The 48,383-nt window shown below is 45.4% G+C and carries 47 protein-coding genes; 15 read left to right on the top strand and 32 right to left on the bottom strand.

Translation table 11 applies throughout. From position 1 onward, the window contains the following. Positions 1 to 65 precede the first annotated feature (65 nt). Complete coding sequence (locus ACN0RF_RS12915) at positions 66 to 1,472, top strand: YfjI family protein (RefSeq protein WP_417439337.1); 1,407 nt, start codon at positions 66 to 68, stop codon at positions 1,470 to 1,472. Between the two features lie 506 nt (positions 1,473 to 1,978). Then, a complete protein-coding gene (locus tag ACN0RF_RS12910; RefSeq protein WP_322407123.1) occupies positions 1,979 to 2,650 on the top strand; it encodes a YagK/YfjJ domain-containing protein in 672 nt (223 codons plus the stop codon). A gap of 88 nt (positions 2,651 to 2,738) precedes the next feature. Here the strand turns inward: ACN0RF_RS12910 and radC are convergent, their stop codons facing one another. After that, positions 2,739 to 3,212: a RadC family protein gene (gene radC, locus ACN0RF_RS12905; RefSeq protein ID WP_126784204.1), complete on the bottom strand. Its 474-nt coding sequence runs from the start codon at positions 3,210 to 3,212 to the stop codon at positions 2,739 to 2,741. Between the two features lie 130 nt (positions 3,213 to 3,342). On the opposite strand from radC, the gene ACN0RF_RS12900 reads away from it, so the two are divergent. Beyond that, positions 3,343 to 3,549: an AlpA family transcriptional regulator gene (locus ACN0RF_RS12900; RefSeq protein ID WP_417439336.1), complete on the top strand. Its 207-nt coding sequence runs from the start codon at positions 3,343 to 3,345 to the stop codon at positions 3,547 to 3,549. A 79-nt stretch (positions 3,550 to 3,628) separates the two neighbouring features. Here the strand turns inward: ACN0RF_RS12900 and ACN0RF_RS12895 are convergent, their stop codons facing one another. The 7 genes from ACN0RF_RS12895 to ACN0RF_RS12865 form a co-directional block, all read right to left on the bottom strand. Then, positions 3,629 to 4,735 (bottom strand): PIN-like domain-containing protein, encoded by a 1,107-nt coding sequence (locus tag ACN0RF_RS12895; RefSeq protein ID WP_417439335.1) that lies wholly within the window; start codon positions 4,733 to 4,735, stop codon positions 3,629 to 3,631. A 65-nt stretch (positions 4,736 to 4,800) separates the two neighbouring features. Continuing rightward, positions 4,801 to 6,042: a DUF4041 domain-containing protein gene (locus ACN0RF_RS12890; protein WP_417439334.1), complete on the bottom strand. Its 1,242-nt coding sequence runs from the start codon at positions 6,040 to 6,042 to the stop codon at positions 4,801 to 4,803. Continuing rightward, positions 6,042 to 7,382 carry a DUF4041 domain-containing protein gene (locus tag ACN0RF_RS12885; protein WP_417439333.1) on the bottom strand — a complete coding sequence of 447 codons (1,341 nt, stop codon included), beginning with the start codon at positions 7,380 to 7,382 and terminating at the stop codon, positions 6,042 to 6,044. Before ACN0RF_RS12885 ends, ACN0RF_RS12890 begins: the two co-directional genes overlap by 1 nt. 140 nt (positions 7,383 to 7,522) lie before the next feature. Continuing rightward, complete coding sequence (locus ACN0RF_RS12880) at positions 7,523 to 7,864, bottom strand: LytR/AlgR family response regulator transcription factor (RefSeq protein ID WP_417439332.1); 342 nt, start codon at positions 7,862 to 7,864, stop codon at positions 7,523 to 7,525. 2 nt (positions 7,865 to 7,866) lie between these two features. After that, on the bottom strand, positions 7,867 to 8,244 hold the full coding sequence (locus tag ACN0RF_RS12875) for a hypothetical protein (protein WP_110014383.1): 378 nt from the start codon (positions 8,242 to 8,244) through the stop codon (positions 7,867 to 7,869). A 122-nt stretch (positions 8,245 to 8,366) separates the two neighbouring features. Further along, positions 8,367 to 8,927, bottom strand: coding sequence for a tyrosine-type recombinase/integrase (locus ACN0RF_RS12870; RefSeq protein ID WP_110014384.1), 561 nt, complete (start codon positions 8,925 to 8,927; stop codon positions 8,367 to 8,369). A 262-nt stretch (positions 8,928 to 9,189) separates the two neighbouring features. Beyond that, on the bottom strand, positions 9,190 to 9,375 hold the full coding sequence (locus ACN0RF_RS12865) for a hypothetical protein (protein ID WP_034733748.1): 186 nt from the start codon (positions 9,373 to 9,375) through the stop codon (positions 9,190 to 9,192). A gap of 211 nt (positions 9,376 to 9,586) precedes the next feature. Between ACN0RF_RS12865 and ACN0RF_RS12860 the strand changes: the two genes are divergently transcribed. Genes ACN0RF_RS12860 through ACN0RF_RS12840 form a run of 5 tightly spaced genes read left to right on the top strand, consistent with a single transcriptional unit; the run spans position 9,587 to position 16,480 of the window. Then, positions 9,587 to 10,837 (top strand): TolC family protein, encoded by a 1,251-nt coding sequence (locus tag ACN0RF_RS12860; RefSeq protein ID WP_417439331.1) that lies wholly within the window; start codon positions 9,587 to 9,589, stop codon positions 10,835 to 10,837. A 3-nt stretch (positions 10,838 to 10,840) separates the two neighbouring features. Further along, positions 10,841 to 11,986, top strand: a complete 1,146-nt coding sequence (locus tag ACN0RF_RS12855; protein WP_417439330.1) for an efflux RND transporter periplasmic adaptor subunit — start codon at positions 10,841 to 10,843, stop codon at positions 11,984 to 11,986. Between the two features lie 11 nt (positions 11,987 to 11,997). Then, positions 11,998 to 15,195, top strand: a complete 3,198-nt coding sequence (locus ACN0RF_RS12850) for an efflux RND transporter permease subunit (RefSeq protein ID WP_417439329.1) — start codon at positions 11,998 to 12,000, stop codon at positions 15,193 to 15,195. A gap of 59 nt (positions 15,196 to 15,254) precedes the next feature. Next, positions 15,255 to 16,142 carry a cation diffusion facilitator family transporter gene (locus ACN0RF_RS12845; protein ID WP_417439328.1) on the top strand — a complete coding sequence of 296 codons (888 nt, stop codon included), beginning with the start codon at positions 15,255 to 15,257 and terminating at the stop codon, positions 16,140 to 16,142. Positions 16,143 to 16,144: 2 nt separating this feature from the next. Further along, a complete protein-coding gene (locus tag ACN0RF_RS12840; protein WP_006956209.1) occupies positions 16,145 to 16,480 on the top strand; it encodes a YnfA family protein in 336 nt (111 codons plus the stop codon). Positions 16,481 to 16,528: 48 nt separating this feature from the next. On the opposite strand, the gene merR is transcribed toward ACN0RF_RS12840, so the two are convergent. Beyond that, positions 16,529 to 16,972: an Hg(II)-responsive transcriptional regulator gene (gene merR / locus ACN0RF_RS12835; RefSeq protein WP_006956210.1), complete on the bottom strand. Its 444-nt coding sequence runs from the start codon at positions 16,970 to 16,972 to the stop codon at positions 16,529 to 16,531. A gap of 74 nt (positions 16,973 to 17,046) precedes the next feature. Between merR and merT the strand changes: the two genes are divergently transcribed. From merT to merA, 3 genes are read left to right on the top strand one after another with little or no spacing between them, the layout of a single operon-like run. Continuing rightward, positions 17,047 to 17,397 carry a mercuric ion transporter MerT gene (merT, locus tag ACN0RF_RS12830; RefSeq protein WP_105307079.1) on the top strand — a complete coding sequence of 117 codons (351 nt, stop codon included), beginning with the start codon at positions 17,047 to 17,049 and terminating at the stop codon, positions 17,395 to 17,397. Between the two features lie 13 nt (positions 17,398 to 17,410). Beyond that, positions 17,411 to 17,710, top strand: a complete 300-nt coding sequence (gene merP / locus ACN0RF_RS12825) for a mercury resistance system periplasmic binding protein MerP (protein WP_114981132.1) — start codon at positions 17,411 to 17,413, stop codon at positions 17,708 to 17,710. A 55-nt stretch (positions 17,711 to 17,765) separates the two neighbouring features. Further along, positions 17,766 to 19,169 carry a mercury(II) reductase gene (merA, locus tag ACN0RF_RS12820; RefSeq protein ID WP_011234883.1) on the top strand — a complete coding sequence of 468 codons (1,404 nt, stop codon included), beginning with the start codon at positions 17,766 to 17,768 and terminating at the stop codon, positions 19,167 to 19,169. A gap of 481 nt (positions 19,170 to 19,650) precedes the next feature. On the opposite strand, the gene ACN0RF_RS12815 is transcribed toward merA, so the two are convergent. From ACN0RF_RS12815 to ACN0RF_RS12795, 5 genes are read right to left on the bottom strand one after another with little or no spacing between them, the layout of a single operon-like run. Next, on the bottom strand, positions 19,651 to 21,060 hold the full coding sequence (locus tag ACN0RF_RS12815) for an ATP-binding protein (protein ID WP_417439327.1): 1,410 nt from the start codon (positions 21,058 to 21,060) through the stop codon (positions 19,651 to 19,653). After that, the gene (locus tag ACN0RF_RS12810; RefSeq protein WP_417439326.1) at positions 21,057 to 21,722 is read right to left on the bottom strand and encodes a response regulator; all 666 of its coding nucleotides are present in this window, start codon (positions 21,720 to 21,722) and stop codon (positions 21,057 to 21,059) included. Before ACN0RF_RS12810 ends, ACN0RF_RS12815 begins: the two co-directional genes overlap by 4 nt. Beyond that, positions 21,723 to 23,285 carry a phosphoethanolamine transferase gene (locus ACN0RF_RS12805; protein ID WP_417439325.1) on the bottom strand — a complete coding sequence of 521 codons (1,563 nt, stop codon included), beginning with the start codon at positions 23,283 to 23,285 and terminating at the stop codon, positions 21,723 to 21,725. Further along, positions 23,266 to 23,961, bottom strand: a complete 696-nt coding sequence (locus ACN0RF_RS12800; RefSeq protein ID WP_417439324.1) for a phosphatase PAP2 family protein — start codon at positions 23,959 to 23,961, stop codon at positions 23,266 to 23,268. The genes ACN0RF_RS12805 and ACN0RF_RS12800 overlap by 20 nt, the downstream gene beginning before the upstream one ends. Then, entirely contained in the window at positions 23,949 to 24,311 is a 363-nt protein-coding gene (locus ACN0RF_RS12795; RefSeq protein ID WP_417439323.1) for a diacylglycerol kinase, read from the bottom strand. Before ACN0RF_RS12795 ends, ACN0RF_RS12800 begins: the two co-directional genes overlap by 13 nt. 115 nt (positions 24,312 to 24,426) lie before the next feature. On the opposite strand from ACN0RF_RS12795, the gene ACN0RF_RS12790 reads away from it, so the two are divergent. Together ACN0RF_RS12790 and ACN0RF_RS12785 are read left to right on the top strand one after the other, a co-directional pair. Continuing rightward, complete coding sequence (locus ACN0RF_RS12790) at positions 24,427 to 26,400, top strand: LTA synthase family protein (RefSeq protein WP_417439322.1); 1,974 nt, start codon at positions 24,427 to 24,429, stop codon at positions 26,398 to 26,400. Between the two features lie 15 nt (positions 26,401 to 26,415). Beyond that, the gene (locus ACN0RF_RS12785) at positions 26,416 to 26,712 is read left to right on the top strand and encodes a type II toxin-antitoxin system RelE/ParE family toxin (RefSeq protein WP_286822842.1); all 297 of its coding nucleotides are present in this window, start codon (positions 26,416 to 26,418) and stop codon (positions 26,710 to 26,712) included. A gap of 113 nt (positions 26,713 to 26,825) precedes the next feature. On the opposite strand, the gene ACN0RF_RS12780 is transcribed toward ACN0RF_RS12785, so the two are convergent. From ACN0RF_RS12780 to ACN0RF_RS12740, 9 genes are all read right to left on the bottom strand, one after another. Beyond that, the gene (locus ACN0RF_RS12780) at positions 26,826 to 27,251 is read right to left on the bottom strand and encodes a Tn3 family transposase (RefSeq protein ID WP_417439321.1); all 426 of its coding nucleotides are present in this window, start codon (positions 27,249 to 27,251) and stop codon (positions 26,826 to 26,828) included. 209 nt (positions 27,252 to 27,460) lie between these two features. Then, positions 27,461 to 27,799, bottom strand: coding sequence for a P-II family nitrogen regulator (locus ACN0RF_RS12775; protein ID WP_006956222.1), 339 nt, complete (start codon positions 27,797 to 27,799; stop codon positions 27,461 to 27,463). A 96-nt stretch (positions 27,800 to 27,895) separates the two neighbouring features. Further along, entirely contained in the window at positions 27,896 to 28,264 is a 369-nt protein-coding gene (locus ACN0RF_RS12770) for a hypothetical protein (protein ID WP_417439320.1), read from the bottom strand. A gap of 99 nt (positions 28,265 to 28,363) precedes the next feature. Continuing rightward, positions 28,364 to 31,489, bottom strand: coding sequence for an efflux RND transporter permease subunit (locus tag ACN0RF_RS12765; protein ID WP_417439319.1), 3,126 nt, complete (start codon positions 31,487 to 31,489; stop codon positions 28,364 to 28,366). Further along, positions 31,482 to 33,008: an efflux RND transporter periplasmic adaptor subunit gene (locus tag ACN0RF_RS12760; RefSeq protein ID WP_053954059.1), complete on the bottom strand. Its 1,527-nt coding sequence runs from the start codon at positions 33,006 to 33,008 to the stop codon at positions 31,482 to 31,484. Before ACN0RF_RS12760 ends, ACN0RF_RS12765 begins: the two co-directional genes overlap by 8 nt. A 1-nt stretch (position 33,009) precedes the next feature. Then, positions 33,010 to 34,299 carry a TolC family protein gene (locus tag ACN0RF_RS12755; RefSeq protein WP_417439318.1) on the bottom strand — a complete coding sequence of 430 codons (1,290 nt, stop codon included), beginning with the start codon at positions 34,297 to 34,299 and terminating at the stop codon, positions 33,010 to 33,012. 659 nt (positions 34,300 to 34,958) lie between these two features. Further along, positions 34,959 to 36,605, bottom strand: a complete 1,647-nt coding sequence (locus ACN0RF_RS12750; RefSeq protein ID WP_110013665.1) for a 2Fe-2S iron-sulfur cluster-binding protein — start codon at positions 36,603 to 36,605, stop codon at positions 34,959 to 34,961. After that, positions 36,602 to 37,333: a PepSY domain-containing protein gene (locus ACN0RF_RS12745; protein ID WP_317498268.1), complete on the bottom strand. Its 732-nt coding sequence runs from the start codon at positions 37,331 to 37,333 to the stop codon at positions 36,602 to 36,604. Before ACN0RF_RS12745 ends, ACN0RF_RS12750 begins: the two co-directional genes overlap by 4 nt. Positions 37,334 to 37,402: 69 nt before the next feature. Then, positions 37,403 to 40,108 carry a TonB-dependent receptor gene (locus tag ACN0RF_RS12740; protein ID WP_417439317.1) on the bottom strand — a complete coding sequence of 902 codons (2,706 nt, stop codon included), beginning with the start codon at positions 40,106 to 40,108 and terminating at the stop codon, positions 37,403 to 37,405. A gap of 388 nt (positions 40,109 to 40,496) precedes the next feature. Here ACN0RF_RS12740 and ACN0RF_RS12735 point away from each other — a divergent pair, with 388 nt between their 5' ends. Then, complete coding sequence (locus ACN0RF_RS12735) at positions 40,497 to 41,243, top strand: MauE/DoxX family redox-associated membrane protein (RefSeq protein ID WP_126785264.1); 747 nt, start codon at positions 40,497 to 40,499, stop codon at positions 41,241 to 41,243. 26 nt (positions 41,244 to 41,269) lie between these two features. On the opposite strand, the gene ACN0RF_RS12730 is transcribed toward ACN0RF_RS12735, so the two are convergent. From ACN0RF_RS12730 to ACN0RF_RS12690, 9 genes are all read right to left on the bottom strand, one after another. Next, a complete protein-coding gene (locus ACN0RF_RS12730) occupies positions 41,270 to 42,580 on the bottom strand; it encodes an APC family permease (protein ID WP_092841993.1) in 1,311 nt (436 codons plus the stop codon). Between the two features lie 21 nt (positions 42,581 to 42,601). Then, entirely contained in the window at positions 42,602 to 43,036 is a 435-nt protein-coding gene (locus ACN0RF_RS12725; RefSeq protein WP_053954065.1) for a YybH family protein, read from the bottom strand. 17 nt (positions 43,037 to 43,053) lie between these two features. Then, a complete protein-coding gene (locus tag ACN0RF_RS12720; protein ID WP_234972503.1) occupies positions 43,054 to 43,902 on the bottom strand; it encodes a copper resistance D family protein in 849 nt (282 codons plus the stop codon). After that, positions 43,899 to 44,249 (bottom strand): copper resistance CopC family protein, encoded by a 351-nt coding sequence (locus tag ACN0RF_RS12715; RefSeq protein WP_011234483.1) that lies wholly within the window; start codon positions 44,247 to 44,249, stop codon positions 43,899 to 43,901. The genes ACN0RF_RS12720 and ACN0RF_RS12715 overlap by 4 nt, the downstream gene beginning before the upstream one ends. Before the next feature lie 26 nt (positions 44,250 to 44,275). Beyond that, positions 44,276 to 45,019, bottom strand: coding sequence for a copper resistance protein B (locus ACN0RF_RS12710; RefSeq protein WP_053954067.1), 744 nt, complete (start codon positions 45,017 to 45,019; stop codon positions 44,276 to 44,278). An 11-nt stretch (positions 45,020 to 45,030) separates the two neighbouring features. Continuing rightward, complete coding sequence (locus tag ACN0RF_RS12705; RefSeq protein WP_417439316.1) at positions 45,031 to 46,794, bottom strand: copper resistance system multicopper oxidase; 1,764 nt, start codon at positions 46,792 to 46,794, stop codon at positions 45,031 to 45,033. Then, positions 46,784 to 47,002, bottom strand: a complete 219-nt coding sequence (tatA, locus tag ACN0RF_RS12700; RefSeq protein ID WP_011234486.1) for a twin-arginine translocase TatA/TatE family subunit — start codon at positions 47,000 to 47,002, stop codon at positions 46,784 to 46,786. Before tatA ends, ACN0RF_RS12705 begins: the two co-directional genes overlap by 11 nt. Positions 47,003 to 47,004: 2 nt before the next feature. Continuing rightward, positions 47,005 to 47,496: a DUF411 domain-containing protein gene (locus ACN0RF_RS12695; RefSeq protein ID WP_006956253.1), complete on the bottom strand. Its 492-nt coding sequence runs from the start codon at positions 47,494 to 47,496 to the stop codon at positions 47,005 to 47,007. A gap of 66 nt (positions 47,497 to 47,562) precedes the next feature. Beyond that, a complete protein-coding gene (locus ACN0RF_RS12690) occupies positions 47,563 to 47,907 on the bottom strand; it encodes a hypothetical protein (RefSeq protein ID WP_053954071.1) in 345 nt (114 codons plus the stop codon). 75 nt (positions 47,908 to 47,982) lie between these two features. Between ACN0RF_RS12690 and ACN0RF_RS12685 the strand changes: the two genes are divergently transcribed. Continuing rightward, positions 47,983 to 48,183, top strand: coding sequence for a hypothetical protein (locus tag ACN0RF_RS12685; protein ID WP_006956255.1), 201 nt, complete (start codon positions 47,983 to 47,985; stop codon positions 48,181 to 48,183). Positions 48,184 to 48,383 lie beyond the last annotated feature (200 nt).

The raw sequence follows: 48,383 nt of genomic DNA, 5'->3' as shown, positions 1-48,383 counted from the left end.
GGCTTGAGTCCGAATCAGGCAGAGCAAAAATACTGGATTAACTATAAACCGGTGGCTAGTTTTTCTTGACCACTACACTGACCTCTACTGTACAAGCTCCAAGCGAGCTAATTTTACAGGCGGTATTAGGCGCTATTTCCACAGCAGCACAAGGGCAGATTGATGTTGAGAGAATATATGGAGGCTCAGGACCAACGTCGCTATTTTTATGCGTCATCGCGGAATCTGGAGAGAGAAAAACAGGTGTAGCGACTAAAGTGTTCAAACCCATTATTGACTTTGAAAGACAAGAGGCAAAGAAATACGCAGAAAAGCAGGAAGTTTATGAACTTGAACTAGAGATTTTTAATGACAAAAAGAAGCTGATAAAGAAAAAACTTAGTCAGGCTATGAAGACAGGCAAAAAGGAGGCAATAGGAAGCGCAGAAGCAGAGCTCTTGGCTTTACAACGTAAAAAGCCTAAAGAACCAATCAAATCACAGTTTATTTTCGAAGACGGTACGCCAGAATCAGTTCAGTCTGACATGAGTAAAGGCAATGGTAACGCTGCGATGGTCTCTAACGAAGGAGGTACAGTCTTTGGCGGCCCGATAGCCAGAGATCTCGCTTTTTTAAACAGCCAATGGTCAGGAGAGTCGTTTACTGTTAACCGTAAAACATCGGAAAGCTTTATTCTCGACAATACGAGACTGACACTCTCCATTTTAATTCAGCCAAGCGCGATTGAGACGTTTCTTCACAAGAAGGGAGTCGAAGCAGTAGGCATTGGATTCTTGGGGCGATTCCTTTTTTGCAACCCACTAACGACTCAAGGAACGCGATTTTTAGACCAGTCTAGGTTCGAATCAAAAGAAGGTTACGAACGTTACGTTGAGAGAATGGAGAAAATACTGGCTGAGAATGTCACGACGAACCAAACTCGGCATGTTATCGAGTTTTCTGACGAAGCAAAAGCCTATGCTCATGACCTTTACAACGAAATTGAGCTTGGCTTGCAAGTCAACGGACGTTTCCAATACGCAAAAGATCACGGTAACAAGCTGTTTGAGAACATCGGCCGCATTGCCGCATTATTATCCTATTTTGAACATGGGAAAGACGAAAAAATAAGCTTAGGGATTCTCCAAGATGCCGAAAGGATTGCGTTTCACTTTTCCGACACTTACCTAAGGTGTTTCCAGACTTATCCTAATTATTTGAAAGATGCGTTTGCTCTCCAAGAGTACTGCCAAACCAAGCGGGAAAATGGCGAGCGCTATATAGCCAAAAGCTTAGTGCGACGCAGCGGCCCAAGTCGTCTGAGAAACCAATCAGCGCTATCCCAAGCTTTGGATATCCTTCAATCATGGAATGAGGTAATGGTATACAAATTTCCGACTACGGGTTTGGTGTATATTGACTTATATCCTGCAATGGCCCATCAACCACATATGTGGGAGCTATTTTGCCATAATTTTAAGCGTTCAAAGTAGGCAGTAAGGACTAAATACCAAACTTTTGCCAGGCAGAAGAGTTTAAGGAGGTGAGCTAAATAGCAACATAAAATAGACCAATTTTCAGCGCTGAACCACTTAAAAAACCGATATTTCTGATACGGATATCAGAAGTATCAGGATTTTCGACCATTTCGATTTGAAATCGGCTCGATAACGGCACTCGCTACGAGGAATTGATCAGCCTCGTAGCATTGCTCAACCGACAATTTTTTTGCCAATCAAATGCTAACTTCCGAACAACGAGAGTTAGTCAAAATCGTCGAGAAGGCTGTCACTTAAGATCCAAAAGTGCAGCGAATGCCGACAGGTGTTTTCTCGGTAATAGTAATACTTATAACTAACACTGTTTACATCATTCATTGGTACGTCTAGTAACCAATGCTTAGCCAGTGATAGGTAAGCCCCAAGCTTACCGTCTGACTCATGGTTAAAGATTACAGGATCAGATCAGTTATGAGTATTCAATGATCATGGAGCTAATTATGAATTTGCCAACACGTAATCCAATGAATCACAACCAAACACTCTACTACGACAGTTCGTACAGAGGCCTGCCTCTCTGGCCTCAGCATGTGCCTTATATTCAGGAGCCCTTAGATGGTCTGCATGACACAATGACAAGAGCGCTTGATGAACATCCACGTACGCTAGCTGTTCGCTTTGATTTGAAAGTGCCTGTAGCCGGTATTCCTTTACACCTTGAACCGCCAATGGAGCATTTCATCAGAGCTGTGAACCGGAAAGTTAAGGCGAAATATGACAGAGAAAGGTTACTTAAAGGCTCTGCGCATCATTGCACTGTCCGATATGCCCGTAAAGCTGAGCAAAACATACAATCACCATACGAGCATTACCATGTTGTTCTTTTCGTCAACAACGATGTCTTCAGGCAGGTAGGCAACTTGGGACCTGGTGATAACTCAGAGCTGGGGAAAATCATTAGAGATGCCTGGTATAGCACGGGAGGCGTTAACGCTGGCCCTACTGAGTATTTAATTCATGGGTCAACGCCGTCATACCGTCGCTTAAAAGGCCCGTTTAATTCATTCAGTCAGGAAACTCGAGAGGCTTTTAGGCATTACAGCTACTTATGCAAGGAGAGTACAACGCTTTATCAACGTGGACGCCCTGCGTTCACCACTAGCCGCAAATAGGACAAAAAATAAAGCGCCAGCATAAAGCACCAAGCAACGTAGCAGAGGCCCAGGGATAACCTCTGCTACGTACCTAGCGACAGTACAACTACAACAATCCCCTTTCAGCAAACGAAACCGTGTCTTGGCCTACTACGATGTGGTCAAGCACGGGGACGTCTATGTGATTGAGCGCGTCCTTGATACGCGTGGTCACACGCTTGTCAGCTTCCGATGGCTCAGTCACACCCGATGGATGGTTGTGCGCCAGAATGACAGCAGCAGCGTTTTGCTGAAGCACTTCCTTCATCACCTCTCGGGGATACACCGGGGCAGCGTTGATAGTCCCAAAGAACAACTCCTTGTACTCAATCAGTCGATGCTGTGAATCCATCAGTAAGATGGCGAACACTTCACGCTTTTGATGCGCCAGCTTGTACCTCAGGAAGTCTTTTGCAGCAGACGGGCTTGTAAAGCCCTCCCCCTTCAAAAACTTCGTCTCCAGTATCTCAGACGCTTTATTCAGCACATCAACCTCAGTCATCGGTCCATTCGTTACATACTCAGCGTTTTGCTCGTGCATTTTGTGTCTCCATGTTTTCGATTCTTGAATGCACGTGCGTGATATAGGCCTGAAATTCGGTAGGTTCTCTATTCGCCTTAATTCATCTCAATTCTTACTAATGCTATGACACAAAAAGAAGGAGAAGCACATGAGGTTTCTAAGGTTAACCGAGGTTCAAGAGCGCGTCGGGCTGGGGCGCACCTCAATTTACAAAATGGTAGGGGAAGGAAAATTCCCCAAGCCTGTTCATATACTGGGTAGGAACGTCGCGTGGGTAGACTCAGAAGTTGATGAGTGGATGATGGACCGTATAGATGAAAAGCGCGGCTTGTCAGTTCCTAACATTAGATATTAATCTAAAATCAAATAGTGACTATAGAGAAACACGGGCAGAGCCACCTTCCGAGTAACTAACATATAAGCCTTTGAATACGCTACTTCTGACTAGTTGACTCCGGACTTTCCGGGAGCTCTTTTAATAGCTTTGTAGCTTTACCATGACTTCTCTCAATGAAGCCGTGTGACTCAAGGCGACCGAGTTGCTCTCGAATGGCTGATCTTGAGTGGCTCGTTTTAGATGATAAATTTCGTTCGGAGGGAATGTCAGCACCAACGACTAAGTCTAAGCTGCTTAAGTAGTCAATCAAATCAGACAAAGCTTGATATTTCTCGAGCGCAGAAGTGATATCTGTGTCCATATGAGCTTGACGAATTTCCTCGATAGTATCGGGATTTATAGTGCTACCTAATATCTTATTAGCCTCTTCTACAAAAGTATGAGCTCGATACATCAAAAGCTTCTGGTCCGTATCATCTTTAAACTCTTTAATTAGTTCCGGTCTAGGGCTAATGGTTAAACCATTCTCAATAGTCCACCAGTCTTCCTTATTATCGTCGGTAACAAATACAACGTCTGTTTTAGAGTCCTTTGCCAGTTTCAGAGTTTGAAACCACACTATTAAGTCACCAAATTTTCGCGGTCGATCTTTTTGGCTGTCTTTATATCCAGGAGGTGTTTTTTGTTCGTACCTTAGGTCTCCGAGTTCGAAAATAGCTTCCAATTCGTCGTCAGTGTATGGTAGTCCAACTTTACCTTCAAATAGGGCAGCCAGGGCATCTTTGATAGGGTCATTTTTCATACGAGACGTATGAATTCCCTTACTAGCTTCAAGCTCATTCTTGATTCTTTTGAAAAGTGCCTTGAGGTCATTTGATGTAGACTCACTTACAAAAGGGTGCTGCTTATTGTTGTCGAATGCCGATTCAAGCTTTCCCATTTCCTTGACTGTATTATCATACGAAGAAGCTTGGGACTTAATCTCTGTCAAACGACTCTGCAAATATTCATTGACCGCATGGTGAGGTACCCAGACTCTGTCACTTATCTGATGAAGAATCTTGAGAAAATCTTCACGAGTGGTATCAGAATAACGATACAGATTTAAAAATATATTCGCATCGAACACAAAAGTGCCTTTTTCCCAAATCTCTTCCTTTGTCACTTTACTTTCGTCAAAGTAACCCGGAAACAAATTTTTCATGCTCTCACTCATCTTGTAGCCTCGATACTGTTCGTTTTAGTCACACACAATCAATTGAACTGCTTCTAAGCAATCTCTACCGAAACTGTCTCAATATCGTGGCTCTGAATCTGTTTTAACGCGTCATCAGCATCGATATAGAAGAATTCTTTACGTTTATTGATGAGATTCACCCGTTTATCGTCAAACACCTTATGAACATCAGACTCAAGTTTTGGCGCATCCTCACAGTAGAAAAAGCCATGCACATCGAAAGTGTCCGGTACTGATGCATCACCCAATTCGCGGACTCGCTCATTCGGGTCGGCACGGCGGGTCATTCCGACCTTCACAACCCCCTCCCCGAATGAATTAACGTTCGATATAACATAAACAAAACCAGCTCTGGTCTGCTGCGCCATCGACACGGCTCTTTGCTCGCGACTTTTAAGCTCCTCAAGCTCTTTCTGATGCATTTCAAGCTCCTGCCGTTGTGCCTCCGTCATACCGTCTAACTTAGCCAACTCTTTTTCGACAAGCTTTTCCATGCGCTCTCTGTCTTTTTTGGCCTTCTCAGCTGCCGCCTTTATCTTTTGCTCTTCTCGCTCAGCTTCACGCTCTAAACGGCGTTCTTCGCGCTCTTCTTCCTTCTTCAATGCCTTCAGCTCGGATATTTCGAAACTCAAATTGAGCTCTTTAAGACGAAGCTCTAGATATTCTTTATCTATGAATGTCTTAACCAATTGCCCACGGTCATTAATCTCTTTGAACGCTCGTCTCACTCGTTCATTCAGCCGTCCGATATTATTCCAATTAGCCAACGCAATGGCTGATTTCACCTCATTATCAAAACACCTTAGCCGCAGCCGTATCTCACGATTAAAAAGCGTCTTAACACCGGCCTTGCGACCATTTATGGTTATGTTATCCCCCATGTAACAAACACACGCGCGTTTGGCTTTCACCATCGCTTTTATCGAGTCTTTCACACTTGATAGCTGGCTCTGTAAGTCGTCAATATCGTCCGTGCTATGCGTTACTTGCATTAGCGAGTCGTCAACCGTACCTGCGCCAATGTCATATTGCGCTATTACCCGGCGGTTCGACTCTAATGCTTGCTTTCGACGGGCATACTGTGTTTGTAAATCTCGGTATTCCTGCTCAACTTCATCAAGCTCAGCCTGACCTTTATCAACCTCAGAAAAGACCGCAGACAGCCGCTCATAATCTTCCGCGATCGATGCCGCCCGACGATGAGCTTTAATCGCAAAGTAGGAGCTTAAACCAAAGGCCAGTATGGTTATCCCCAAAATAATTAGCCCTGTCATTATATTGCCTCCGGTAAAGCTGAGTCTTCACGTTCTTTACGTGCACGCTTAGCCTGCTTCATAGCGTTTCGCATCAACTCCGACTCATGGTATTCCTTAGCCTCCGCTGTCAGGTACCAGTCCGTATCAATTCCTTTTTCCTCTATGGCTGATCGAACCTCTTCCGGTGACACCCGGAAAAACTCTTTACGGAAATTCTCCGTGTTTACCCGTCGATCATTAAAGACATCATGTAATGTCTTTTCTAATGCTGGAGCATCTTCAACAAAAGCCAGCGCATGGACGTCAAATCGGAACGGCACTGATGCATCTCCAAGCTCTCTCACCCTATCCATTGGCTCTAAACGTCGGGTCATACCAATCTTAACCACACCTTCACCAAAGCTACCTTCATTTGATATGACATAGATATAACCGGCTCGCGTGATCTGTGCTTGTGACATCGCTCTAGTCTGTTTTTCTTCTAGCCGCGCTTTCTCCGCCTTGATATCTTCAATCATCCGCTCTAATCGTGCCCGCTCAGCGCCAGCCAACTGCTCTGCCTTTTTTTGCGCTTTAAGCAACTCACTATCCCGTGATGCAATCTCTTCTGACAACTCCTCTGAATCATCCCCCGAACTTTGCTGAGAGCGTAATAACTCTCTCTGCCGCTTACGCTCCTGCTTCAGCTCTTCACGATGCTCAAGCTCTGCATGCCAGCACCTAAGCTCATCTTCTTTGAGCAATGCATAACGCCGCGATATTTGAACACCCGTTGTCTCACCAAGTTTGGAAAGCTGGTCAACCAACCTTTCAATCTTGTCCACGGCTTTATCGAAAGTCGCCGCTCGCATCTGGCGTCTGATCACCTCAAACTCAGCATTGAACGCATCTAATAACAACGCGCGATAATCACGAATCATCCGTTCACCGTCCGAACGACTTCCCATCCAGTCCCATTGAGTAAAAGAATTAGTAGCCAAGCCCGCGCTAATACACTCAAACTGCTCTTCTCGGCACTTGCGAATATTCTTTTTTAACTCTTCACTATCATCGAACCGAAAAATAGGAGGCACCAAACCCACTTCAATCCGCTTTAGTTGCGCTGTTGTGGGCTCAATGGCTTTATCAAGTTTATCCAAGTAATCCCGACCCACACGCTGCTTCTCCTCAAAGTCTGCTTTTTCCTGGCGCTGTTTAGAGAGACGCTCGTCAACTGATTCATTCGATAACATCGACTCTCGCTGCGAGATGTACTCCAGGCGTGCATGATATTTTTTGTTTTGAGAAATACCGTAAAAAACCAAGAAGATCGTGGCGGCAACAAGGCCTAAAGGTAGGTACATAGCTATGCTATCCATTGCACATTGTCCTTTCAGTAATTTAGCAAGGGGAAGTTATTTAAGACATGAATAAAAGCTATACTAACCAGCAACGAAAAGCAAAACAGGCATCGAAAACAAAAAATAAGCCCAGGGTCGACGCACCCTGAGCTAACTTACTACAAACCAAGTTCGAGCATTAGCTGGCGCTTATAGTTGCCACCAAGCGGAAGCACTGTTTCGTCAGCTAACTCGACCTCTTGGTATCGACCTAGCTCTGATAATAGCTTTCGAAGGTGCTCGCGTTGTACAATATGGCTTCGGTGGATTCGAATGAATCTATCATCCAGTATTTCTTCCATATCCGATAGCGTTGCTCTATGCAGCACTCGCTCGTTGCCAAAGTAGATCTTTACGTAATTACCAAACGCTTCCACACGTTCAATCGACGCAACAGCAACAAAACGAACCTCACCTGGTCGCGTTTTAACGCCAATAATGTTTCGTTTCATGCTAGCCATAGTTAGTCCCTCTCCATGACCAAATCCGCATCAATGCTGTTACCACCAGCCAGCTGAATCGATGTTCGCCCCTTAATCGAGTAATCGTTGTAGATAGCGAATAGCAATGTCGAGCTGAGACCAATCGCGATAATTGCAGTGATCAGCGACCCTGTAGATAGCGTTCCGATAATACCTGAGCCCCAGCCCAGCGGATTCCAGAAATTGGTAGCAAAGACGCCCGCAGAGCCAATAGCTAAAGCAAAAGCTCCAGATGAGGCTGACTTAACCGTTTTCACATCATCAGCCAGTGACGCGCTTTTTACAGCAATTGTTTTATCCCGCCTTTCGATGGCTAGCTCTAGTTCCGACTTGGTATGAACCACCGTTACATTCGACATAAATGTTCTCCTAATTGACAGTTAATTAACTGCAGCCGTAACTGCCATTAGGTGATATAGGTTTTAATCTCGCTTGATTGGTACTTCGGATGGACGACACAAAAAATAGGGGCCCTCAGCCCCTATAGCTCTAATTCAGCAAAGTCACGGTCAACATCCTCCTGAGTAATGCCAATATAACGCAGCGTCACAGCCTCAGAGCTATGACGTAGCATCTTCATTACCCTGGCGATGTCGTTTGTGTTCTTATAAAGGTGATAGCCTCGGGTCTTTCGCATTGAATGAGTTCCAAGTTTAATGCCAACCTCCTCTCCAATCGCCGCGAACGCCCGCGAAACGTAACGGCGGCTAATCGGGGCCTCGTCCAAGCCTTTAGACCATTGGTTTCGATAGGATTGAAATAGGTAAGTATGATCTGGATGCTCCTCTTTAATGCGAGCAATAATCGACCGTGCTTTGTCGTTCAATTTAATCGTTGCTTGTTTCGACGTCTTCCCTTCAACCAGGGTCAGACGCTCATCGTTTATGTTTTCAAACTTGATAGACAGTAAATCTGAAATCCGTAACGCCAGGTTCAAGCCGATATCCCAGACGTCGGCAATTTGCTGACCGTAGGTTCGTTTGAGAAGGTAGCTAATGAGCTTCACGGTATCCAGATCTTTAACCGCTTGTACTTCGGCCATGATCAAGTTCCTTTTTTGCTGTAAAACGTGATTTTGAGTACTTAAGAGGGTATAAAGGGGGAAATAGCCCGTTTTTAGTGGGTTTGCTTGTTCCCATTTCCTTATTTTAGGAACTTAGTAGTAATCAAAACAGAACCACTCTTTTTGATGATATATCTTTTAAATTATGGGAAGTTCAAGCTTTGATTGAGAACGACTTTTAATTAATGTACCGTAGTGACGCCTTTTTAAACCGTAGGTAATGATGCTTAGACTAGGATTTTTAATACTGGTGCTTGTTGCTGTTCTGACTCAAATCAGTCAGGCGGTTGCTGATGTGCATCAATCTCACCAGTCCTCTTCTGAGCAACACCTCAATTTTGAGCATGACGAATCCCACATCGATAAGCGCAATCTCCCTAAAAGTGGAGAAATCAGCTTTGACTGCCATCACTGCTGTCACTGCCATGGCTCGTTTCATCTATATGCGATGAAGACTGAAAAAACTCTCGCGTTACCACGAATGGGAACAATGCGCCCTGGGTACACCCAGTTCTACACTAATCCACTATCATCACCACTGTTCCGGCCACCCATCTCCTCATAACTGTCTAATAAGCTGCTATAGCAGCGCAAAAAAATCATTATTTTACGCAGTAATATGACTGAGGAGTCTATCTATGGGTCCGTTTTCGACACATAGCAAACGCTTGTTTGTTGCCGTAAGTCTGGCAATAAGCTCAAGCTACGCCAATGCACAACAGTTGCCCGAGCAATGGCAACAAACTGTGCAGCAACACCCCAGTGTTGAAGCCGCTCAACAGCAGGCTGAAGCACTCATTCAACAGGGCAAGCAATTAAAGCAGCCTTTGTACAACCCTAGCTTATCATCACGCTTAGAGCGTGAGGGTGACATAAATAATTACGCTGTTGGTCTAAGCCAAACACTGGACTGGAGCACTCGCAATGAAGCACGTGCCAGTCAGAGTGACGCAATGACCGCTATGGCAATGAGTATTTATCGCCAGTCGGCGACATCGCATGCTAAAACGCTGCTGAATACCTATGTGCAATGGCTTGGTGCAAAACAGCGTTACGCACTTGCTGAGCAGCAAGAGGAAATCGTTAAACAGGCGATAAGCCTGGTTGCCGAACGACGTAAAGCCGGTGACTTAGGTGCCGTCGACGAACAGCTGACGGTACTCGCGCTAAGTCGGCAACTGCAACAAACGGCAGCGGCCTATCAACAACTGCAATCCGCTGAAGCAGAGTTAAACGCTCTGCTAACAACATCTGATGTCGCTCAATTCTCCATTAATGAGGAGCTATTTAACGTTGAACCTGCGTTAACGGCTCGTTGGCAACAACATCCAGCGTTAAAAGCCGCTTACTTGCAATGGCAATTAAAGCGCGCCGATGTCGACTGGAAACGCTCGTTAACCACCGCCAACCCAACCGTAGGCGTCGAAGCAGGCGAGAGCGATAACGAAACCGTAGTTGGCTTATCATTCAGTATTCCACTACAGATTCGCAATAACTACAGCGATGCAGTACGCGCAGCCAATAGCGAAGCTGTTGCTGAAGAAAAGCGTTTGATTGCGCTACGCCAACAATGGCAAGCAGCACTGAAGTCGTCCCTTAACAACTACCGCTTTGTTAAAAAACAATGGCAAAGCTGGCAAAGAGACTTCCAGTCTCGGCAGGATGAGTCGATGCAGGTGATTGAACAGTCCTGGCTCGCCGGAGACTTATCCACCACAGACTATCTCACCGCCATGCAACAGCAGCTCGATAGTCAATTTGCAGGTATAGCGCTGCAAACACAATATCGGTTGGCCGCCATTGAATGGTTGTACCGTTCGGACGAACTCAGTAAAGCGCTGACGTTATCGCCGTTAAGCCAGCAAACAAACGCAGAGATTGGAGAGTAAACGATGTCAGTAAAACCTTTATACGCAGCAATAGCACTTGCGCTGAGCTTTTCGGTTATGGCGCAGGATGAACACGGACACGACGAAAAAGAAGGTACCCACAAGGAAGAAGGCAAACACGAGCAAGGTGAACATAAGGAAAGTGCAGGCGTGGAGCTATCCAGCAAGCAGCTGTCCATGGCAGATATCACCACGCGAACCTTGCAAACTCAAGTCATTGAATACCCCGTTTATGCCCCGGGCGAGGTGGTTGCTAACGACTTTAACAGCTACATCGTGAGTCCGCGCATCGATTCGACCGTACTCAAACGTTTTGTCAGTATTGGCGATCACGTCGAAAAAGGTGAACCACTAGCCACACTCTTCAGCGCAACTATGGCAGAGGCGCAAAGTCAGTATTTAGTCACACTTAACGAATGGCAACGCGTGCAGTCACTCGGTGAGTCAACGGTGGGTGAAAAACGCTTTGTCGAAGCGAAAAATGCCTTTACCTCAGCGCAAGCGCAACTCAAAGCATTTGGTATGTCGGTCAGTGATATTAAGCGTTTAAGTAAAGCTAATTACCCTATCGGCGAATACCAACTGACCTCAGAAATTGGCGGAATTGTGGTTAGCGATAAATTCAAGCAGGGCCAGCAAGTCAATGCCGGTAACCACTTGGTTGAAGTTCTGCAAGAAGAAACCTTGTGGATTAATGCTCGGCTACCAGGCTCAGCTGACCTTAATGTGCAGTTTGGTGATCCTGTTGCAGTGAGTGTCGACAATCACCGCTTTGCGGCAAAAATCATTCAGGAAGGCCACACAATAGACCATAAAACTCGCACCCGAACGGTACGACTTGCGGTAAATAACAAAAAGGACCAATTACACCCCGGTTTATTTGCGGATGTTTATTTCTCAGTCAAATCGGATAGACCAGTGCTTGCAGTTAAGGACTCTGCCTTGATGCGGGCACCTGATGGTGACTGGCAGATATTCATTGAGCACGAACCCGGAAAATTTGAACCGAAGAAAGTCGAGTTGGTTGATGAAAAGGGTCCGTGGAAAGTTATTCGAGGCGTTAAGGAAGGCACAGAATACGTAGACAACAGCGCGTTTTTCGTTCGCTCACAAATCGCTAAAGGCGGTTTTGACCCACATAACCACTAACAGGAGGTTGTATGTTTCAGCGCATTATTCAGTTTGCTGTCGCTAATCGCCTGTTATTGGTATTGGCTTTATTCAGCATCAGCATTGCGTCATTTTTTGTTATTCCCAAACTTAATCTGGATGCCTTCCCCGATGTTACCAACGTTCAGGTAACGGTAAATACGGAGGCCCCCGGGTTAGCAGCGACCGAAGTCGAGCAGCTGATTACCTATCCGATAGAGTCGGTGATGTATGCTCTGCCCGACGTCAAAGAGGTTCGGTCAATCTCAAAAACAGGTTTATCGGGCATTACCGTAGTGTTTGACGAGAGTGTCGATATCTACTTTGCCCGGCAACTGGTGTTTGAACGACTGCAGGCGGCAAAGGAGTTGATACCCGAAGGCGTAGGTACACCCGAAATGGGTCCTAACTCTTCCGGCCTCGGCCAGGTTTATCAGTATCTGCTACTTGCCGAACCGGGCTCCGGTGTCAGCAGTATGGAGCTACGCAGTCTTAACGACTATGTGGTTAAACTGCTACTAATGCCCGTTGAGGGAATTACCGAAGTCTTGTCCTTTGGCGGTAAGGTTAAGCAATATCAGGTTAACCTAAATCCCGCGAAGTTACTGTCTTACGAACTCACACAGCAAGATGTGATGAGCGCGGTCAACAAGAATAACGGTAACGTTGGTGGTTGGTATATGCCCCGCGGTCAGGAGCAGTTGGTTATTCGCGGCACCGGCTGGTTGGATAGCGGTAAAAAAGGCCTGCAACAAATACGACAAATACCGCTCAAAACCGTTGACGGCGTTTCCGTAACACTGGGCCAGGTTGCCGACGTCGAAATCGGCAGTGAAATTCGCCAGGGAGCGGTCTCAATGTCGCGTAAAGTCGACGGCGAGGTCAACCAGCTGGGCGAAGTGGTGTCGGGTATTGTGCTCAAACGCATGGGCTCGAATACCAAAGCCACCATCGACGGTATTAAAAAGCGCATTCCGCTTATTCAGCAAGCATTACCCGAGGGTGTCACCTTTGAGCCGTATTATGATCAGGCCGATTTAATACAAAAAGCCGTATCTACGGTCGCGTATTCACTGCTCATTGCCTTTGTCTTTATTATCGCAGTATTAGCACTGTTTTTGCTCAACATACGCGCTACTTTTTTAGTGTTACTGTCCATTCCCGTTTCTATCGCCATTGCCCTGATGGTAATGTCCGCGATGGGCATGTCAGCTAACCTGATGTCGCTGGGCGGGATTGCTGTTGCCATTGGTATGCTGGTCGACGGCTCCGTGGTGATGGTTGAAAACATCTTTAAGCACTTAAGTCGTCCGGATAGTGAACACCAAGACGACGCCGAGCAACGCACAGAGCACCGCGACCCAGATCCTCAGGCAGCCAAACTCGATAGCCATGGTATCAAGCTGCGAGTTAAGGAAGCGGCGAACGAAGTGGCACGACCGGTATTCTTTGCCGCCATGATTATCTTGGTGGTCTTTATGCCACTGTTTAGTTTTCAGGGTGTTGAAGCTAAATTATTTGAGCCCATGGCTATCAGTATTATGTTGGCCATTATCTCCGCGGTTTTTGTGGCCATCATGGTTGTACCGGCATTAGCCAGTTACTTTTTCAGTCGGGGTATTAAGCCTCGTGAAAATAAACTGCTTAAACCACTAGATAATGGTTATAAAAGACTATTATCGGTGGCGTTACGCAGTAAAAAGGCTGTTATTACCCTGGCCGGTGTGCTGTTTGTCGGCGCTTTGGTGTTAGTGCCTCGTCTCGGCACAGAATTTGCGCCCGAATTGGAAGAAGGCACGATTAATATTCGCGTGACATTAGCCCCCTCCTCTAACCTTGAAACGGCCTTAGAGGTGGCTCCGAAGCTTGAAAAAATCCTGATGTCGTTCCCGGAAACCACCTACGCACTCAGCCGCATTGGACGAGCTGAAGTGGGCGGCGATCCAGAGCCTATCAGCAACATCGAGATATATGTGGGTCTTAAGCCGCAGTCTGAATGGACAACGGCATCCGATCGCTACGCCTTACAAGAAAAAATGGAGGCAAAACTCGATGCTCACCCAGGCTTGTTGTTTAATTTTTCACAACCTATTGCAACACGGGTTGATGAACTGCTCTCAGGTGTAAAATCGCAGCTAGCCATCAAACTATTTGGACCCGAGCTTGACGTGTTGGCCCGTAAAGGCCAGGAAATAGAAGGTGCCGTCAAGCAAGTTGACGGGGCGGTTGCTGTAGCGATGGAGCAAATAAAAGGTGAAGCACAACTCGTGGTTTCGCCGAAACGCCAACAACTCTCACGCTACGGCTTAAATGTCACCGATGTACTGAGCGTTGTCGACAATGGCTTGGGTGGCGCTTCGGCAGGCCAGATCATTCGCGGTAATGAGCGCTATGATATTTACGTGCGGCTGGCCAAGCAATTCCGCGATACGCCGGAGTCTATTCGTTCGTTACGCCTGTTAACTCCCTCAGGGGCCTGGGTAACCTTAGGCGGAGTCGCCCACGTCGCAATTGAATCAGGACCACCGCAAATCCGTCGTGATGACGTACAGCGTCGCGTTGTGATTCAATCGAACGTTCAGGGTCGTGACATGGGCAGCGTGGTTGCCGATATTCGGAAGGCGATTGACGAGAAGGTGGATTTACCAACCGGTTACTCAGTCGACATTGGTGGCCAGTTCGAAAGTCAACAACGAGCACAGGAGCGCTTGTCCATTGTCGTTCCCATATCGCTGGCACTCATCGCCCTGCTGCTTTATTTTGCTTTCGGCACCATGGGTCAAGCCATGTTGATTTTGGTGAATGTACCGTTGGCAGTCATCGGTGGTATTGTGGCACTCTATGTGTCAGGGCAGTACTTATCGGTGCCCAGCGCCGTGGGTTTCATCACACTGTTTGGTGTGGCGGTACTAAACGGTGTGGTTCTGGTCGAAAGTATAAACCAGAGAATAACCGATGGGCATGCAGTTAATGATGCCGTGTTTGATGGCGCATGGTCGCGACTACGCCCGGTATTAATGACGGCAATAACCTCAGCGTTAGGACTCATTCCCATGCTGTTTGCAACCGGCGCAGGCGCTGAAATTCAACGCCCACTGGCTTCCGTCATTGTCGGTGGTTTGGTATCAGCCACTCTGCTGACATTGGTTATCTTACCCGTGCTCTATCCTTGGTTTTCGAAACAAAAAATTAAGGATCTGAGCCGTTAGGGTTCAGCACTTAAGGGGGCGGTTATTGCCGCCCCTTCTACTACAAAGAGGAACGTATTATGGGGCATCACCATAACCATGATCACTCAAAGGACATGCCGTCCAACCGATTAGGGTGGGCATTTGTTCTTAACTTTGTTTTCACCATTATCGAGTTTATTGGTGGCTTTCTTACCAACAGTACCGCCATTTTAGCTGATGCCGTTCATGATCTTGGCGATAGCTTGTCGCTTGGCCTGGCGTGGGTACTTAATAAGCTGGGCAAAAAACAGGCTAACCAACACTTTACCTACGGTTATAAGCGACTCAATCTTGCCGGTGCATTTATTAATGCCGTTGTTTTAATCGCAGGCTCTGCCTGGGTACTTGTGGAAGCGATTCCCAGACTCTGGAACCCTCAAATGCCCATCGCTGATGGCATGATCGCTTTAGCCGTCGTTGGCATTACAGTTAATGGATTTGCCGCTTACAAATTGTCAGAGGGCAAAACGTTAAACGAACGCGTTATTAACTGGCACTTGCTGGAGGATGTTCTCGGCTGGGTTGCTGTACTTATCGTTGGTATTGTTTTGTTGTTCGTAGACTGGCCAATTCTCGACCCTATATTGTCGATTGGCTTTACTCTATTTATTTTAGTGAATGTGCTGCGCAACCTGTGGGCAACGCTGAAACTCTTCATACAAGCAACTCCGGACAAAAAAACCTACAGACAAGTCGCTGACGCTTTACTGGAGCTACCTCATGTTGCTGACCTACACCATTTGCATTTTTGGTCACTAGACGGCGAGGAGCATGTATTAACCGTTCATTTGATGTTAACTGAAAATCTTGATATCGAGGCCCGTAGCGACTTAAAACAGCACATCGATAACGTCCTTGCGCCCTATGCTTTAAGCCATACAACGGTAGAACTAGAAGATCCTGATGAAGCGTGTAGGGACAACTGATAATGAGTGCATTATTTTTATTGAAAACGCTCGGGTTATTTATTGCAACCGCAATTGCCGAAATTGTCGGTTGCTATTTACCCTACCTATGGCTCAAAGAGGGCCATTCCGTTTGGTTGCTCATTCCGGCAGCAATAAGCTTAGCTTTATTTGCTTACTTATTAACACTTCATCCAGCGGAAAGCGGGCGGGTCTACGCAGCTTATGGTGGTATTTACGTGTTAACTGCCATAGTCTGGCTGCGAATTGTCGATAAATCGCCACTATCCAATTTCGACCTGATTGGCACGACGTTTGTGCTAACCGGTATGGGGATTCTTGTGTATGGCTGGCGTTAGCTATAAAGCAATTCAGTTAAAGAACTCCACTCAAAAGTTTTACACAGACTAGCGCACCTTATGTTTGTCCGTCGTAGCGTCCTCAACCCCATCATTAAGCGACGCCATCAGTGGACAATAGACATCTCCGTGTCCGGCGCTGCATTTTTGCACCAACTCATTCAGCGCTTGTTCAATTTGCTGTAAGTGCGATATCTTTCGACGAACACTGGTGAGCTTTTGCTCTCCAAGCTCCCGTGCTTCATCGCAATGAGCGCCATCTTGCAGAGTTAATAGCTCACCAATTTCATCCAGACTAAATCCAAGCCATTGAGACGCGCGAATAAAATGAAGCCGAGCAAGCGCTTGTTCGTCGTAATGTCGAATTCCCCCATACGGCTTTTCCGGCTCGCTCATTAGCCCTCGGCGCTGATAATAGCGCACCGTTTCCACGCCCACGCCGGCTGTTTTGGCCAGCGTGCCAATTGTCATTACGTTGCGTTTTTTTAACATAGCTATTGCTTCCGTAGTGAGGTACGGGTCTAAGATTAACACATTAAAGCAAAATGCCCGAAGGAGTTACTATTATGTCAAATTCAAAATCTGGTCGGGGCTCTCTTCTCGCGGGAGGGATCGCAGCGACTCTGGCATCTGCGTGTTGTCTGGGTCCCCTCATATTACTTGCACTCGGTGTATCCGGGGCCTGGATTGGGAGCCTCACAGCACTTGAGCCTTATCGACCCATTTTTATTGCCATTGCATTGATTGCCATATTCTTTGCCTGGCGTCGAATATACCGGCGTGCTGATGACTGCAACCCTGATGACACCTGCGCAACGCCAAATGCTCGTAAGAGCTACAAAGTGATGTTTTGGCTCGTTGCGGTACTTACTTTAACAGCACTGGCTTACCCCTATGTTGTTCCTTTCTTTTACTAGGAGGCAATACACAATGAAAAAAGCAATGATAACAACCATTTTATTTTTACTGTTTAGTATGCCCGCATTGGCGGCTGAGAAAACCGTCACGCTATCAGTACACGGTATGACATGCGTCACCTGCCCAATTACTGTCAAAGCTGCACTCGGTGAAGTCGCAGGTGTGAGCGCCGTCGATGTCCGTTTTGAAGAGCGGGATGCAACAGTGACATTCGACGACGAAAAAACGTCAGTTAAGGAGCTTACTGAAGCAACGACAAATGCAGGATACCCATCAACACTGAAAGCAACGGCGGCAAAAAATCAGTCATGAAACATCACAATACCTTATAGCTACTGTAAAACTGAAAGACCAAGGAGTAACCGTTATGAGTAGTAACAATTTACACATTGCTGTCATTGGTAGCGGCGGCAGTGCGATGGCTGCGGCACTCAAAGCGACTGAAGGAGGTGCCCGAGTGACGCTCATTGAGAGAGGTACTATTGGCGGAACTTGTGTCAATATTGGCTGTGTCCCGTCTAAAATCATGATCCGAGCGGCTCATATCGCCCAACTGCGGCGAGAAAGCCCTTTTGATAAAGGCTTAAGTACTCATACTCTTAAGGTAAATCGATCAACTCTCCTCGAGCAACAACAGGCTCGGATAGAAGAACTCCGTGAATCCAAATACCAGAGTATTCTTAGAGAGAATTCCGCCATTACCGTTATTAACGGCGAAGCCCGCTTTATAGACGATGAAACTCTTTCCGTATCACTTTGCGATGGCGGTGAGCAAACGGTTCACTTTGACCGTGCTTTTATCGGCACCGGGGCCCGACCCGCACAACCACCCATCCCCGGCTTAGCTGAAACCCCTTACCTTACTTCGACAAGCGCATTAGAGCTAAATGACATTCCTAAGAGCCTCCTTATTATTGGAGCCTCGGTCGTTGCTCTTGAGTTAGCACAAGCCTTCGCGCGTCTCGGTAGTGACGTTACTGTTTTGGCCCGCAGTCGAGTGTTATCCCAAGACGAGCCTGCCATTGGTGAAGCAATAGCGACTGTTTTTGATCGCGAAGGCATCAATGTGCTTGAGCATACAGAAGCCAGCGAAGTGCGTTACGACGGACAACACTTCATTCTCAAAACCAATGCCGGAACATTAAAAGCAGAACAACTGCTCGTGGCCACAGGCCGTACGCCCAATACGGAAAACCTCGATTTAAAAACCATCGGTGTACAAACTGAACGCGGTGCAATAACGATTAACGATCGCATGCAAACCTCTAACTCAAGAGTATATGCGGCAGGCGACTGTACGAATCAGCCGAAGTTTGTCTATGTCGCCGCCGCAGGCGGCAGCCGAGCCGCTATTAACATGACGGGCGGTGATGCGCATCTTGATCTCAGTGCCATGCCCGAGGTTATCTTTACTGATCCACAAGTCGCCACGGTGGGTTTATCAGAAGCTGATGCTAAAACTGGTGGTTACGTCACCGAAAGCCGCACGTTGGGCCTTGAAAATGTCCCACGGGCATTGGTTAACTTCGATACCCAAGGGTTTATAAAAATTCTCGCAGAAAGTGGCAGCGGCCGGCTGCTCGGTGTTCAAGTCGTCGCAGGAGAAGCTGGTGAGTTGATTCAAGCTGCTGTAATGGCGATAAGAGCAGGAATGACAGTCAATGAGTTGGCTGATGAGCTCTTCCCATACCTTACGATGGTAGAAGGCTTAAAGTTATGTGCTCAAACATTCACTAAAGATGTTAAGCAATTATCTTGCTGCGCTGGATGAGACAATTGATAGGGAGAAGACAAGACCAACGGCAGATCAATAAGCAGTAAAAGTACGCTTGAGAAGGGTTCGCAACTACGAGCGGCTGGCTCCTACCAAGAGCAGTAGTACATTTATAAAACAAAAGATACGGGTTCATTGCATGCAATACATCGTGAAACATTGAGAATTTTCAGACTGTTCGCGAGCAAGTACCGTCAGTAAGGCTCGGGCACCTAAATTTGTACCATTGACGACGGTATTATGCACATTGATGATCTATTTATTAAAGAAGCACACCGCCAATACGGAATTGATAGTGACCTGGTAGAGACACTGCTAAATTTAGTGGATTTGAGAGGGATGGTAAGCCGAGATTTGTACAGAAATCGCCAAATTAGAGCTAACGACTTGGTAACTTAAACATTATTCTTGAAGTAAAGTTTAAATCATCAGGATCCGAACAACTCAACCTGACGGCAACTATTTCTTATCGCCTAACTTATGAATTTAACTTAGCTTCCAAAACTGTGCTTTTTGGAAGCTCTATTTGTACTGCAAATCCGGTTGGATGAATATTGTTGAATGATATTTTTCCATCGTGCAATTGTATTATCTTCGAGGTAATGGATAAACCAAGACCAGAGCCGTCGATTCCACTATGCCCTTGAAACCGATAAAACCGCTCTCCCATTCGCTGAAGCATTTCTGTGGGTACTCCGGTGCCTTGATCCATTATTTTGATAGTAATGCTTTCTGATGTTTCAACCGCGTCTATTTGTATCTTGGAATCTGCGGGTGAAAATTTCATGGCGTTGGATAGAAGATTGGTCAACGCGCTTATTATCAAAGTTTCATTGCAGGCTATCTTGATTGTGGAAGCGTCGATTTGCCATTGATAATTCTCGACCGTGTTTTTGGGGAGAGCGTTGATGGCTGTAGAAACAAGCGTTTTGAGTTCAATCTCGGAGAAATCAGTAGACTTATCCAAACTATCCAGCCGATTTAAGCGCAAGAGTTGATTAACTAAATGCGACATGCGCTCTACGGCACTAAAAATGGCTTTACCGGACTGTTTGGAATCCTCCAGCGATTCAGCGTGAATAATATTTTCCGCATGTACTTGAATTGCGCTTAACGGTGTCCGTAACTCATGTGACGCATCAGCAATAAAACGCTTTTCCCTCTCTGAAAACATCTTAATTTGATGTAATAATTTATTAATTGCCTGCTTTATCGGGATCAACTCTTTGGGCAGTTCTGACTCAATTGGTGACAGGTTGTTTAACGCTCTGGCTCTTAAATGAGTGGCGAATTGATTAACCGGTTTCAGTACAAGATAAACAATAAAGAGTATTATTAAGCTTATCGGTACCCACATCAATACTAGCGGGTACAGCTGTTCTGTAGCCAAGTAACCACTGAGCTCACTGCGTACATCCTCCCGTTGAAAGGTACGCACCCAAATGCCCTTAGATTTCGAAAAATAACTAAAGATAAACCATGTCTGCGCATCATTTTCTAACGTATGGTAGCCAGCGTCTAAATTTTTCAGCGGCAGTATCTTCAACTGATTAGTTAAGGCCAGCAATTTACCTTCAGAGTTGTATATGTGATAGCCGATTTTAGATTCGTACTTATGGCCGCTAGGGCCTCTCTCATTAGCGGACTCATCTTCACCGGTATCATTGTAGTTTGATATTGGGATCCTTTTAGGTACAGACTGAGTTTCCGGAGAGGGTGTATAAAATGCTGCCAGCGACTTTGCGGTTTGTGCGAGTTGCGCATCAAAAACTTCATCTAACTCGTGCAGAATATCCCGATAGCTAGCCCAGGCTGTGAACGCTAATACAGCAATTACAGCTAAGTTAATGCCAATAACCAATGAGCGGCGAAGCGACCAGAATTTCATGATGACTCATCTTTTAACAGATAGCCTAAACCTCGGATGGTAGTTATCAGGCTAGGGTTCAGTTTTTTTCGTAAATGGTGAATATGGACCTCTAACGAATTGCTTTCGTTATCGCTATCCCAGCCATAACATGCAGTTTCTAACTGCTCTTTACTCACTATCTTTCCGGCATGCAACGCGAGTTGTTTGAGTAATATCCATTCTAACCGGGTTAAATTAATAGGTTTTCGCTGAAAGCGACATTGTTGTGATGCAATATCAACGCTCAGATCGCCGCAATTTATAACATCATTGAGTTGGAGGTTTGCTTTTCGCACCTGAACTCGAACACGGGCTTCTAACTCACGTAACTCAAACGGCTTTACTACGTAATCATTGGCGCCCTCATTCAGTGCCAGCACCTTCGTATCAACATCATCCCAGGCGGTGAGTACGACAATAGGAACGGGTTGCCCTGCCTTTCTCAGTTTTTTGATCAAGGATACGGCATTGCCATCAGGCAGGCCAAGATCAAAAATTGCCAGTTCGAATTGGTCAGTTTTAAGGGCACTTTCCGCTTGCGATAGATTCATAGCGAGTTCGACCACATAACCCATACGATTCAGACCCTTAATGATACCTTCTGCCAAGGTTTTGTCATCTTCAAGGAGTAGTAGACGCATTTACATATCTCTCGTTAAACGGGTTAAATCAAGGCTTGCATTATAAAGTGACGTTTCTACATTAAAGTAACCTAATACAGTATGCGAGAAATTATCGTGATTAATATTGGCGTCTGTATTATTCCCCGTCATTTCAAATGTCTCTGAAGGCCAAATTATCCAAGGGATGTGTCGTTGCTCCTCGGGCGCTAACCAATTTGGTAAACCATGCAGGTAGATACCGTTATCACCCAGGGACTCACCGTGGTCGGATACATACATCATACTGCTCTCCAGCTCTTTGTGACTCCTCAATAACCTAATGGCCTGACTCACGAGCCGATCAGTTATCAATAAACTGTTGTCGTACGCATTAATAATTTCTTCTTTTGCGCAGTTTGTTAATTCCTCGCTTTTGCACTCTGGTAAAAAATGTTTGAGTTTCTCTGGCGAGCGTTTGTAATATGCTGGCCCATGACTACCCATTTGGTGAAGCACAATAATCGAATCCTGAGTGATGTTTCGTAACCAGGAGCTCAAGTCATCAAGCATCTCAAAGTCGTAGCAGCCCGTTTCTCCGCACCGATCTTCATCCATCACAATGGTATGAATACGGTTACAGACGTCCTTGCACCCGGAGTTGTTTTCAATCCAGGTTGCTTTGATACCGGCATTTTCTAAAACATCTAATACGTTACTGGAATTTCTGGCGGCATTGGAATAAGTGTCAGCCGTTAAAAAACTGAACATACAGGGAACAGAAACAGCCGTAGCTGTGCCGCATGACATGGCAGCTTTATAGCTCAAGATTGGTTCTGAAGTTGCTAACTGGGAAAGCATGGGTGTTGTCGGACGCTCATAACCATTCAGTGAAAAGTGATCTGCACGCGCTGTTTCGCCCAATATGACAACCATTACTTTTGGCTTTGCCGAAGTTTTAATTTGCACCGCGTCCTGCCCCAAAGAGGTAAACTGAGCCGGCCTTTCTAGTTTTTGTCTTATGACTGAAACACTCGCCGAGATGACATTGAATGGGACTATCCGATATTTTACATCCCGATGGTTACGAAATAAGGAGGCAAAGTCGTCATAACTTGTATAAACAATACCGACCGCTAAAAAACAGAAGCAGGCTGCTGTAACAAGACTTTGTTTGATCTGTGTAAGTGTTCTTGCTTTGGGGATTTTTATGTACATCAGCAATAACGAAGGGATGATACCCAATGCCATTAACGTGATAAAAAAACTGGTAGAAAGTTGGTCTCCGGCCTCTGCTGGGTCGGTCTCCATGCTATTGATGAGCATGTCGGAGTCAATAACAATGCCGTATTCCAGCATATAAAATGAGGCCGGCGCAGCCACCATAATTAAAATAATCGCCAGTGGCTTGAACGCATTAACAAACCGGCTTAAGGCCAGCACAAAAGCATAAAAACAGAGTGTGAATGCCATTAACTTAAACTGTGTGAATGATTGGACACCATAAGCCTCCAAAGCGTTTAATAAAGGCGCTGAGTAAGTAAAGGTTAACCAAGTTGCAACAACCACTAACAGTATTGGAAAATTAAGTGTCAGTCGTTTCATGATGCTCACCTATATGAAAAATGAGTAACGCGATGCTCCAGCAAATAAAGGCTGTAGTGATATCGTCGACGAAGAAGTGGGCGCCACGCAGTTGTTGTGCAAAGCCGAGAGTGAAGCCAACAAGAAGTGAGAAAACAGCCGATGTATTAGCAAGGACGGGCTGATTTTTACGCCAGAAAAAATAAAGCCCGATCCAGGCAAAACCGATACTCGAATGCCCCGACGGAAAGCATCGTCCTGAGCTAAAGGGGCTGTCATTCAACGACCACAAACTGAAGTAGGGTTTGGTGCCGCCGTATACACGCAGATCCCAGGGACAGTCCATCCCCAGAGTCGCTTTAAGGTAATTAACCAAGCCAAAAGACAGTAAAATAGATAAGAGCAGCAGCACATAGCGACGCCGCTGAGCGTTATTTTTTCCCGGAAAAAACTGAAATAAGGTTAAGGCCAGTAGCGAAATGACAGCGATGAGATTGAGGTTGCGAGCACCTTCATGAAAAATGGTTTCAGTAATGAAGTGGTGTTTAAGTGACCACTGCCCCCCTTCTAGCCGATAGAGTGCATTGGCAAATAGAAATTTGAGATCAAATAATTCTGCCGTTGTTAACACCGCAATAAAAATGACCAGAGTAATCAGCCAACGTTGGCTGGTTGTTGTCATCTTCAAAGCTGGCATAAGAGTGCTGCCCAAACGATGATGAACTGAATGATCGCAAGAAATACAGCGGCCGACGCGATATCTTTCGCTCGCGCGCTAAGCTCATGAAAGTCTGCGCCGATACGGTCGACTACAGCTTCTACAGCGGAATTAAGCAACTCAGTAATGAGTAAGCCGGACAAAGACAAAAACATTAACAACCGCTCTGCTAACGCCAGCGGTGCCAGCACTAAAATAGGCACTAATAAAATGAACAGTAACACTTCTTGCCGAAATGCGGCTTCAAAAAGCCATGCAGCTTTTAGCCCCTTTATGGAATACCGCGTTGCATGAAGTATTCGGATTATTCCTGTTTTGCCTGGTTTCATAATGAGTCCTGTCACGATAAAAAATACATCCTAAACGACCAATATTAAGTTCAGCTTAAGGTTCCCCCTTTACTATCCATCGCATCACTAAAACTACAAATGGATTGGATTGTTAATGTGGAATGTTTTGCTAAAAAAAGCGGCGCGGTCTTTAGCGCACTATCAGACGCTGATTGTAGGATTTGCGCTTGGCTTAATCATTTTGAGTGTCAGCCGTCTGCTGCTGTTTATCTGGCAGTTTGATCGTGTAACGGAGGCGGCGAATATTGGCTATCTGATGGTGATGGGATTGAGGGCTGACGTTGTTCAAATGGGATATCTGACACTGCCATTATTGTTATTGGCGCCGTTATTTCTAAACCGATGGGGTTTGGGGCTATGGCAAAAACTTCAGAGCATCTGGCTGATTATCGCTATTACCTATATTGCGTTTATGGAGATATCAACGCCAGCCTTTGTTATGCAATACGATTTGCGACCTAACCGCTTGTTCATTGAATATTTAGAATATCCCAAAGAAGTGTTTAGTATGCTCTGGGCTGGTTTTAAACCCTGGTTATTTGTAAGCGGCGTGGTTGTGATTGGCTGTTTATATGGGTTAACTAAATTAGCGAACCGCTTGAATACATCCCCCCCCATTGATAACAAGAAGGTTGTCAGTTCTCTGGTTGTCTGGCCGTTGTTAGTGATCCTTGTCTTTGCTGGTGTCCGCTCAACTCTGGCGCACCGGCCGGCTAACCCAGCCTTTTTTGCAGTGACGTCTGATGCGCTTGTGAATAGTTTAGTTATTAGTTCAGCTTACTCTGTCGAATATGCAATTTATAATATGCGTCATGAGGAAAGCGCTGCCAGTGTGTATGGTAAAGTCCCCATCGATCAGATACTTAATACCGTGAAAAAACAACCTCACTTAGTTGAGAAAACTTTTCCGTCTGAAAAATACCCAACAGTGCATTTTAATCCCGCCTCCCGTAACTACAACAAACCCAAAAATATTGTTGTTATTTTGGAGGAGAGTCTGGGGGCTACTTTTGTTAAAGATTTAGGTGGGGTTGGTGTGACACCAAATCTTGAACAGTTACGACAGGAAGGTTGGTGGTTTAAGCAGTTGTACGCGACAGGAACTCGCTCGGTTCGCGGTATTGAGGCGGTCATCTCAAGCTTTTTACCAACGCCTGCAAGAAGCACCGTAAAACTCTCTTTATCGCAGCAAAACTTTTATACCGCGGCGGATTTGTTGTCGCGTAAAGGCTATTTTACCGAGTTTATTTACGGTGGTGAAACCCACTTCGACAATATGGGGAGCTTTTTTACCGGCAACGGATTTCAATCAATACTGGGGCAAGGTGACATTGTTAACCCACAATTTGTGGGCAGTTGGGGGGCTAGTGACGGCGATTTATTTAATACGGCGCATCAGCGATTTAAGGAACTGGAAAAAATCGGGCAACCTTTTTTTAGTTTAGTTTTTACATCGTCCAATCATGAGCCGTTTGAGTTTCCGGACAATGCAATTGAGCTCTATTCGAAGTCAAAGAATACGGTTGAAAATGCGGTTAAATACGCAGATTTCGCTCTGGGTGAATTCATTAAAAAGGCAAAAAGAAGTGAATATTGGGAGGACACGATTTTTCTAATTGTTGCAGACCATGATACGCGTGTCTACGGCAACGAATTAGTGCCCATTAATAAATTCCATATACCCGGGCTTATTTTGGGAGGGTCTATTAAACCCAGGAAAATAGATTCAATAGTCAGTCAAATTGATTTGTTACCGACTGTTATATCGCTTGCGGGTGTTTCTTCCTGGACTCCGTCAATAGGGCAGGATCTATCTGCAGAAAATGTACCGTTTGCCAATCGTGCGATGATGCAATTTGGTAATAACTATGCGTGGATGACTAACGACGCTGTGATCATTTTAACGCCAAGCGGAAGTATGGCTGGTTACTATGATTTCCATAAAAACAGTTTTGTCAGAAGCAGCAAAGTACATGACACATTGTATAACGACGCTTTAGCACACGCACTTTTACCTTCATGGCTTTACCAAAACCTTGCTTACTTTGTGCCGGAGGATCTAAATTAGCATATTCGTTCGGCTATGGTTGAGGCGCTAACCTCCTTTCATAAGTGCTGGATTTCTAAGGTACCTTTGCGAAACAAGGCTCTGATAGCTGCCCGCGAGGCCGTTAAAAACATCCACCAGGACGTCCTTGTTTTGGCTCATCAACCCGAAAATGGCCGCCCTCTGAATGATATGCCCGTCGAATTTAGAGAGTGGCTCATTGATTTTGGCCAGAGTGGCCATCTCGCACTGTACCGTTACGATGGTTTTGAAACGATCATCCTAGCAGTGCTTGCCGGTTCATATCCAGTATATAATCACCAAAACGACTAATGTGTGCGGTCCGGTAAGGAGATTAATGTCAGCAGTAATTTCGGTGCCATCCTCCATTAGCTGTTTTAGCACACGCGTCATACGCTCCGTGTTGTAAAGCACGACCATGTTCGCTAACAGATAATTGTGCTCTGCTCATGACGGACGTTTTGTACGACCACACCTTTACCACCGAAGAGTAGCCATTTAATGAAACCGTTGAACTCTTCGGACTTACTGGTTTCTGACTGAATGGCCTGCCGTAAGTCCGCATTATTAAAGTAGTTCAGTAGAAATAGCGTACGGATCACTTTGCCCAGCTCCCGAAACGTAAAGTACAATTTGTTTTTTCGGCTGTACGTTCCAAGTTGACGTAACAAAGACGATGCGGGCGTACGACCTAGTTTTATGGACAAAATAATTTTCAGCATGCCGGGAAGCAGTTGCTCAATCAAGACAAAATCAATGCTGCCGGCAAACAATTGATCGATGTGCTCGTAGTAGCAGGTTTTGTTGGGTCGAAATAAACTCAGCTCATAAATATCCCCAATACGTGACATCAACTGAATGGATTTCCCAGCTTATAGCGCCGCCTAGAAATCTAACCTCGATTGACTTAAATCAGGCTTCAAAGTTTTTTCTATGTTAAGTTAAAACTCTTGTTTACTAAGTTAATTTCCCGCACTCCTGCTCTATCATCGTTACTTGACATCAGTACTGTCCTGTTTATTAAAACTACCAATACGTTTCAGTCAACATTTGCGCGATGTTAACTTTGTAACGAAAGCTCTTTATTAGTGGCTGCTCGTTTATCGTGAACCCAGAACAATTCATCGATTGGCGAGATAGAAACTAATCCTTCGTTAGATACCCCAGTATGGGCCGCTTCAACTACCAAGAGGGCAACATCACGCGCATCATCACTGTTCACATAAACTTCAAGCTGTACGTGATCAACTAAGTGATCATCGTTATAGCTATCGAAGTAGTAACCCCGTCCTCGCACAGGAAACAGCGTAAAGCCGCTAACGCCACGGCCGATGAGAGCCTCTTCCACTGAGTCTTGTCGAAGTTGATCAAAAATCGCGGTAATTTTAGATAGGTTCATATACCCCCCTAAAAGCCCTAAAGCATATAGCTTATGGACTGTGTTTAGCCTACTTACTTAAATTTCGAGAAAATTTAGAGTTGTAATTTAGTAGTGCTATTTCGGAGGGTAGTAAATATCGAAGAGCATTTGCTTGACATCACCTTCATAGGACAAGGGATGTGGCAAGTTGCTAGGAGAGTTTATCGAAGTGTCGAACGGAATTAATACTAGAGGTGAGTTCGCAGAGTTACACTCTTCATCCATAGAGCATTTATCAGCTACGCAGCAATAGCAGTCGTCAATGATAGATTGCTCACTTTCATCGCAATGAAAGTTATCTTTGCTTTCGTTGCTAACATCCATATGGCTAACACTTTTTTCGTGCTGTACATTGGAAGCAGTGTTATAAGCAGGAGCGGCTGGGAAGGATAGCTGTATCACTATTCCTAACATAAGCACAACTAAAAATTTTGCTTGAAACATATGTGCGCTCCTATTGCCATACTATAAATTGGCATACTACCCCCTGCACATCATTGATCGAGATCAAAGGTGTGCAGGTGATATTCACAGAGTAAGGTATCATCTAACCTTAACGTCTTTCTTTCGCCACAAATAGTAAACAGCAGGTAATACGAGCAAGGTTAAGATAACAGCGCTGATCATTCCTCCAACCATTGGCGCCGCTATTCTACTAACCACTTCAGCCCCAGTCCCTGTACTAAACATTATAGGCAATAAACCAGCAATTGTAGAAACGGCCGTCATCATGACGGGGCGAACACGAAGTCCAGCCCCTTCCATTACGGCAAGAGAGAGACCGTCTTTCGTTAATGCTTTACCATGCTCTAACTGACTTTTTTCATATTCATTATAGGACTGGTTTAGGTAAGTCAGCATTAGTATTCCTATTTCTACAGTGACACCTGCTAGAGCTATAAAACCAACCGCTACAGCAACTGAGAAATTATAATCTAAAAGATACATTAGCCAGATTGACCCCACCAATGCGAGAGGCAAAGTTCCCAATATAATGGCTATTTCTGTAGCGTTTCGAAAGTTCATATATAAAAGAACGATAATAATCGCGAGCGTTAACGGAATCACGTAAGTCAGTTTTTCCTTTGCCCTTTCCATATATTCGTACTGCCCGGACCAGGTAACTGAATACCCTGCTGGCAACTCGAGTTCTTGTTCTACAACCTTCATTGCTTTTTCAACATAAGTGCCGACATCAACTCCCTCAATGTCGACAAAAGTCCAGCCATTAAGTCTTGCGTTTTCGCTTTTAATTGCCGGCGGTCCAAGTTCAACGTAGACATCAGCCACATCCGCCAAACTAATACGCTGCCCGTTTGGCGTAACTAAAGGTAGCTTCTTTAATTCTTCCGGCGAATCACGGTAATCTTGAGGGTAGCGCAAGTTTATTGGGTAACGTTCAAGCCCTTCAATGGTCTCTGAAACATTCATTCCACCAATAGCCGTGGCAACGACCTGCTGCACATCCTCAATGTTCAAGCCATAACGTGCAGCCTGCTCTCTTTCTATGTCAACTTTGACATAGCGTCCACCTGCCACTCGCTCTGAATAAACAGAAGCCGTACCATCGACATCATCAAGTATTGCTTCAAGCTGCTGCCCTATCCTCTGAATTTCATTAAGATCGGCTCCGGCAACTTTTATACCTACCGGCGTTTTGATACCTGTCGATAGCATATCAATGCGAGTTTTAATGGGGTAAACCCACGCATTGGTCAGCCCCGGAAACTTTACAAGCGCATCCAGTTCTTTTTTCAACTTCTCAGTGGTCATACCGTCTCTCCACTGATCTTTCGGTTTCAGTTGAATAAAGGTTTCAATCATCGTTAGGGGTGCCGGATCAGTGGCGGTATCCGCTCGACCAATTTTGCCAAAAACCGTCTTCACTTCCGGTACCGTTTTTATGAGCTTGTCGGTTTGCTGCAACAGCTCCCTTGCTTTACCAATTGATAATCCGGGATAGGTAGTGGGCATATACATCAAATCGCCCTCATCCAAATCTGGAATAAATTCACTACCAATTTTGTCAATCGGCCAGACACCAACGGCCAGGATAACAAGCGCTCCGACAACTGCTGTCTTGGGGTATTTCAAAATGCCTTTTAAAAGCGGTTTATACCCGGCGATCAATAACCGATTAAGCGGGTTTTTCCCCTCAGGTGTTACCTTTCCTCTGATAAAATATCCCATCAACACGGGGATAACGGTAACCGCTAAGGCTGCACTGGCTGCCATTGCGTAAGTTTTCGTGAAAGCAAGCGGAGAAAACATCCGCCCTTCCTGGGCTTCTAAGGTAAATACCGGCATAAAGCTGACGGTAATAATGAGCAAGCTAAAGAAAAGAGCAGGGCCCACCTCTGAAGCAGAGGCGGCAACCACCCGCCAGCGGTTCTCTGCTGTCAGTGGCGTTTTTTCCATATGCTTATGCATATTTTCAATCATGACGATGGCACCATCGAGCATAGCGCCAATAGCGATTGCGATCCCTCCAAGTGACATAATATTCGCGTTAATTCCTTGCCAATACATGACAATAAACGCGGTTAAAATACCCAAAGGCAAGCTGATAACGGCAACCAGCGAGGAGCGGACATGGAAGAGAAATATCACACAGATAAACGCGACAATAGCGAGTTCTTCTATTAAACTTTTCCAGAGACTTTCCACGGCATCCGAGATAAGCCCCGAACGATCATAGACAGTGACTATATCGACACCTTCTGGTAGCCCAGACTTTAATTCTTCCAACTTTTGTTTAACGCCATCAATCGTTTTTTGGGCATTTTCTCCGAAACGCATTACCACAATACCACCCACGGCTTCTCCCTCACCGTTGAGTTCGGCGATACCGCGTCTCATTTGGGGGCCCACACCCACATCAGCAACGTCTTTAAGCAATAATGGCGTGCCATTTTCATCAACGCCAAGCGGGATACTCTCTAAGTCTGACACACCATCAATATAGCCTGAGGCCCGGACCATATACTCAGCTTCCGCCATTTCAACCACCGACGCCCCCACTTCCTGATTACCTCGCTGGATAGCATTTTGTATGTGAGCAAGAGGAATATCGAATGCGCGCAGCTTCTCCGGATCCACTTTCACCTGGTACTGCTTTACCATCCCGCCGAGGGCGGCAACTTCCGAAACCCCCTCGACCGTTTGCAGTTCATACTTTAAAAACCAATCCTGCATACTGCGTAACTCACTCAAATTGTGGTTACCCGTACGATCAACCAAGGCATACAAATACACCCAACCAACCCCTGTTGCATCAGGGCCTAATTGCGGTCTTGCATTAGAAGGCAGTGTCGGAGCAACCTGAGACAAATATTCCAGTACTCGCGAACGCGCCCAGTAAGCGTCTGTATCTTCGTCAAAAATGACATACACATAGGAGTCGCCGAAAAACGAATATCCACGGACGGTTTTAGCGCCGGGGACAGACAACATAGCGGTTGTTAATGGATAGGTTACTTGATCTTCTACCACCTGCGGCGCTTGACCCGGATAGCTGGTTTTAATGATCACCTGGACATCCGACAAGTCCGGCAGTGCGTCTACGGGCGTATTCTTAACCGCAAAAGCACCAACACCCACGAGGATTAATGTCGCCAGAAGAACGAAAAAACGGTTACTCACTGACCATCGAATGACTGACTTAATCATGGTTATGCTCCTGCTCTGTCACTTGTTTTTGCTCAGGAATATGAATCGATGTGAGCTGGTACTGTTGCTTCCCGACTTGCGTTATTTCCGCATGCAAGGATAACCCCGTGCTAAGCTGAGAAAGTTCAACATCCGAAGCAACATCGAAGTCCATCGTCATTGCAGGCCAGTCCCATTCAGAAATCTCACCGTGCTCCAGCGTAACCATCGAGTGCTGAGGCATAACATTTTTAACGGTTGCTTCAACCCAGACAGCTTGAGCTGCTGCGTCACTTGACATACTGCCATGGCTCTCGTTATCAGCATCAGTGTCATGTTGCATGCGCTTAAAGTCAGAGGATTTACTGGACTCAGAATCAATCAAAAACTGAGCTGAAGTAACGATGTCATCACCTGCCATAAGACCCGATAAAATTTCAACTCGCGAGCTCCCTAACCGCCCAACGTCAACATTAACTGATTTAAATTTCCCATCACCCAGTGCCAGTACAACTCGGTTCGAACCACCCATTCGGATAAGCGCTTCTTTAGGGATGATTAAGTTTTTGTCGCCTAAACCAGCCTTAATGTTAAGATTCGCAAACATGCCCGGTTTTAAAAAACCATCAGGGTTGTCGAAGTGAATTCGAACTTGTCCCGTCCGAGTTTTAGGGTTAAGTGACGGATAGACATAATCAACCTTTCCTTGCCACTCTTTACCTGGAGCATACTCAAGGTTCATTTGAACGTCATTGCCTACCTCAACCTGGTTCAATTGCCGCTCAAAGACTTCTGCAATAACCCAAATTTTATCCAGTTGAGCAATGGTCATTAAATTCATACTCGGCGTTACAAACGCACCTTCACGCACAGTCAGTCTATCCAATACCCCGGACTGCTTTGCTTTTACCGTGATTGTTTTCTGAATTTTACGAGTTTCTTTTAACTTCTTAATCTCAGATTCAGAGACTTGCAGAGCTCTTAAGCGTTCTTCAGCAGCATCTAGTAGAACCTGATTACCTCGCTGCGAGGCTAGTACAAGCTCCTCTTGAGCATTAACCATTTCCGGTGAGTAAATACTGTATAACGGTTGGCCTGCTTTAACAGAGTTACCGACCGCTTTTACAAAAAGGTTTTCAATCCAACCTTCAACACGAGGACTTACTGTTAATACTCGGTCCTCATCAAACTGAACATAGCCAACTGTTTCGATATCTAGGTTGAGTCTCGAGGACGTGACGGTTGCAGTTGTAACCCCAAGGTTATTAATAACGTCGGGATCAATTCTCACCGTACCAGGTGAACTCTCTTCTGCATCATCGCCATAGTAAGGAATAAGGTCCATCCCCATTGGAGACTTTCCTGGTTTGTCTCGGCGATAATTGGGATCCATCGGAGCCACCCAATATAACGGCTCTTTTTCTGCATTGCCCGATGAACGATCAGACACTTCAGTCGATTGCATTACATAGCCAATAGCGCCAGCGCCAACTGCAAAGCCTACAGCTAAACTTATAAGAGATTTGGTGACTGTTTTCATTTTACACTCCTGAAAGTAATAAGTAGTTTGCTTCGGCAATCAATTTTTGGCGGTTCATGGCGATTGCTAATGCATCAATTTTTGCGTTGACTTCCGCAATCTGTGACCGTACCGCCTCGGCAAAGTCGCCATCATCATTGTTGTAGGCAGTCAATGCGGCTTCAGACTGGGCGGACATTTGTGGAAGTAGCTCTTCGTGATATAGGGCAGCACGTTCATTCAAACGGTTCAGTTGTAAAAACGTACTGCGTAAATTGGCTATTAACTGCCTGGCAACCAATAACTTCTCAGTTTTTTTCGCTTCCGTTCTAAACTTTGCTGAGCGTACCTGCTTATCCTGTTTGTTATCAGTAAATAAAGGGACATCGAACGTAACCCCGGCTGACAGCAAGTTGGCACGGTCATTGCCGCTTGGATCGTCGTTTCTATGGCCATATTTCAGATTGGCTGACCATTGCGGTTTATAACCTTGCTGAGCGAGCTCGACAGACGTCTCCGACGCCAAAATGTCTTGATCGGTCGCTTGCAAAACCGGGTGCCCTTTTATTAATTCGTACAAGGCTTGTTTCGGTATTGTCGAAGGTGATAGCAATGTCTTCTTCAGCGTAAGACTCGGAAGGTCATCCGGTAACGTTGATTTCGCTATAACACCTATCCATTCCGACAATTCGCTTTGAAGTCGCTCCTCTTTTTGTCGCAGTGACGTCAACCTATCATCCAGGCGTGTAAGCTCAAGTTGGGCTCTAATAACATCTTGCTGCCGTGCTTTTCCCTCGGTACTGGTATAACTCGCCTTAGCCGTCGACACTAACTGTTCAAAAAGCGCTCTATCCGATTCAATCAAGCGAATACTTTGCTGAGAGAAAAAAACATCTAACCACAACTTCGTGACCGTTGTTTTGACCTTTGCAATACGATCCGCTCTCAAAAACGGTTGTTTTTGAGCTAATTGGTTTTTCTGCTTACGAGACAACGATAATGTGTCTCCTCTGGGAAATGTTTGTGAAACACCGACGACTAACTGGGTCATTCCTTCCTGTCTTGAACTAAAACTGTCAACCGGGAAACTGGCAGCCGTGAGCGATATTTTAGGGTCAGGCAAACTGGAAGAGGCTATTGCTTCACTCGCGAATGCTTCTTGGGTTTGCTTACTTGCCGTTAACCAAGGATCTTCTTGTACAGCGATACTCACTGCTTCTTGCAAATTCAAAAGCGGCTCTTGTGCATTAACGACATTTGGCACCACTACAGTCAGAACACTTAAATAAGCCATTCTTCTTAAAAGTTTCATATTGTTACTCTCAAAAACTGTGAATTTTTAAATTAAACACAGACCAAGTTATGAGTCGGACCGTAACGAGGACGACGAACGACGTCGTAACGACAATGACCGAACCAAAGCTTATAGCTGTGCTTTTACCTGGACGATAAACGCGCCAGGAGCGAGAAATTTCGTATTTTTAAGAGTGGATTGGGGGGCGAAAAAGCGAGAGAGAATGCTTTTCTTTAATATTCGTATCTAAGAATGAGGAAGCGTTAAAAACCAGCTTCTCAATAGGCGGAACGGTGGATTGCTCAGAATAAACGACAGTAATTGACGGGCTGTAACAATGACGCATCATTGAATCAGAGCAACAGTTATCGGTAAGAGAATGTGACACTTCGCAATCTGCAAGATCGCAAACTTGCTCAGTAGGATCGTGCATACATGCCTTTTCCGTACTGATAGTTTGTGAAAATGACATTGTTGTTACTGCTAATAGCAGTAGGGCAATGATTAAACGATACATGCGAAGCTTTACTGTAAAAACATGCTTGAAGTGTATCTCTTTTGGCTGATAAAGATCAATCAATTAAAGGAAGTACCCATAACGAGGTAGTCAACCCAGGTGGTGATACGACTTCTACATCACCACCCAGATTTATTGCTAACTCAGGCGCTTTCAAGCTCTAAATACCAAAGTCATCGAACCTTACTTGTTCTCGCGGAACGCCAAAGTCAGCAAGAGACTCTAACGTCGCTTTCAGCATTGGTGGAGGACCACACACGTAAACGTCCAATGTGTCTTTGTTTTCATCTGCCAACCATTTCATTGCAGTTTCGTGCACAAAGCCAGTGTGCCCGGCCCACGCATCTGATTTAGCAACCTCTGAAAGTACCGGTATATAATTTAACCGCTCATCTCTTTCGAACTCATCCCTATAACAGAGCTCTTTTTCATATCGTGCGCCGTAAAAAAAGATACAGCGACGAGGAGAGCCTGCTGCTAACTCACTTTGTATTAACGCTCTCAACGGTGCAATACCCGCGCCGCCTCCGATAAAGACTTGCGTGTGATTATTTTGTTTCGTCAGCTGAAAGTCACCAAATGGTCCAATAGCATCGACATGAGCGCCAGGCTCTAAATTACACAAGTAGTTTGAACCGATGCCTGGGGGCACCCCTTCACTTGGCGAGGGCAGTTGTCGTACGTTAAACACAAATCGAGTCGGGTGAGGCCGCGTAGCAACAGAGTAATGTCGTGACAATATTTCGTTTAAGTGTGGAATACGAAACTGCATAAACTGCCCGGCTTCATAATTAACGGGCTCTGAACTCACAAAGGTAAGCTCCATAATGGATGGAGTCAGTTGACGCTTTGAATCGAGTGTTAAAGCTATATCACTAACCCCCTCATTATGTAACTTTACTTCATAATTTGTTGAGGTTCTGTGTTGGCAAGATAACCGCATCCCCGCGTCTAATTCATTGGCGCTCAATAACGCTTTTTCAGCGGCTTTAGGACTAGGTATATCGCTGCCTTGTAGTGTTACTTTACATAATCCACAAGTTCCACCTCCACCACAGCTGCTGGCAATTGGTTTCCCTTTCTGTTGAAAGTATTCTAGCCATGTTTTTTTCCGATTTGGATTAAAGTCACCGTTAGTAATATTTCGGCCTAAAAGAATTAGCCCGGATAACGAAAACCAAAGAGCGAATAACCCGGCACTCCAAATCAATAAATGATTAAAGCTTCGGCCACCAGTGTAATCCATAAAATGCAGACGAAATGCCCAGTCAGCTATTGTCCATGGTGTATTGCGATGCTCCACTACCTGAGATGAGGCTTCATCGATGTATATCCGAGTATTAAGATCATCTTTAATATCAATGCGAAACCCCGAAGCTTCCCAGCCATTCACTTCATCGCTTCCCATGACTCTTTCAACCGCTTCGACGTGACCCGGACCATTATAGCTACTGAGCGCTAATTGGGTTGCCAAAGCCTCACCGGTAGACCAGTTTTCGTTTGTGTTAGCGTTGAAATACAGGACATTTCCATCTGCCAATGTCACTTGATACTGACCAACCCCAGCAACACTTACCAGTTCAATTAAATGTGCTGATGGAAACCTTTGGTACATTTCAGTAAAGTCGACCTGAGTTGCTAATTTTTTAAGCGGCGGCTTAGAGTTTTCGGAGACCATGTATTGATGACCCGACATTCCATGATGGCCAGTTATACTGAAAAAGAAACCACTCACTAGCCACAAAGCGACCTGAATAACTAAAATTAAACTCACCCAACGATGAAGCCATTGTATAAACCTTATCATTGGGCACCTCCGATCGGTCTTCTTTTAAACGTTATGGTATAAAGGAGCAAAACAATGCCCGTTATCATTAAAATAAATGTACCGATAATAAAGGCTTTTAACCACCACGTTTCTATATCCACACGTTCATCGTAGTCCATTATGTGTAGCATCCAGACAATGTCGAAACCACGCCAGAAAGTGTGTCGTTTTACGAGCAAATCACCCGTTGTTTCAGACAAGTAAAGGCTGGTATTACCAAAGTCATCGTAGTTCACTTGCCATACTGGCAACAAAGTTTCACTAATTTCAGTTGGTGGGTTATCCGTCATATAAACAACGGATTCAATATCTGCACTCTCTTGTGCGTAGTATCGGTTGGCCAAGTCTTCAATATGATGCTGAGTTATTTCAATGCGCTCTAACGATTTTGCATTAACCAAAAACTCACCTTTATCACTTTTTAACTTGTATACTGGCTGTAGCTTACCATCTAGTCTGCGAGCCTCTAGTGAGGCTTTTTCAGCTTCAGGATAACGCGTTAATAACTTATCTAAATCTGATACCTCAGTACCTTCAGGTAAAGGCTGACTAACATCCTGAACTAAGTGATCTCCGTGAATATAATCCAAGTCGAAGAACACCATGTAAGCACCACTTATTGTCCAAATGACCATTTGCAAGCCAAAAACCAAAGATAACCAGCGGTGCCAGACTCTCCATTGACTCGAACGTTTTTTTTCCGACATGTCGTCCTACCTCAAATTTCATATAAAAAGGCTGCCGCTCCCAGGGAAAAGCGACAGCCAGTTCACTAATCAAAAGCTGTAACGTACCTTCAAGTACAACTGACGACCTAATAAGTCGTAAGTCATAGTGTCAGTATTTGCGTCCGTCCAGCTTTGAATATAAGGCGGCTCTTTGTCGAAAAGATTATTAACGCCACCCGTCACACTCAAATCGGAATTTATGAAATAAGTGCCTTGAATATTATGGTAAAAGACGCTCGGTGCGCGGGCTCCAATATCTTCTGGAGCGGCATTAATGTCGTCAGCAGCCCCTATATATTGCACTGAATAATGTATGCGCCAATCCTGTTTCGTAAAGGTTCCTGAAGCATTTGAGCGCCAATGCGTATAGCTCCCTCTACCGCCGGTAATATATCCGGCATACTCAATTTCGTCTGCTCCAACGAAAGGTGCAAATGTGTATTCATTTAAGTAACTGACATTCCAACTAAAGTCACTTTTCCAGCCCAATAGATCCGTGTTGTAAAATAGTGCGGTGTCGATACCTGACACATTTTCAGTTGCGGCATTGGTGGGCTGAGCAGACAAAAAGTCAATATCGCCCGTTAATGAGTCTCTCGTAAAGTGTTCAGGGCTGCAAAATGGATGCGATAAATTTTCTGAGTTATAGCAGACGGATAACTTCGTCGATCCAGGAATTCTTTGGATAGCATTCTCAATATCGATATCGTAATAATCAACCGTCAATTGTAAATTGTCAGCCGAACCGATATCCCATACAAACCCAGCAGTGAAAGTATCTGCGTCTTCCGGCTTTAAATCGGGATTCCCGCCAACAGTAGTAAGCACCGTCGCACCAAACTGTTGATACCCTGCAGGAACGCCATCTGCTTGGCAGTTTGCCGCCACAGTCGGGTTCGCGCCAGTTTGGTCCCATCCGTCACACGGATCCGTTGTGGTCAAGTTCCCTTCGGCAACACCACCAAAGAGTTCAGGTATATTTGGAATACGAAAAGCTGTTGACTGAGTCGCACGCACTTTCAAAGCATCCGATACACGCCAATGAACACTCGCCTTGTAATTTCCATCACTACCGAAGGTGTCATAGTCACTGTAACGATACGCTAAATCCAAATTCAATGACTGAACCAATGGTAAATCAGCCAACAAAGGCAAGGACGTTTCAGCATAAACTTCATCGACCGTATAACTTCCTTCTATTGGGTCAGCCTGATTGGTATTCATGATACCGGCGACAATTGACGAGTCAGGATTACGCCATCCTTTTTCTTTTCGGTGTTCGACACCAAAAGCGACAGGAACCCACCCAGACGGCATTTCGAATAGATCGCCGGAAATATTTGCTGTTAATGAACGCTGCTCATTACCACCATTATCAGTCGTCCGAAACATAATGTAGTCCAAAGCATCTTGAGATAGGTCTCCGTAACCCAACAAGTCAATACAGGGAATACCATTGGATCCGCAAGTGCTTGGGTCTAAACCTGCAGATAAACGCTGCATATTGACGATATTGGTCATACCGTCAATGGCTGTATTACGGCCATAGTTATAAGCAACTTCCCAATTCCAGCCAGCGCCAACAACACCGCTCAATCCTACGACCGTTCTGAACGTATTAACGTCTTGGAAAAAGCTTCTTGTTCCGCCTTCTAGTAAGCGACGGCCCTCAAGTCGAATTGTTTCGCCCGTTGGGTTTGTTGGGTGACTGGCATCAAACTCAATACCTCTTATAGTTCCGGGCGTAGCCAATTGGTCTGACGTGCGGTTGTTGTATAAAACTTCGGTAAATGCCGTCGTATCTGACGAAAGTTGGTAATCACCGAAAACAGAGAAATTCCAGTTAGTGATCGGGTTGACCGAGTTCAAGTAGGGAAAAGATGCAGAATTGTGCTTCTCTGAGCTGTACGGTTCGTAAAAGTCCCCATCGCCGTCAGCGTCTTGGCTGAAGTTGATCCTATCACCTGCATTTGGTCCCGTTAATATCGTTGCACGGCCTCCAATGGTACTTGAACTTCCAATACAATCTAATTGACCGGGTGTTATTTCACTCAAAGCACAGCCGGCTTGATCAGCCATATTGACCTCATCGGAAGAACGGTAGCCTAGAGTCGCCATTATGCGACCTTTGTCGCTGCTGGCGCCAAAGATCATGTTAACTTTACGATCTTGGCCCTCACCGTCATCTGTCGAGCCCAAGCGCCCTTCTATAGTAAAGCCGTCATAACTTTTACGAGTGATGATGTTGACCACACCTGCTACAGCATCCGCACCGTATATCGCTGAAGCGCCGTCTTTCAGTACTTCGATACGTTGGATCATTTCGACAGGTATCATATTTAAGTCGACTGAACTATTAGCACCGGTCCCACCATTTACAACACGGCGGCCATTCAGAAGCACAAGTGTTCGGTTAATGCCCAGTCCACGCAAATTAACTTGAGCGGTACCATAGCCATTACCTGTCCAATAAGCATTGCTCTGACTGCCAGCAAAACCAGCGGAGGCTGACATTCTCTGTAAAATCATTTCTACCGAGGTCATTCCCGATACTTCAATATCTTCCGCCGTAAAAACCTGAACAGGAGCAGCACTTTCGGCTTCGATTCGCTGAATTCGCGAACCGGTCACCGTGATTTTCTCAACGTTTTCGGCTTCAGTATCACCAGGCCCTGACTGAGCCCAAACGGTTGTTGTATTAAAGAGTGCCGCAGATACGCCTATAGCGACAGCAGACTTAAGTAACTTTTGCATTTTGTCACCTCGATTAAATTATAATTATTTTACTTTCCGATTAGACTTCGTACTGCCATCTAAGTTGTTTATACAACCTTCAGAATAGAAACCTTAGGATTTTAGTCAAGCTAAAAACGATTAAAGTTGTATAAAAAACCCTTTAATAGCAAAGCTTATAGAGGTTGTATATTCAACTTTAAGTTATCCTCATGTATCAATAATCTTTTAAAATAAGCTCTTCAAGATAGCTAGAAAAGCAATAAAAAAAGTTGTCCACTTTTTTCAAAATAAAAATAATTTTTCATTTTTAATGAATTTTTACCCTCTTCTGATTATTGATGCTTTTAATCTTTTGCCGACTATAATGCGTACATGAATACATAACTTTTACGTAAGGAACTTGGCTATGAGTCAGTCAACTCAAAAAGCTACGCTTTACAGAATGTCAACGCCTGATCACCAGTGCCCTTTTGGGCTAAAAACCCGGCACTTACTTAAAGCCAATGGCTTCGAAGTAGACGACAATCTGTTAGAGAGTCGTCAAAAAACCGACAAATTCAAGGAAAAGCACGACGTCGATACCACTCCACAAGTGTTTATTGGTGATAAACGTATCGGTGGGTACGAGGAGGTTCGAGCCTTTCTTGGAAAGCCTCTTCCTGACCCTGACGCAACCAGTTACCGACCCGTTATTGCATTATTTACTATGACGGCACTCCTCTCTGTAGCCACGTCGTGGTTGTCTTTTGGTCGCGTATTTACCGTACAAACCATCGAGTGGTTCATCAGTTTCTCTATGGTGGTTCTGGCCTTGCTCAAACTCCAGGACGTAGAGAAGTTCTCTACCATGTTTCTCAATTACGATCTTCTCGCCAAAAAATGGGTGCCTTATGGCCGTATTTATCCCTATGCCGAAGGCTTGGCGGGTCTGTTAATGGCAGCCGAATTCGCCCATGTCATATCCATACCCGTCGCATTATTCATCGGCATCGTAGGCTCTATATCGGTGTTTAAAGCCGTTTATGTCGACAAACGCGAGCTAAAATGTGCCTGTGTCGGTGGCTCCAGTAATGTGCCGTTAGGCTTCATTTCGCTCACTGAAAACCTCATGATGGTCGCTATGGCTGTCTGGATGTTTTTTACAATGAACTAGAAAAAGAGCGCTATGCGCTCTTTTTCTTAACGCTTTTTACGTAAAAACAAAATCTCACCAGCGGCAATCAATGCCATACCGATAAGAGACGCCCAAATCACCAGCGGATCGCTCGTCCATTTCACCCATATAAAAGCGACTAAAACGATGACGTCTAGCGTGATTGCGCTGACAAGTATGTAAATATTGGCATTCACCTTTTGCCTTAGATGCCGTAATACGCCCCAGTGGATCGCAATGTCCATCACGATATAAAAAATAGCGCCCAGTGACGCAATTCGACTCAAATCGAAGAATGCCGCTAAGATCATAGCCATAACAATGGTGTAAACCAGCGTATGCTTCTGAATGGAACCTGGCATGCCAAAATGACTGTGTGGAACAAGCTTCATATTGGTCAACATGGCTAACATTCTTGAAACGGCAAACGCGCTGGCAATCACTCCTGATACCGTTGCTACAATTGCAAAAGCGACCGTCACCCATAGTCCGGTCTCGCCATAGACGGGTCTGGCTGCTTCAGCAAGCGCGTAGTCTTTCGCTTTCACAATCTCATCTATGGACAGGCTCGAGCCAACCGCCAGAGTGACCAGAACGTATATTAACGCGCAGATAATCAGCGAAATAATAATGGCACGCCCGACATTTCTCTTAGGCTCAACAATTTCACCGCCACTATTGGTTATTGTTGTAAACCCTTTGTACGCAAGTATGCTTAAAGCAATCCCCGCTAAAATACCGCCACCCGTAGCTTCTTCTGGAATAGCCGATATCGATTCAAACTGAATGCCTGAGGCCCACAAACCACCAGCCGCTAAAATGACCAACCCTAAAGTCTTAACAAAGGCCATAAAAAACGAGAACGTTTGAATAAACTGATTACTCAAAATATTGATAAAAAACGCAAAGACCAGCAAACCCACCGCCAACAAAGGGATAAGCCACTGCGCTTCAAAAGAAATTAACTGGCTGGTATAAGACGCAAATGTCCGAGCGACTAAACTTTCATTAATCACCATAGAAAAGTACATCAAGAGTGCGAATATCGCCGTCACACTTCCTTTTCCATAAGCTTTACTGAGGAACATCGCAATACCGCCCGCTGACGGATAGGCTTTCGCCAACTTAACGTAAGAGTAAGCGCTAAAGCCGGCAATGATACCGCCGCACACAAACGCCAGGACAAACCACTCTCTTGCCAGCTGAGCAACTTGTCCGGTCAGTGCAAAAATACCAGCGCCAATCATCACACCAGTCCCCAGCGACACCGCCCCCCAAAGACTCAGGCTGCTTTTCTGATAATCCTGATGTCCGTGTTCATGATCGTGTTCTGCCATAATCAGCTCCTGTGATTGAACTCAGTTGGACCAATGGATCCGGATAATTTTCCAGCCAGACTCAGTCGTATTTGATACGGTTACGGTTTCATTCATCGTTAAATCAACCTCACGCCCGTTATACTCCCCGGAAACGCTATACCGAGAAGTGATCACAGCAAGGCCATCGGCTTCTTGTACTGTCCTTTCAAGCAACTGTGAAGGAACCGCCTGGCTAAACTTAATATCTGACTTAAGGTGATGAGCACTGTACTCGGCCAAGGATCGTTCAACACCACCACCTTCAAAGATAAACACATCATTGGAAAGCACATCTTTAACGACTTCCGTGTCACCTTCAGTCAAAGCCGTTCGAAACCTATCAAGCACAACTGTCGGTTCAGATACTTCCTCGGCGCTACTGGGCGCTGAAATAAACATTACCGAAACCATAAAAACACTCACAAGTAATTTCATTCTTCTTATTCCTTACATTAACCGGGGGAAAACGCGCTGCTTAGCGCAGAGGCCAGGGTAAAAATAGTGACAGCCAATACCATTTCCGCCGTTATGGAGTTTTTGAGTCGCTTGGCGGCCGCGTTATCATTTAATTGCGGTACGAACTTTAATTTATGCAATGCGGCAACAAGGAGAATCAGCGCCACAAACACAAGTTTCGCTAGTAGTACCGTGTCATACGACGTAAGCGGCAGCTCTGGCATCCATCGCCCTGTTGCACTACGATACATAACCAAGCCCGCAATAAGGAGTATTGGAACCGCTGCAGACATATGCACACCAAAACGCTCCATAATGGCTTTCGCTTTAGCAAGCGGTACCGACGTTGCCAGCTTTCGCAATGAGTTAAGACTGCCGAACCAAACCCAAGCGACTAACAAGTGTGTTAAAAGCGCTAGCTTTCCCCACCAGACGGCGTCACTGCCGTGACCAATACTTAAAAAGCTCCATCCCATGAGTCCAATGGCGACAACATATAGCACCCACTTTATACGTTTTAGCTTAACAACGGAGTAAACAATCCAAGCAATAGCAACCGCTATCTGAAGTTGGATGAACAACCCAACAGGGCCGGTCCATATAAACTGCATGTAGGTCGTGTCAATCATGCCGGCAAAGCCTTCAGCAGCAAAACTACCGACTTTCAGAAAAAAATACAGAAGGCTTGCCAGTAATAGAAGCAACGCAACAAGGCTATTCTTTCGTTCAGACTGCTTTTTTAAACCGGACAAATAAACGATATAAGGCGAGGCGGTCATCACCGCGTTAAGCCAGAATATAAAGGCCAACGTTAAAACGCTGGCCACACTCCAAAGGGTCATCATTTCACCTCAAAGCTAAAATCACCCGATATTTTATGACTGTCCCCACCCATTGCCGTCCAATAAACCGTATAACCACCTGACGCCAAATTGTTTTTAACAGCAATTTCGTACGCTGCTTTGGGAGTCATGCTCATCGAAAAGTCCAGCGGATGCATTTTACCGTCATCTGAGTGCAGCATAATTTTAGCCAGACGAACATCACCGGAAAAATTCATCGTAATTTCCGTTGGTGACTCGGACAAAGTCGCACCGTCCTCCGGGCTACTGGATGTTAGGCCGACGTGAGCGCTGGCCCATGCACTAAAAAATAACGTGGTACCGAAGGCTAACTTAAGTATGTTTTTCATGTTGTTTCCTCTTTGTTTATTATCAATTAAAACCAAACTCTGGCCCCAAGGACCACGCCTGTTTCTGTGGTGTCCTCACCCATTCGTTTCATTTCATCTGCCGTGTTGCCTAACGCGCCGTTCCAATAAACACCAATGTAGGGTGCAAACTCACGACTGATTTCGTGACGATAACGCAACCCCACACGCAAGTTGCTCAAGCCACTTTGCCGTTCATATTTGTCTGAATCTGTCAGGTTGGCTGTAAACTCAATGCGAGGCTGTAAGTACGATGTTTGTGTGAGCTGCCACTCGTACTCAGTTTCGCTAACAAATTGGACGTCGCCTTCTTCATTCACCATCAGCGAGTTATCCATTTCGAACCAATAGGGCGCCAACCCCATAAAACTCACGACAGCATAATTTTCCATAGACGCGTCCGACGATAAGGTACCTCGCGTACCAATACCGGCCTGAAACGACCAAAACGGAGACACCAAGTATCCATACAGCAGTTCGGCACTTTCCAAGTCAGTGGGCTCACCGTCGTCTTGAACATTCTCCCCTTCACTCTTGAAAACAGCTCGGTGATAGTCACCGCCATACCAAGCCATCATGTCCCAGACGGCTAGGTTCTCTTCCTCGTTGGTTCGCGTTAACTCCAACCGATCGAACAGTACTTGCCCGGTGTAATATTCTTTGACGGGTTCAGGCCAGTCCTCTTTCGCATGTCCGGCGACTGCTAAACCTGGCAACAACGCCGCACCCACTAATAATGATTTACCGTACATAATTGTCCTCCTTATGCGACATTGACCACACGGAACATACCCGCTTTCATGTGATACAACAGGTGACAGTGGAACGCCCAACTACCCGGCGCGTCTGCCGTTATCAATAACGACACTTTTTCGCTCGGCTTCAGGCTAATCGTATGTTTGCGTGGGCGTGGATACTGTCCGTTTTCAAGTTCCATCCACATACCGTGTAGGTGTATGGGGTGGTCCATCATCGTATCGTTTACCATCACCAACCTCAGTCGTTCTCCATGATGAAACTGAACCGGGCCATCCACTTCGGTAAACTTCTTCCCGTCGAAAGACCACATGTAACGCTCCATATTACCCGTTAAGTGCAGCTCTATCTGTCGTTCGGGCTCCCGCGTATCCGGCCATTCATGCGCGCCGACCAAGTCGGTATACACTAAGACTTTATGATCAACGTCTTCCAATCCAATCCCGGGTTCATGCAAACGGCTTACCGGGTTTGTAGCAATCATAGCCGCCCCGGCGCCATGTCCGGACTCACGGTGTTTGATTTTAATGTTTTCGACCGGGAGCTCTTTTTTGTGTGTCATTTTATGCGTCATATGGCTGTTATTGCCGCCCATATGCTTCATATTCATGCTATTGCCTTTCATATCACCGGACATCGCCATCGCTCCCATGCCCATAGCGGCCATGCCTCGCTCAGGAACTTGCCGTAGTTCAGGCACTTCAGCCTCAAGACCAAGTTCCGGCGTTAATGTACCTCTGACATAACCACTTCGATCAAAGCTCTCAGCATAAATAGTGTAAGGCTTGTTTTGCTTAGGCTGGACAATTACATCGTAGGTTTCCGCCACACCAATGCGGAACTCGTCAACTGGCACTGGCTTCACAGGCTGCCCGTCAGCGGCCACTACCGTCATCTCCAATCCAGGGATTCTTACGTCGAAGAAACTCATTGCCGAACCATTAATGATACGCAGGCGTACTTTTTCACCAGGCTTAAACAATGCTGACCAGTTCATCTGTGAATCGCGGCCATTCATCAGGTAGGTATAAGTACTGCCCGTCACATCCGCAATATCACGGGGGCTCATTCGCATTTGCCCCCACATTTCTCGTTGCTTCCAGGTTTTCTCTAACCCTTGCTGTCGCACGTCCTCGAAGGTCTCAAATATCGTACGTTTTTGATAGTTATAGTACCCCTCCGCAACTTTCAAATTACGAAAAACGGTATCCGGATCTTCGAATGTCCAGTCGCTGAGAATAATGGTATGTTCCCGATCAGCACCAATATCTCCGTCTTTAGGTTCAATCACTAACGGCCCCAGGTGTCCAAGTTGCTCCTGCAAACCGGAATGGCTGTGATACCAATAAGTTCCGTTTTGCTCGACATCGTAGCGGTACTTAAACGTTCGTCCTGGCTTTATACCTTCGAAAGATACGCCAGGCACGCCATCCATGTTCTCGGGCAATATAATTCCGTGCCAGTGAATTGACGTGTCTTCAGATAGTCTATTGGTCACATTTAGCTTGGCTCGTTGACCTTCTTTCAAACGAATTAGAGGACCAGGCATTTGACCGTTAATCGTTATAGGTGTGCCAACCTTATTCCCTACTAACAAAGGAGACTTCGCGATGGTTAAATCAATTTCATCTTTCGTCAAAACTTGATCTTTAAATTTACGCCCTTGAGGTGTTGCCCATGTTGGGGCTACTTTGGCAATTGCCAACGCGGACGCCACAGTAAATGCAGATTTAATGAATTTTCGACGCCCTTTATTAAACTCATTGTTCATGATGACGCTCCTCTTCTGAGGTTAAATTTTGATGACGTTGAATGTCCTTTTCCCTATCAGACGGTTCATCAGTAATCGATGATTTAAACCCTTTTATCGCACTACCAAGATCGGATCCCAGGGTTCGTAGCTTTTTGCTACCAAAAAGAAGAATGACAATAACCAGTAAAACTCCTAACTGAACCATACTCATGCCGCCAAATCCCATAGCTAAAGCCCTCCATTTGAGAGTGCTTGCTGCTGCTCTAAACTTGCTATCTGCTGATAAGGTGTAATTGAACCGTCCTTTTTGATTTCATAGACCGTATACGGTTGAAACCGAGTACCCATTTCCATACCAACAGACCCTACCGGCATGCCAGGAACAGTTAATCCAATGCCATTTTCTGACTTTTTCCCAGCTAAATAATGAGAAACCAATGTAGGAGGAACGTGACCCTCAAAGACATAGCCATTACTAGAAATAGCGGTATGACAGGATTGGACCTCGGCACTAATACCGGAGTCACGTTTTCGTTGGGTCAGGTTGTTCGGATGTTGTACGGACACACTAAAGCTATCGGGTAAAGCTTGTAACCACTTTTCACAGCAACCGCAGTTGGGATCTTTTAGAACGGTTAGTTGCTGCTCTTCTACATCGGTTGCAGATACAGACACGGAAAACAGCATCGCCAAAACAGCGATATTGCGTTTGATAGACATAATTATTCACCGATTAATAAGTTTTAAGGAAACACGCCGAGCGTGTGTTAAATTTCTAGTAACTTATTAAGCGGTAATTATTGGGGGACGGAATAAATTAGACGCGTGTTTAGCACGAATTGAGGTGTCGATGGGCGCATCGACTTTGGCAGAGAGGTTAACTGCAGCGGCATTAACCGAAGAAGACTGTCCGACAAATAAAACCGAGCCGCCGGAGCAATGCCGAATGGTCATGTCAGCACAGCACGAGTTGTGCTTTTGCGTCTCATGCTCGCAATCGTTTGTGTCGGCTTCGTACATCATGCTGTGCTGCATTTGGCTGTTATCATGACATGCGTGAGCTTCTGCCGTTTGCGAAAACGACATCGACACCAATAGCACTGTCATTAATAACAGAATTCGAATTAGCACGAGCACCCTGCTTTTTGCAATTTAATAAACTTCAGTCTAACGTCATTTTAACGCATGTCAAATAAGGAGCAGATAATGATGAATCACGAAATGTTCGCAGGTATGGGCTTTCTATGGATGCTGATTGTGGGAGCTATTTTTATTGTTCCCGCATGGCGTATCTGCCAACGAGTTGGCTACCCTGGTCCATTGGGTCTTCTGATTGTTATCCCTATCGCAAATATCATTCTTCTTTACTTTATAGCGTTCGGCCCATGGAAAAATGTTGATAAATAGCTAATTCACTTTAACCAAAGCAACAAGTATAGCTTTTCATCTCTGATCAGAAGCACGAATTTATGGGTATACGGATTTAATGGTTGATGGGGCACCTTCACCCCATCAATCTGATACCACCCTCAGATGGTTGATAGATCGACTCCGTAGTTGAGTTCCTCTGCGAAGTCCGGCAGTCCGTAACCGATGGTTTTCTTGTA

Origin of the sequence: Idiomarina sp. (assembly GCF_048260185.1) — a bacterium.
GTDB lineage: Bacteria > Pseudomonadota > Gammaproteobacteria > Enterobacterales > Alteromonadaceae > Idiomarina.
This window is presented reverse-complemented; position numbering and strand designations above follow the sequence as displayed.

Coding starts and splice junctions, on each gene's coding strand:
- ACN0RF_RS12735 (WP_126785264.1), top strand. CDS start 40,497: ATGAGTCAGTCAACTCAAAAAGCTACGCTTTACAGAATGTCAACGCCT.
- ACN0RF_RS12755 (WP_417439318.1), bottom strand. CDS start 34,299: ATGAAACTTTTAAGAAGAATGGCTTATTTAAGTGTTCTGACTGTAGTG.
- ACN0RF_RS12725 (WP_053954065.1), bottom strand. CDS start 43,036: ATGAAATTACTTGTGAGTGTTTTTATGGTTTCGGTAATGTTTATTTCA.
- ACN0RF_RS12815 (WP_417439327.1), bottom strand. CDS start 21,060: ATGAAATTCTGGTCGCTTCGCCGCTCATTGGTTATTGGCATTAACTTA.
- ACN0RF_RS12805 (WP_417439325.1), bottom strand. CDS start 23,285: ATGAAACGACTGACACTTAATTTTCCAATACTGTTAGTGGTTGTTGCA.
- ACN0RF_RS12765 (WP_417439319.1), bottom strand. CDS start 31,489: ATGATTAAGTCAGTCATTCGATGGTCAGTGAGTAACCGTTTTTTCGTT.
- ACN0RF_RS12885 (WP_417439333.1), bottom strand. CDS start 7,382: ATGGATAGCATAGCTATGTACCTACCTTTAGGCCTTGTTGCCGCCACG.
- ACN0RF_RS12745 (WP_317498268.1), bottom strand. CDS start 37,333: ATGTCGGAAAAAAAACGTTCGAGTCAATGGAGAGTCTGGCACCGCTGG.
- ACN0RF_RS12720 (WP_234972503.1), bottom strand. CDS start 43,902: ATGATGACCCTTTGGAGTGTGGCCAGCGTTTTAACGTTGGCCTTTATA.
- ACN0RF_RS12910 (WP_322407123.1), top strand. CDS start 1,979: ATGAATTTGCCAACACGTAATCCAATGAATCACAACCAAACACTCTAC.
- ACN0RF_RS12855 (WP_417439330.1), top strand. CDS start 10,841: ATGTCAGTAAAACCTTTATACGCAGCAATAGCACTTGCGCTGAGCTTT.
- merR (WP_006956210.1), bottom strand. CDS start 16,972: ATGTTAAAAAAACGCAACGTAATGACAATTGGCACGCTGGCCAAAACA.
- ACN0RF_RS12710 (WP_053954067.1), bottom strand. CDS start 45,019: ATGTACGGTAAATCATTATTAGTGGGTGCGGCGTTGTTGCCAGGTTTA.
- ACN0RF_RS12730 (WP_092841993.1), bottom strand. CDS start 42,580: ATGGCAGAACACGATCATGAACACGGACATCAGGATTATCAGAAAAGC.
- ACN0RF_RS12860 (WP_417439331.1), top strand. CDS start 9,587: ATGGGTCCGTTTTCGACACATAGCAAACGCTTGTTTGTTGCCGTAAGT.
- ACN0RF_RS12775 (WP_006956222.1), bottom strand. CDS start 27,799: ATGAACCTATCTAAAATTACCGCGATTTTTGATCAACTTCGACAAGAC.
- merA (WP_011234883.1), top strand. CDS start 17,766: ATGAGTAGTAACAATTTACACATTGCTGTCATTGGTAGCGGCGGCAGT.
- ACN0RF_RS12810 (WP_417439326.1), bottom strand. CDS start 21,722: ATGCGTCTACTACTCCTTGAAGATGACAAAACCTTGGCAGAAGGTATC.
- ACN0RF_RS12715 (WP_011234483.1), bottom strand. CDS start 44,249: ATGAAAAACATACTTAAGTTAGCCTTCGGTACCACGTTATTTTTTAGT.
- ACN0RF_RS12845 (WP_417439328.1), top strand. CDS start 15,255: ATGGGGCATCACCATAACCATGATCACTCAAAGGACATGCCGTCCAAC.
- radC (WP_126784204.1), bottom strand. CDS start 3,212: ATGCACGAGCAAAACGCTGAGTATGTAACGAATGGACCGATGACTGAG.
- merT (WP_105307079.1), top strand. CDS start 17,047: ATGTCAAATTCAAAATCTGGTCGGGGCTCTCTTCTCGCGGGAGGGATC.
- ACN0RF_RS12785 (WP_286822842.1), top strand. CDS start 26,416: ATGGTTGAGGCGCTAACCTCCTTTCATAAGTGCTGGATTTCTAAGGTA.
- ACN0RF_RS12685 (WP_006956255.1), top strand. CDS start 47,983: ATGATGAATCACGAAATGTTCGCAGGTATGGGCTTTCTATGGATGCTG.
- ACN0RF_RS12800 (WP_417439324.1), bottom strand. CDS start 23,961: ATGCCAGCTTTGAAGATGACAACAACCAGCCAACGTTGGCTGATTACT.
- ACN0RF_RS12895 (WP_417439335.1), bottom strand. CDS start 4,735: ATGAAAAATTTGTTTCCGGGTTACTTTGACGAAAGTAAAGTGACAAAG.
- tatA (WP_011234486.1), bottom strand. CDS start 47,002: ATGGGATTTGGCGGCATGAGTATGGTTCAGTTAGGAGTTTTACTGGTT.
- ACN0RF_RS12790 (WP_417439322.1), top strand. CDS start 24,427: ATGTGGAATGTTTTGCTAAAAAAAGCGGCGCGGTCTTTAGCGCACTAT.
- ACN0RF_RS12875 (WP_110014383.1), bottom strand. CDS start 8,244: ATGTCGAATGTAACGGTGGTTCATACCAAGTCGGAACTAGAGCTAGCC.
- ACN0RF_RS12760 (WP_053954059.1), bottom strand. CDS start 33,008: ATGAAAACAGTCACCAAATCTCTTATAAGTTTAGCTGTAGGCTTTGCA.
- ACN0RF_RS12780 (WP_417439321.1), bottom strand. CDS start 27,251: ATGTCACGTATTGGGGATATTTATGAGCTGAGTTTATTTCGACCCAAC.
- ACN0RF_RS12705 (WP_417439316.1), bottom strand. CDS start 46,794: ATGAACAATGAGTTTAATAAAGGGCGTCGAAAATTCATTAAATCTGCA.
- ACN0RF_RS12865 (WP_034733748.1), bottom strand. CDS start 9,375: ATGGCAGTGACAGCAGTGATGGCAGTCAAAGCTGATTTCTCCACTTTT.
- ACN0RF_RS12740 (WP_417439317.1), bottom strand. CDS start 40,108: ATGCAAAAGTTACTTAAGTCTGCTGTCGCTATAGGCGTATCTGCGGCA.
- ACN0RF_RS12890 (WP_417439334.1), bottom strand. CDS start 6,042: ATGACAGGGCTAATTATTTTGGGGATAACCATACTGGCCTTTGGTTTA.
- ACN0RF_RS12750 (WP_110013665.1), bottom strand. CDS start 36,605: ATGATAAGGTTTATACAATGGCTTCATCGTTGGGTGAGTTTAATTTTA.
- ACN0RF_RS12900 (WP_417439336.1), top strand. CDS start 3,343: ATGAGGTTTCTAAGGTTAACCGAGGTTCAAGAGCGCGTCGGGCTGGGG.
- ACN0RF_RS12840 (WP_006956209.1), top strand. CDS start 16,145: ATGAGTGCATTATTTTTATTGAAAACGCTCGGGTTATTTATTGCAACC.
- ACN0RF_RS12795 (WP_417439323.1), bottom strand. CDS start 24,311: ATGAAACCAGGCAAAACAGGAATAATCCGAATACTTCATGCAACGCGG.
- ACN0RF_RS12695 (WP_006956253.1), bottom strand. CDS start 47,496: ATGTCTATCAAACGCAATATCGCTGTTTTGGCGATGCTGTTTTCCGTG.
- ACN0RF_RS12850 (WP_417439329.1), top strand. CDS start 11,998: ATGTTTCAGCGCATTATTCAGTTTGCTGTCGCTAATCGCCTGTTATTG.
- ACN0RF_RS12870 (WP_110014384.1), bottom strand. CDS start 8,927: ATGGCCGAAGTACAAGCGGTTAAAGATCTGGATACCGTGAAGCTCATT.
- ACN0RF_RS12880 (WP_417439332.1), bottom strand. CDS start 7,864: ATGGCTAGCATGAAACGAAACATTATTGGCGTTAAAACGCGACCAGGT.
- ACN0RF_RS12770 (WP_417439320.1), bottom strand. CDS start 28,264: ATGTTTCAAGCAAAATTTTTAGTTGTGCTTATGTTAGGAATAGTGATA.
- merP (WP_114981132.1), top strand. CDS start 17,411: ATGAAAAAAGCAATGATAACAACCATTTTATTTTTACTGTTTAGTATG.